Origin of the sequence: Bradyrhizobium sp. BRP20, from assembly GCF_020194215.1 — a bacterium.
Lineage (GTDB): Bacteria > Pseudomonadota > Alphaproteobacteria > Rhizobiales > Xanthobacteraceae > Bradyrhizobium > Bradyrhizobium yuanmingense.
Genome location: NZ_JADYVY010000014.1, coordinates 167,677 through 213,292 on the forward strand (window position 1 = coordinate 167,677; position 45,616 = coordinate 213,292).

A 45,616-nucleotide genomic window follows, 5' to 3' on the forward strand; every position below is an offset into this window, starting at 1 on the left:
TGACGACCAGGTTGTCGAAGGTCATCGCGTGGTCGATGCGCCGGCGCAGGATCTCCATGGTCGGCAGGGCGAGTTGACCATCCGGCGACCGTTTGGCGTTGAGCTCCTTGATCAGCTCGTACAGATGCGAATAGGATTCCTTGTAGTTGTGCGAGCGCTTCGCGTAATAGTGCTGGACGGCCTGGTCGATCGCGCGATCGACCTCTGGCCGGAGCTTCCGTTTCGCGTGCTTGCCCTTCTTCGACCTGAATGCCGCCAGCGGGCGCTCGCCTGGCCGGCCGCAGCGCTTGATGCAGTGGCGCAGCCTGGCGACCTGGACGCGGTAGGCCTTCTCCGAGTCTCCGCCTCGCGTCTTTTCTTCGAGGCCCTGTTGGATGGCGACAGGACGCCAGAGGTCGATGAACTCCTGAAGCCCTCTGTCCCCCAGCGTCACGTTGCCGGCCTCGTCGAACTTCCGGACATAGAACTGCAGGGCGAGGGCGCGGCGGCCCTCATCGGTCAATTTGGCCTGCTCGGCATCTTCATCGTCCGTCCAGCCCTCGCCCGGCCCGAATTCACGCAGCTGGATGGGGTTGCCATCGGGATCCTGCTCGACGAGGCGCAGCTTGCGGCGGCCGTGAGCCTCGACGAATTCGTGCTCCAGGATCGGGATCTCTTTGCCGCCTGCGAGCGGCCTGAAGATCATGACGTTGTTGTTGTCCCAGCGCTGGAAGAGCATCAAGCCCTTGGCGTGATGCTGGATCAGCGTGCCCGGATCGATATCGAGAGTGGACATGGCGCCTACCTCCCAAGCTCGATGGCGGAGGCTTCGGTTATTTCGACCGGCGTTCGCTGGGTGATGCGCCGGGAGATGTCCACCCGGACGTGCCGGCGCACGATCAGCGCGTGGAGGCGCGCGAGACCGTCGGGGCTCCACGGGTCGTCGTGACGGCTGAGGGCGGCGACTGCATCCGCCCAGGTCATGATGCCGCCGCAGCGCCGGGAAGCCTCGCCGAGGCGGATGAAGTCCTCGGCCGTGATGGCGGCGGTCCGGTTCATCCGGATGTGCTGAGCGTTCTCGAGGAGGTGGCCGTCCGCCAGGTACTCGTCGGCCGCCAGCACGCGAAACTTCCAGCCCCGCGCCGCGCAGACGCGCTTGGCTAGCCAGAGCTTGAAGGCGTAGTAGGCTTCTCGGCGGACCTCCGCCTCGGTCTTCTTGATCTCGACGATCTCGACCTCGTTGCCCTCGAGCATCAGCTCGAAGTCAGGGAAGTAGATCAGCACGGAGCCGTCGCTCATCCGGAATTCGAAGCGGAACGGCTGCGACATGTAGGTTTTCACCTCCCAGCGGGCCTCGAAGGTCCAGATGAAGCTGCGCTCGATGCCCTCCCAGGGCACTGCCCGGCCGGCCTTCAGTGACGGGAAGTCGCCGCACGGGATGCTCTTGGCCGCCTCCACGACAGTGCGGATCGGCCCGCCTCCCTTGGCGCGCACGATCCGGACAGATTCGAGTTTGGGTCTGTGCTGGCTCATTGCGGTCGGCCGCGCCCGGCAAGGCTCCGCCGTTCGCCCGGAACTGGTGTTCCGGGCGTTGACGGTGAATTGCGGGGATCTGAGGCGGAATGCCCGACACGACGCTTGCGCTCCCGAGCCGGCTCTGGTCAGCTACGGGGGTTCTGTGGCGGTTTGTCGTGTCGGGTCTTCCCCTCTCGATTTACCTCACGAAGGGCGGCGCCGCGGCAAACGGCGTCGCCTTTTTCGTTTCGGGTTCTGTCGCGGTTGGTCCTCCTTTCCTCTGGTTGGTCTCACGGTGACGATCGCGCTCGAAAGAGTCGAGAGGCATTTCGGGCGGCGGGCCGGCTTGGGCCGGCGGCGTTGGGGTCTTGCCGGCGGCAGGCGCCGGCGTTCCGGAACGCCGGCGCGGCGGACCGGTCAAAATCGAATCCTTGAGCACGGAGCGTGCGTCTCGGCGAAGCGCCGTGGGCGGAATCTGCGCGACGCGGCCGCGTCGCGAATTTTCCGACAGACGAGCCCTTGAGATTGAATCCTTGAAATTCCAGCCATGACGCGGACCCGAATTCTGCGTTGGCGGGATCCGTCGCGACCGCCGCGGCCGGCGGACGGGGCTCCGCCGGCCGGATCGACCGGTTGTGATTTTCTGGGGAAAACTCCCGGATCATGGTGGTCTCCGTCCATCGGGGCACCCGAACAGGGGCCGGAATTGCAAATTCCCGTCCTTAAAGGTCGACCCAATCGGCTTTCATCGCTTCGTCGCAGGCGCGTGCCAGAAGAGTCCACACCCGCTGCCGGCGCGCATGGCCGAGCACCTGGAATCTGGCGATTCCGGGCGGTCGGCCCGTCAGCGGGTTGGCCAACTCCATCGCGAGGGCCCGATAGTCGGACACATCGGCGAGGTTGCTGTCGTTGGCGACATGCAGCGTACCGATCGGGCGTCGAAACGTGCCACTGCCGCCAGGCCACAGTTCGATTTTCACGACGAGCATGGGGGCGTCTCCTTGTTGAGGTTGGCATGGAGCCGCAGCGCGGCGGCGGCCGCGGCGAGCCGTTGCACGATCCGCTGCGGACCGGCGCCGGGACGGAACGCCGCGACGACATCGTCGAGGTCGAGGCCGGTCGCGATGGAATCGTCGAAGTCCGCGGGCGAACGCCTTGCGAAGCGGGTGATGGCGGCCTTCAGCACGGCGCCGTTGGGAGGTGGGATCCGGATCGTCATGTCGGCGGCGCCGATCAGAGACCGGGGAAGCAGGCTGAGGTCGGCGGCAATGCCCACGACGGATTGGCCGGCCGACAGGGCGAGCGAGACCGAGGCAGAGCTGGTGGCGAAGCCTCTTTCGCCCGCGGTGGGGCCGTGCCGGGTGTGCTGGAGCCACCGTTCGCCGAAAGCGCACCGAAAATAGAGCGAGACGGACATGACCCAAGCCGGGCTCGGCACGTGGACGATTGCGCATAGCGCCTGGTTATGACGAAGCCGGCGGCGCTGGTTCGCCGTGGTCGCGGCATCGAAGGCCGCTCCGACCAGTGCGGACGTAGCTTCGGGGCGGTCACCGCCGGGCGGCCCCTCTTCTTCCTCGTCGTCGAGCACGATGCCGTCCTCGATCGGAAACTCTTCATCGCCGTGCTCGAACTCGCCGAGCTTGCCGTGATACACGCGGTCGATCAGGACGGTACCCGACGGACTCGCGCGGTCGTTGGCCCGGTTCGGGGTCATCCGAATGACGTTGTCGGTGGGGCTGCGGCCGGTGGGTTTTTTCATGTGCGGGATCTCACCAGGGTGGAGGGACCGAGCGGTCCGGACATCAGGTCGATTTCGATGAGGTCTGCGCAGGCCAGCGCCATCACCGCGAGCGAGGGATCGTGGTCGCTGCGGACGAGCTCGACGAGGCGGACGAGCTCCATCGGTCCGTCGTCGCGCAGGATCTGCAGGATGTTGATGCGCAGGCCCACCGGCACGAAGCGGCCGTGGTGCGACCAGACCAGGCGGCAGTTGGCGCAGAGGGGCTCGCGAACGAGATCCTCGGCCGTGACGACCAACGGCGTGAGCTCCAGCTCCCGCAACGCGATCAGGACGAGCCCTTCGTCGTCGAGCTCGCGCACTTGGCGGGCCGGCACCACGTCGAGGTAGAAGCGTCCATCGTCCCGCGTTAGGACGGTGGCGTCGATCGCGACGGGCTCTAGCGGTGCGGACGAAACATGCGCCGTCGGAACGTGAGCGATGGAACGCACCCGCGGATCGAGGCTCTGCTGGACGAGCGCTTCTCTAAGAGCAGGGTGTCGCGCGGGGATCGGCACGGGGCCTTTCGCGGAAACGAATAGGTCGGAGCGACGGCGGGGCTTTGGTCTGAACATGACGAGACACTCGAAACCTGGAGGAGGGGCTGCTTGGCTTCGGGGTGCTGCTGATTGTCGATGTCGGTCATGGCTGCCGTTCCCTTTCAGATCAGATCTCGATGATGAGGCGTTCGTCGAAGTGCGGATTGTCCCAGGTGAGGTCGGATATTCGATCGGAGAGCATCCACGGCCCGTACCCCTTCGCGTTCGATACGACGCGGGTCTCGCCGACCACCGCGTCGAACGACTCGTGCGTGTGGCCGAAGATCCAGAGGTCGGCCGGCCGCAGCGCCCCGCGTCCGTCGTCGGGCTGCGACACCATCAGTCGCGTCAAATCGCTGCGGTAGGCGGGGTCGAGGATGGGGTCGCTGCCCGGACGCGAGGGGCCGGGCAGCGATCGGCGCACCGGCGCATGATGCGTGACGACGACCATGCGATCCTCCTCGCCGCGCGTCTTCCGCATTTCGGCTTCCAAAAATGCCCAGGACTTGACGTGCCGGGTGAGCGCGTGGTGCGGCAAGAAGCGCTGTCGGTAATTGTTGATGCGGATTTTCTTGAAGTCATTCATCCGGTCGCCGGCGAGCGCCATGGCGCCGTGCGGGTCACCGTGCAGGGCGAAGTCCGTCCAGAGGGTCGCGCCCGCGAAAATGACGTTGTCGATGCGAACGGTGTCGTTCTGCAAAATATGGATGTTCGTGCCGGCCGCGGCGGTTCGGGCCTTCTCAAGATCGATGTCGATGTCTTCCCCGTACGGCTCGTGATTGCCCATGACATAGAGGACGGGCCGCTCCGGCACGCGCTCGAGCAGCCAGCGGACGCCGCGCTCGGCGCGCGGGATCAGGTCTCCGGCGACGATCATCACGTCGAAATCCGGCCGCGCTTCGGCGGGCAGGATGTCCCATCCATGGGTCAGCTCAACGTGGATATCGGACATGACCCAAAGGCGCATGGTCAGTCCTCCCAATGTTCGCGATCGAGGGGCTCGGCCCCGTCTGCGAGTTCGAGGAGCGCATCCACGAGCGGGTCGGGCATCTCGTCGACGCCGATGGCGACCTGCACTTCGCGCGAGCCGCAGCGCGGGCAGGCGTGGCGTGCCGCGTCGTAGACGAATTCGCCTTCCTGGTGGCAGGTCCGGCAGCGGAACGTCGCCATCTCAATCCTCCTCGATGCCGAGCGAGGCGGGGTCGACGTCGATAAAGGCGTCGGCCTCCCGATCGTAGCGCCTGCAGACGATCCGTCGCTGCGGACCCAGGCCGTACCGGACGACGTGCATGTTCTCGAATCCCGGCCGGACCTCGGCAGGGGCGCGCCCCTCCGCATGCAAGTCGCAGCGGGTGGTCAACCACCCGCCCGTCCGGAGCACGCCCGCCTCGCCGCAGACTTCGCAGGTGCAGGCGCTGCGCGCCTCGGCCAGGTCGATCGCCTCCTCGACGCGGGCGGTCGCTTCCGGCGACAGACGGCCGCTCCAATACAGTCTCGCAGTCCCGTATTTCTCTTTGATCTGCGTGAACCGGAAGGTGCCGCCGTCGGATTCGACCGCCGTCCGAATCCGGGCGCAGCAGCGGTCGATGAGGTCGCGCCAGCCGGGGCCGCACTCCGGATAGCCCTGTGCCCCCCCGGGGGCGCCCGCCGGCAGGCGGAAGAGGTCGGAATGGGCTGCGATGAGCCCCAGCCTCCAGTCCTGCACGCTGCTCGACATCACGACGCAACCACTTAACATGAGAACGAAACAAGAACATTAAGAGCAGGAAGGCCAGCTCGAGTCAAGCGGTTAGCGCGTCCATCTTATATAAGAAGGGCCAAGCTTCTTATATAAGACGGGCCGTCGTATCTGGCGCCCGGACCGCCTCGGCCTTATGGTTAATGGAGGCTTATTGCGGAGCGAACGGGCGGATGGTTGGGAAGAAGAGGACGCCCAAGCGGGGCAAGCGGACGCCGATCGGCGATCGAGTGACCTTCCTTGCGATGATGGACAAGGACGTCATCGCGGACATCAAGCAGGTCGCGATCGAGGAGCATCGAGCAGCCTGGGACGTGATGGAGCAGGCGGCGCGGGAATACCTTAAGCGGAGAAAAGCGAAGAGAACGCCCTGAAAACCCTCCGTTTTTCCTTGCGGTTGCGTAGTCGTCGCGGTTCAATTCGCCGCTTGGGGACCGATGGATGAAGCTGTTTGGTTACCTTCCGGAGACACTGTTCAAGCCGCTGTCGGGGCCGAAGAAGCACGTCTATGCGCGACTGCTGATGCGCCTCTATGAAAGGGTCTACTCGGCTCGCATCCTTGAGACACCGCTCAAGGAAGAGATCGTGAAACAGATAGAGATCGGGCTGTCGGAGTTCGGCATCGGCTCGATGGGCGATCTTTCGGAGGGCGATCCGGAAGAAGATCAGACCACGAGCCAGGCCCATTACCTCGCCTACTATCGATTGCGCGACACCGGCTGGCTCACGGAAGAGACCGAGAAGTGGCGCACCTATGTCGACATGAACCCTGACGCCTTCATGGTGCTGGGGGCGGTGGTCGATTTCGGCAACAGCCGCGTGCGTGTCGCCGGCGCCGTTGTGGACGTGAAGAACAACCTGGAGGCTGCGTTCCGGGACCCGGAGACCATGGCTCAGGGTCTCGCTAACGCCCACGAGACGGCGGCGAGGTTCGCCCGCAGTATGCGCCGCATCTTGGCCGGGATGCGCGAGATCGAAGACCGCATTCTGGGCAATCCCAACGCGGCGGCCATCCTTCGCACGTTCTTTCAGGACTTCGTCGATGGGCTGCTGATCGCCGACTACAAGCAGCTGAAGACGTCTAACAACCCCTATCGGCATCGCCGGACGATCGCGTCTCTCGCGGGGGACATGCTCGCTGACGCCGAGCGCCTTGGCAAAATCGCGCGCGCCTACCTCGAGCAGGGAGTCATGCCGGCCGGCGCCACGATTGCCACGGCGGAGGAACGCGTCATCGCGGAACTCGAGAAGATCAAGAGCGTGTTCGAGGACGTCGGTCCCTTCATGGACAAGATCGAGGACTTCAGGGACCGCCTCGAACGCCGCATCCGCACAACCGTTCACTACATGGACGTGATGGGAGAAGGCTCCGCCGAACGGATCGTTCGACTGATCGAGCAGCTTTCGAAGATCGACAGCGACGACGTCGATATCCGCTTGAGGTCGCCCGATGTCGGTCTGCCGATCACGTCGCTTGCGCTGTACACTCCGCCGCCGCCGAAGGCTCCGCCCGAGCGGACGCGGTTCAAGGTACCGAAGCAGGATCCTTATCTGCGCGCCTATGTTCAGGCCACCACCGAGTTCGATCGGATGGTGCGCGTTTCCGATCAGAAGCTGCTCGAGTTCGCTCGCCAACGGATGCAGGGCCGCGATGTCGTTTCATCCGCCGAGATCGACATCCTGAGCGTTGCGGACCTCTTCGCCTACCGAGCTATCCCCAACTTGGCCGCGGTTGGGCGCTCCGTGCGCCTGGGTGAATTCACGATCACGCTCGAGGAAGGGCGTAGCGCGAACGACTGGATCGACGTGACTGCCTTCCGGATCGAGAGAACGAGGACCTCGGCTGATGTTGCGTGATCTCTCCAAGCTCATCGACGACGAGGATAGCGAGGGCGGCGACGGCGAGCGGCTGCAGAAGGAGCTGCGCCAGGCTGCGCAGTCGCTCTGGCGTGCGCAGTTCATCTACGAGAACGACTGGGGCATGAAGACCTCTTACGAGGTACTCCGCCGCTACACAGGGTACTTTGAGAATCTGTTCGACGCGCTTGGATACCGGGTCGTGGGCAGGCCGAACGACGGATATGTCGGCCTCGTTGCCAACGAACTGCCTCCCCGTCAGAGCATGAAACTCGACGAAAGCCTGCTGCTGCTGGTGCTGCGGCTCCATTACGAGGAGGCCTTTACGCGCTTCGAGGCGAAGGAATTCGGTGAGGTGGAGGTCGAGAGCGAGCAGATCCTGCAGATCTATGAAGATCGGACCCATCGGGAGCGGCCAAATTTCGGACGGGTGAAGGAAATCCTCGCCGGCTTCAGGCAGCGCGGGCTCGTGCGGATCGAGGACCGTGACGACAGGAACTTCACACTGTTCCTGCGGCCCGCCCTCCCGATCGTGGTTTCAAAGGACACGCTCGGCTCCCTAGAGGAGTTCGTGTCGCGCGCCACCGCGGCGGCGGCAAAGGCCGACACCGCTAGCGAGGTGCAGGCGTGATCGAACTCCGTCGCATCATCCTGGTCGACTGGTATCTGTTCCGGGCTCAGCAGGTCGATATGCGCGGCATGACCGCGATCATCGGACCGAACGGCGCGGGAAAGTCGGCGATCATCGACGCCGTGCAGACCGTGCTCTCCGGTGCGAGCATGGCCAGCATCCGGTTCAATCCGAGCGCTCAAAGCAACGTCCGGAGCAAGCGGACCCTGCGGGACTACTGTCTCGGCGTCGTCTCGCTAGACGAGAAGGGCGAGCGGTCGGAGCCGACGCGCCAGCATGCCTACACCTACGTCATCCTGGTCTTCGAGGACCTGGCCGACGGCTCGGCCGTGAGCCTGGGCGTGGCCTTCTCGGCCTCGGCGACGAGAAGCGACGAGGCCTGCGAAGCGCGCTTCATCGCAAAAGCTGCGCTGACGAAGGACGACATCCTGGCTCCGGTGGGCGACGACGAGGTCGAGACGCTGCAGTGGCATGCAGTCCGCAACGCCCTGCGCGCTCGCAACGTCGAGGTCGACGACGCGTTCTCGAGTGCGACCGACTTCGTGGCGGAAGCGCTCAGGGCGCTGTCGCCGGCGGGCTTCCCTCTCGATCCCCGGCGCTTTCACAAGGCTTTTCGGAATGCCCTGCTGCTGAAGCCGGTGGACAATCCTACCGACTTCGTCAGGAACTACGTGCTCGACGTCCAGCCTCTCCAGGTTGATCGGCTTCGCCGCGGTATCGAACATTGGCGCACGTTGACCAGCCGCATCGAAGAATTGAAGGCGCAGAGCGCCAGCTTGGCCGGGATCCTCCGGATCGTGGCGCGTGCGGTCGAAAACGAGAGGGTCATTGCGGTAACGGGCTGGCAGATCGCGCGGCTCGAATGGGAGAAGTTTCGGCGGGAGGCTCGGAGGCAGGAAGAGGTCGTCGCGCAGCTCCGGAGTGCTGCGAGCAGAGCCGAGGTCGACGCGGTAGCGGCCGCAGCGAGACATGCCACCCTTGATGCCGAACACAAGACGGTCGAACTCTCGATCAGGACCAGCGACGGCGAGCAGCTTGCCCAGATGTACGAGTCCGACAAGACTGCGACCCTGAGCCAGCGCGCCAACGCGATGGCACCTGTCAAGGAGATCGACGGTCTCACCGCTTCGATCAGAAAGGCCGTCGATCTAAATCTGTTGGTTCGCCGCGACGACTTCTTGCATGCTCTGCTGAGTGCAGTGGCCGTTGCGAGGGGAAGGGCTCCACTTTCCGAGTGGGACAAGCCGCTTCCGGAGAACTGGAAGGATAGCGCCTCCCACCTGGATGCGGCTCTTGCGGCTGTCGACCAGGATCGGCTCGAGGCGGCTCGAAAGACGTTTTCAGACGCGCATTTTCACGCGCGAGTGGCGACGAAGGCTCTGCAGGACCGCATCGAACTGATCGACAGCAACCTCAAGCGGATGGATCAAGGGTTGAGCCCGATCGAAGGCGGCACTCGGGACCTCATCAAGCAGCTGGACTCGCACGGTATCGAGGCGACACCGCTGTGCGAGTTGGTTGAGATTCGCGACGACAAATGGCGGATGGCGGCTGAGGCTTTTCTCGGTCGGTCCCGGGAAGCATTGATCGTCGAGCCCACGAGGGCGGTGCGTGCATTGGAGATATTCCGGCAAGGTGGAGAGCATTCCTTCAGGGATGCGGAAGTCATCAACACGACCAAGACCGAAAATACCAGGCCGGCTGAAAAGGGCTCTCTCGCGCAGATCATGAGTACGGACAACCCTCACGCCAGAGCTTTCCTCAACTATCGGATTGGCCGGCTGATGATGGTCGAGACCATGGATAGGATGGCCGCCGCCGAGAACGCCATCACGCCGGATCTCATGGTGCAGGGAGGTCGGACGGTCCGGCGATTGCAGAAGCCTCAGTACCTCAAGCTCGGGCGCGCCACGCAGGAGCAGATGCGCCAACAGCTTCAGGCCGAACGGCAGCAATTGCTCCAGCAACTTGCTGGATCGGCGGGAGATGTCCGACGCGCGGAGGATGAGGCACGGCTGTTCGAAGCCATGTTCGCGCAATTCCAGGCCATCCGCGGCTCTGGCCTGACCTGCTTTGGATGCGGCGAGGAATTGGCTGCTTTCGATCGCAAGCTGGCGGAAATCGGGAAAAACATCGAAGACGCCAAGCGGAATCGCGATCCCAAGCTCGTCGCCGATCTGGAGCGCCTCGCCGCCGAGGTCAAGACGGCAAACCGGCTCAAGACCGAGACACAGGATGCGTCGACCCGGGCCCACAGCGCGAAAGACCGGGCCGAGGGCGCATATGAAGACTACATGAAGAACAATCGTGAAGTCCTGGCGGGGGCACGTCGCGCCCGCGCGCGCCAGCTGCTGGACGGATTCCCGCAATCGAGGGAGATGAGCGACTACCGGTCGAAGGTGGCCGAAATGGCGACTGAGTCCTTGTCGGACCGCATCGCCGGGTTGACGGCGGACCGGGAGAACCGATCTACCAACCGGCGCTCCACCCTGATGAGGGAAATGACGGGCGCCGTGAACAAGCACGGACAGGACTTCCATCTCGTGCCGCCGTTCACCGCCGAGGAGGCGACGCCACCGGCCGTCGAGCAGTGGGCGACCGCCGAAAAGGACCGTTTGGATGGGCATGAATTGGTCCAGTACGCGGAGCAGTGTCGGAACGCTGAGACGGAGATGACCTCGGCGTTCCGGGACGACCTTCTCCATCGGCTCGACGATGCCTTCACCGGCATCAAGTCCACCCTGAACGAGCTCAACCGCCACCTGAAGGATCGCCAGTTCCACGGGCGCGACTACTACTCGTTCAAGGCGCTTGAGGCCCCGACCCACGTCGACATGATCGAGCTTGTGGAGGAATCCAGAAAACCCGAGTTCAATCTGCCGCTTTTCGGGGATCGTAGCGAGGATGCGAGTTCTCCGATGATGCGCGCCGTGCGTCAGATCGAGGAGATCCTGTCGAAGCCGGAGGCGCGGACCGAGGAGATCGAGGATCCCCGGAAGTATTTCAACTTCGAGCTCTTCATCCAGGATGCCGAGGGCAAGATCCGCTCGTCGCTGACGAGCCGCGCCGGTACCGGATCCGGCGGCGAAGGGCAGTTGCCGTTCTATATCGCGATCGGCGCCTCGTTGGCCGCGACGTACCAGAACCGGCGCACCGGCGAAAGCGGGCTGTCGCTCGCCATCTTCGACGAGGCCTTCAATCGTCTGGATACCAAGGCGATCGGTCAGTGCTCTGAATTTATGCGCGATCTGGGCCTGCAGGTCATGCTGGCCACGCCGGACGAAAAGCGGCACGTGTTCATGGAGGTGGTCGACACGGTCGTCAACGTGAACCGCTTGGGCAACCAGGTCATGATCGACACCGAGTACCCGACGGAGATGGCTCGCCAGGCGATCGTCGCAGCCGACCCGTATCGCAAGGGCTTCGACGTCTTCAAAGCCGAGTTGATTGCTGCCGAGAAGGCCGGCGCCGTCCCACAGGACCAGGCCGCGGAATGACCGACGTACGGACGACGGATGCCGGGGTCGAATTCCTCGAACGGCTGTTGGAGCGGAGCGAGCGCAATCCGGATCGTTCCCGGCCTGCGTCTGCGGCTCCGGAGTACGACAGACTTTCGACGGCGCAGCAGGTGAGCCGCTTTCATGACCAGATGGCAGCGGCGGAACGGTTCGGCGCCGTCGAGGTGCAGCGGGGCAAGAGAGACCGGGGGCATCTGATCGAGAGGGTCCGCGTTCAAGACCCGGAATTGCTCGCCAGACATCTCGGACGCCCGACGGCCCCGGTGACCGCGCAGCGCGTCAGGGAGCAATTGCTGCCCATCGCAGCGACCGGCGAGCCGTGGGTCGGCGCGTTGTTGGACGAGATGTCGGCTAGGTGGGCGCGAAGCCAAGCTGCCTACCGCTTGACCGCCGGCCAGGCGGACGCCGCCAAGGAGTTCTTCACACTGCTGGCGTCCATCTCCCGGCAGGAAGCGCGCGGGTTCGACGCGCGGACCTTTTCCCAAAGGGCGACGAACGACACGAAAGCCTTCGATCGGCATGCCTCGCGGCTCGCCGCCGTGCTCGGCGTGCGGATCGGACAGCCCGGTGCTGCCGCCGACGTGGTCTGGGCGCACATCGGCCTGGAGCGCTTCAGCCACCCTGTCCATCTGAAGGGGCCGGTGGCCGTGGAAGGGGCAAGGGGACGCCTTGTCGACGGTAGCGCAAAGCCCTTCGCTTCGATCCATCCCGAAATGCTCTCGCAATTGGCCATTTTGGAGCCGCCCACGGCCATCCTGAGCATCGAGAACTACGCGAGCTTTAATCGACAGGTTCGCGAGATCGAGGATGGCAGCCTGGTCGTGTACACCGGCGGCTTTCCTACCGCGGCCATCATCGAGCTTCTCACCAAGGTCCTGGCGGTCGTACCGGCCGAGGTCCCGTTCCTCCACTGGGGTGACGTGGACGCCGGCGGGGTGCGCATTTTTAGGTACCTAGAAGAGAGCCTGCCCCGGGGGCCGCGACCGCACCTCATGACAAAGAAGCTCGCCGAGAAGTGCGGTCAACCGGCCGATTCGGATCCGACCCTCGCTTCCGTCGCGAGATCCGACAGTGCGATCCGCGATCTGGCGGAGTGGTTGGCGTTTGGGTCGGACGTGCGCCACCTGGAGCAGGAAGCATTGGATCCAGTTGCTCTCGAGCTTACGCTCTAACGCCTGTTCCAGTGACGGTCATCGTCTTCACCTTGGTCTTCGTTCATATCGACCGTCAATAGAGTCGTGGCGTAACCGTTCTTCTGCGCGAAAACTTGCTCGTAAAGGGCTTCGACGCGGCCACGCTTCTCTAGCCATGCGTGAGTGGGCACATCCCTCATTTCTGAAACGGTGCCGATTGTAGACGGACCTGGCCAGCGACGGGTGAGGGAGAGCTCAGGAATCGGAGCGCCCGCACGAAGGCCAAGATAGGGGAAATTTGGTGCCGGTATGACCCTCTGCACCTTCCGATCTTTGGATATCACGATGGCAGCGAGTTCGTCGGCGCTGGTCACGTAGACCTTGGCCATCACTTCGAGGGAGACGTCGAACTTCCGCGCCAGCACGCGTACTTGTTCAAGGTCGCACGCCTTGCTCAGCTTGCGACGCTCCGCGCGATATTCCGGCATCGGAACCACCAAGGCCGCTGAAAACTCGTTTGCTTCGATCTCGATCCGCTCTTCGTGTGGCACCGCCTCCCACTTATCCTTGGGTCTGGCGCGGCGCAGGTCACTCGTCGAACATTCGAACTTGGCCTTCACCATCCTATGCGAGGGGATTGCGAAATGGCCGATTTCATGCCCGAGCGTGAAGTTTCGCCGCCCGGACGGCATTCCCTTGCGGAGCCCGACCGCGCCGACGCCATCTGATATGACAAGCGTGCCTTCGAAATTATCGGTGTCGTATTCACGGATGCCGACTATGCCGAGCGCCGTGGCGATTTGCTCCAGCGGAACGCGCAAAGGGACCGCGCCAAGCTGTGCGCGGATTTGTCGATGCAGCTCGAAGGCCAGCTTCAGTGGCTGGCCGAGATCGGCAAGCTCCATCAAATCGATTGTGATTTCGGGAACGTCGGATGTCATTTTTTCTTGGCGATCACGTTCAGGAGGTCCTCAAGCACCTTGAACTGCTCTTCCTCGAGAGTGCCGAGCTTGTCGCTGTTCCTCCGAAAGAACATTTCCGCTTGGCTTTGAGTGCCTTGCTCGTCGATTAGAAAAGCAACCGTGGTATCGAAATACCCGGCGAGCTTCTTAAGGAGATCGAGCGAAGGGTTCTTGCTTCTGTTGCTCTCGAGTTCCCAGATGTGGGCTTTGCTGGCGCCTATAGCGTCAGCAACCTCCTGAAGCGACTTGTTTTTTCGTATTCTTAGTTCTTTGATCCGGTCGCCGAGCGGCATCCCAACTCCTTTAATCTATATTGTTATATCGAACGAGCCGTTTACTATATCTTGACATCGGCCGATGCGTTCGATATAACCATACGGTGCCGCAAGAGCGGCGTTTGTGCAAGGAGAAAACGACCATGGAAGTTCACGAGACCCCGCCGGGTCACGCCGGCCAACATCACTATTTCTATACCATCGACGGGCACCGGTTCGAAACCTCGGACGAGGTCCAGGATGCACGCAAGCTCCTGCAGAAGGCGGGCCTCGCTCCGGCGGACGACTACGTCCTCATCGAGGTGTTGCGGCCGGGCACGCGCATCATCGGCCTGGACGAAGATGTTGACCTGGACGGCACCGAGACGCGCGAATTTCGCTCCTTCCTGACCGACCGTATCTTCAACTTCACGGTTGATGAGATCGGCTATGCCTGGGGCCGCGCGGCGATCACCGAGCCCGAGTTGCGCGACGTGGCCGACGTGCCCGCCGGCAAGGTGATCTTCTTGGACCGCCATGACCAAGAGGACTTGGTGTTGGAAGAGAGCTCCAGCGTTGACCTCGATGCCGCCGGAACCGAGCACTTGCGCACGGCCAAGCGCTTGATCACCGTCTTCTACAAGGACAAGCCGTTCGAACTGGAGCCGGGCAAGTATACCGGAGCTCAGCTCGCGGCGATCTTTGCCGTCCCGTCGCAGTATCAGCTTGATCTTGTGAAGCCCAACGGCGAGTTCGAGGAGATCGAGCCGGCCAAGTCGGTGAAGATCAAGGACGGCATGCATTTCGTCTCGCATCCGCCCTGCGGTCAGTCGTCATGAGTGACCACGCGGCTGAACTTCTGAAGCTGCGGGATCTCTGCCCCGCAGCTGAGATCTGGACCGACGGCGGTAATCCCGCCGTCTTCATGCCCAAGCTGCAGTTCAAGGCTCAAGGCGGTGCGCAGACCCGCGATGTGCTCCTCTGGCCGCAGGCGCGCGATGGCTACGCCACTCGGCTGTTCCTGTCGGCGCAGGTTCCCGGTGCCCAGAACTGGAATTCGTTCAGCGTCTGCGGCCGACAGTGGTTTGCGTGCTCATGGCAAGGCGTGCCGGCGCACTTGCCGTGGATCGAGATCCTCGCGAACCACCTGCGGGCTTTCCGATGAAGATACATGTCAAGATCGCCTGGGAGTTGCTGGCCTCCATTCGTGCTGATCTTCGGAGGCGCCACGCGTTCGCTCATGAGCGGGTGGGCTTTCTGAAGGCTGGCGCGTCCATGGCAGACGGAGCGCTGCTGCTGTTCGCGATCGCTTATCAGCCGGTCGCCGACGACGATTACGAGCGAGATCCGCTCGTCGGCGCCAGAATTGGCGGAAGCGCAATGCGCAAGGGACTGCAGTTTGCCTATCAGTCGCGGTCCGCCTTGCTGCACGTTCATGCGCACGGCGGTCGCGGACGTCCCGAATTCAGCGGGATCGATCTTCGGAGCGGCGCGGAGTTTGTACCCGGTTTTTTTCACGCGATCCCACGCATGCCGCACGGCATGATCGTGTTGAGTAACGACTCCGCGACGGCGAAGGTCTGGCTGGATGAAAGCGACCGTGGGACCTATGCATCCAGTTTCACCGCCGTCGGCGCCCCGCTTGTGAAATTCGGAGAGCGCTGATGAACTGGCTTAATCGACAGAGCTTCCTGGGGGCGGACAGCGATCGGATCCTGCAGCAGGCTCGGATTGGTATCGCTGGCCTGGGCGGTGGCGGGTCGCACGTCGCGCAACAACTCGCGCACGTCGGTGTTCGGTCATTTGTGCTCGCGGATCCTGACATCATCGAAGATACCAACCTCAACCGCCTGGTCGGAGGCACGCGAGAGGATGTCAAGAACGGCGTGCGCAAGGTCGACATCGCGCGTAGGGTAATCCAGGGCGTGCGGCCGGATGCCGATGTGGATGCGGTCGGTGACGTGTGGCAGGCCGCAAGCGACGCGTTCAAACTGTGCGACGTCATCGTCGGCGGCTTGGATTCGGTCCGCGCAAAGGATGAACTCGACTCCTTTTGTCGCCGGCATCTTATCCCATACCTCGACATGGGGATGGATGTGCACGGCACCGCGAACGACTATTTGATCGCTGGGCAGGTCGTGCTCTCGTCGCCGGGAAAGCCGTGCTTGCGTTGCTTCCACATCGTGACGGAGCGGCGGCTCGAGCAGGAGGGGCGCCGCTACGGCGCTGCAGGAGGAAATCCGCAAGTCGTTTGGCCGAACGGAGTCTTGGTTTCCACGGCCGTTGGACTGCTTATGCAACTCCTCACGCCTTGGCATCGCGCTTCTGTTGCCACTGCCTATCTTGAATACGACGGTAACACCGGCACTGTTTCGCCGAGCCAGCGATTGGCTCACGTGCTTTCTCGGCCGTGTCCCCACTATCGGGAAGAGGAGCGTGGCGATCCCGGCTTCGACATCCGCTCGGTCTACGGACACCAAAGCTGATGTCCGCAAGAAAGGTCCGTGGGTGTAGCCAATTGCTTCGTGGTTTCAGAGCAGCCAGCGAAGCGCGACCATTTCTCATTCGAGAGCGGCCCCAACTGGGTTCGCGGACGCGTCTCGCGCCCAGTCGCCGAGGGTGTTGGCGCGTAGCTCCTCCCAAGCCCTATAGACCTTCTGCAGTTCTTCTACGACGGGACCGAACGTCCGCTCGTCCCAGATTCCAATCTGGCGGAAGCGAAGCGCCAACTGCACGGATTTCTCGAGCCACAGCATCGCCAGTAGGATCGTGCTTTGTCGTGTGCCGTCTGGTCTAATCTGTTCCTGCGGGTTGAGCGGTAGCACGTATTGCAAAAACGCCAGGTAAAGCGCTCTGACGAACGTTAGGTCGCTATTCTCGTGAGCCAAGCCAAAGCGGACGCGTTGCCGGCTATTTTGGTGGTACTTGAAAGATCCAGTGGCGTTGGAGATCAGCAGGCTTTGCACGAATTGATCCAAGTCGGCGGCTTTGCGCAGCTTCGGAATTTTCTTGAAACGAGGGATGGTGTTTTTATTGATCCAAAGATCGAAGCTCCTATGGTCGGCGCAATTCCTGAACCAGAAGCTCGATTGGGCGATCACGGTCGCGCCAGGAATTTGAAATTCCCTCCAATTCTGTTTGATCCTGTAGTCGGTGCGCCCCATGACCGCTACGTGGCGATCGGGATCGTCGCTCAAGGCGAGCATCTCTTCTGGGAATGGCATTCCGGCGAAGCGTGAAATCAGGCCGTCGAACGAGAGTGACAAGATCCGAATATTGTTGATCCTGAAAAACATGCCGGCTTGGCTGGTGCGAAATATTTGGTTGTCCAAGCCGCCGAATCCGAATCCCTTCGTTTCATCATTCGGATCCACGCTGATGACTGCGATCCTATCCTTTATCCCGATGCGCTGGTCGATACGGAACTTCGGCGCGAACTCCTCCTTGTGCAGCATGTTGTACCCGAGCCAGAGTCCAACGCGCACTTTGTCGAGCCAATCCAGCAGCCAATAGCACTCGGACACCTCGATCGATTTGCCGGCCATCAGGGATTCGACCGCCTTCTTGGCTCGCTTTTCGAGAGTCTTCCCGTACTTCTGATTGCAAGGTTCGCAAGCGGGGAAGTGAAACGTAGATGCGGGTCTCACGACGTCGGCGCCGGTTACCGGGTCGCTCTCGATCTTGATCTTGCGATGAGGATCTCCCGTGGCGCGCAGGAGCCACATCGGGATGATGTGCTCGCGCGAACGGGCAGACTTGCCAACCGCCGTGCCGCAGAAGACGCAGTTCGACCAGCCAGGATCACCGGCTGTGGTGCCACGTCGACCAGCAGGATTCATGAGGGATTTCCTGAAAACACCCCCCTCGGTTTTTTCGAGCTATAGAATCGGCGAAAAAAGCGAGGGAAAATTCGGCAGTCGTCTCAGTGGGATCTGAAATCGCGTCGTTCTTAAAACGAAATCGAGTCGCTCTAAAAGCCCAAATCGAGTCGTTCTAAAAGTGTCCTCCCACGCAGGGCGAAGCGTGGTGGGCCCGGCAGGACTCGAACCTGCAACCAGACCGTTATGAGCGGCCGAATATTGGTTGCCTTGGTTGATTTTGCTGCGTTTCCGTTTGATTTCGATCGCGTTTGTGGTGGTTCGTTCAGGTTGTTTCTGGTGCGAAACTGGTGCGGTGGCTGCATCGTAAGCCCTACCGGACGATCAGCCAAGATTGTACCGAAGAGATATCGGGGTGCCGCGGTTCGTCATCGATCCGGCCATGCTCATCCCGCAGTTCCTCGATCTCAACCAGGCATGCTTCCCCCAGTCGCGATTGCGCGTCATTCGCCAATGCAAGCCCGAATAACTTCCGACGAAGGTCGGCGAGCGATAGGGTGAACTGTTCATAGGCGTTCGCGCTCCAGCCTTCGACTGGGCGTCGCCCAAGCGCGGCGTTGCTCAGCACGTTCGCAAGCTCGCAGTCGCCACGAAGCTGCGGCTGGAATACGCTCTCACACGACGCGTAGAAGTTATTGCAATCGACAAGGGCGACGGGCGCAGGCATGTGGTCTAGAGCATACGGATTGATTTTGAAACGACACCCCAGATCTCAAATGTCATCTTCTCGGTAACCTGGATGTCCTTGTAAGCTGGATTTTCTGCTTGAAGCCAAACCCGCCCACTGCGGCGGCGATAGCGCTTAAGTGTGAACTCACCGTCCACCAGCGCAAGAATGATGTTGCGGTCTACAGGCGAGCGTGAGCGGTCCACGATGGCGATGTCGTCGGGGAAAATTCCAGCGCCGATCATGCTGTCGCCCGCGATGCGAACGGCGAATGTCGCTGCCGGGTTCTGGATGAACAACTCGTTAAAATCGAGGGCGCGGTCCAAGTAGTCGTCGGCCGGCGATGGAAAGCCTGCCGGGACTTTCGCGCCCACGAGGGGGACGCTGCGCGCCACGCGGACCTGTACATCGAGAAATTCGTTGATGTCGCCAGCGCGAACGGGACGGCGCGCGAAGCGCTTTGCCAACTCGGCAATGGGTACCGGCAGGCGAACCACGACGGTCGGTTCACCTGCTGGTCTTCCCGGTCCTCTGCATTGATTTTTCATAGCGTCACCACCGAATTTCTGTTACAAATATTCGACGCTTGGCCCGTTGTTGTAAAGCCTGATCTTTCTGGGGAAATCCCGAGAGGCTGGCGGGCCGAGCCGCCGTTTGGTTTGTGCGCCGCGTCAACCTGCCTGTAACGAGCGTTGTCTTAGAGATATGCGGGGACAGATCCGTGCGGGTTCCATAAACCCGTTCGTCTGCAACCGGCGCCGGTGTAAGATTTTGACGTACGGAAAGGCCTGCTGTGTCCAACGCTAAACAAATTCTGGCAATGCTCAGAAGCCGCGCCGAGGGTGATGAAGACGCTTTCTTCTCAATCGCCCTTCAGGTGGCGGCTGCGGAAGCGCGCCAAGGTCGCCGGGACACAGCGCAGGAAATGCGTGACGAAATAAACAAGGCCCGAGCACGTTTTTCGCGTGGCGCATCCGTACCAATCGCCTTCTCAGCGCCGCGCGGTAGTCTCGAAGGTCTCCTTGAGATGCGCGAGGCGCGCTACAAGCTTAAGGATGTAGTGCTCGATCCACGGCTGCTCGCGCGTTTCGAGGACATACTACGCCAGCAGCGTAAGCGCGACTGGTTGCGAGAGCACGGAAAGATTCCCAACAGGCGCATTCTCTTTATTGGGCCTCCGGGCTCCGGAAAGACAATGTCAGCGGAAGCAGTGGCGGGGGAGCTTCATTTGCCGCTGTTCATCATCAAGCTCGAAGCCATGATCACCCGGTATATGGGTGAGACAGCGGCGAAGCTGCGTTTGATCTTTGACGAAACGGCGAAGCGCCGTGGCGTCTACCTGTTCGATGAGTTCGATGCCGTTGGCGGCCACCGCACGGCGACCAATGACGTTGCAGAGATGCGACGGGTGCTGAATTCCTTTCTTCAATTCATGGAAGAACCCAATTCGACCGACAGTGTGATTATCTGCTCCACCAATCATCCGAAGCTGCTCGATAGCGCGCTGTTGCGCCGCTACGATCAGGTGCTGGAATTCGACACACCGTCAGCGGATCAAGTCAAACGGCTTATCAACGCCAATGTCGGGCCGATGAAGATTGTTCGCCCGGCATGGTCCGAGATTGTGCATGTCGCGGAGGGGCTGAGCCAATCCGAGATTGTGCGAGCCGCGGATGATGCCGTGAAAACAGCAATTCTCGATGAGCGCAGACAATTGACTAGCAAAGATATAATTGAGCGTCTGCAAGAGCGGCATGCGATGCGGACGGCATTTCTTCATGCGGAAAGCTCCTGATGAATGCCTGGACGGTTTACGCTCCCTCACATTGACATCACTGCGCGTTCCACCTCGCAACGGTACAAAGGGGATTCATCCAATATTCAGGGCACCCCGCGCGACCGCATAGAGCACGGCAGGCGCGTACAGAATGAATTGCGGGTGGCGCTCCAGGCGGCGGAGCGCCTGCGGCCGCAGGACCCGCGCTTGCCTCAGGCCACCGGGCTGTATCTGGAAGTCGAACTGGATCGGGGGAAGAAGCCGGATATTCTCGACTCATCCACCCAAGGGGTGCGGATGGGCGCTTCCAAGGTCGATGCCGCCAACCGTCGTACCATCTCACTCTATGTCCCTGACCATGCTCGGCCTGCGTTCGAGCAAATACTCGATGAGTATTTGAATGGCGAACTGACGCCCATAGGCCAGAAGCCGAAAAACAAGACAAAGGTCGAGGCGATTGAATCCATCCGCGTCGCTCATATCGGCACACGATGGACTGATCCCAAACCGATCCCGGCGGATACCCAGGCCATGATGTGGTGGGCGTTGTGGTGTCATGCCGACAGCGTCGACAGCGTTCTAGATCTTTGTGCCCGGTTGAATGTGCGCGTCGCGGATGAAGAACGGCGCATGAAATTTCCGGAAGTCACCGTAGTACCGGTGCTCGCGAACCGCGTGACCATCGAGCTGATGATGTTCGCAAGCGAAGGCGTTGCCGAGCTGCGTTTGGCCAATGATACCCCAACGTTCTTCATCGACGATATCGAAGGCGAAGAGCACGACTGGGTGGATGGGCTTGCCGAGCGTATTACATGGCCGGGAGCTGAAGCTCCGGCGGTATGCATACTCGATGCGGGTATCAATCGCGGTCATTCGCTTATCGAGCCTGCACTCACGCCGCAGGATATGCATGCGCTGAAGCCTGACGAATGGGGCGTGGACGATCACGATGATGATGGTCACGGCACGGCTATGGCAGGATTGGCATTACACGGCGATTTAACGGCGGCGCTGTCAGACAGGTCTGAGAAGGTTCTGACCCACCGGCTAGAGTCAGTAAAGGTTCTGCCACCGGATGGATTCGACCCCAACGAACCGCAAAGCTACGGCGTATTTACGCAAGCCGCCATTGTGCTCCCGGAAATCGAGGTTCCGGAACGCCAGCGCGTCTATTGCATGGCGGTGACGAACGACAACATCTCCGGTGCGTTCGCGTCCCTGTGGAGCGCGGCCATCGACCAAGCCGCCGTTGGGCGGATGATTGCCGACGATGACAATGCGGAAGATGATGCCCAGCGTCCCAAGCGCCTTGTCATCGTATCAGCGGGAAATGTTCCCGCCGATACCGACTTCCTAGCGCTCCGTTCGCAAGACGAATACCCGATTGAGGATCCGGCACAGGCTTGGAACGCGCTCACAGTCGGCGGGTACACTGATCTCGTTAACATCACCGATGACGGCTACACTGACTGGTCGCCTGCGGTGCAGGCAGGAGAACTCAGCCCGCACTCCCGCAACAGCACGCGTTGGCAACACGGGATCGCGCCAATCAAGCCAGAAATCTTGATGGAAGGCGGTAATCGCGCGGTCAACCCGGCGCGTACAGAGATTTTGACAGTCGACTCGTTGTCTCTCCTGACAACCGGTAAGGATGTCGGCAACGCGCCTCTCGTAGCCTTTGACGCGACGAGTGCCGCCACGGCCCAAGCGGGACGCTTGGCCGCGCAGCTTATAGCTGATCATCCGGACTGCTGGCCGGAAACCATTCGCGCCTTGATGGTCCACAGCGCTGAATGGACCGCCCCGATGCGGGAGCTTATCGACCGCACGCCAGCAAAGCGCGATCGCTATGCGTTGGTCCGCCGTTTTGGCTATGGCGTCGCCAGCTATGACCGCGCGACGGCCTGCGCTCGAAATCACTTGGCGATGGTCGCTCAGGCGGAAATTCAGCCGTATCAGTTCGAAGGTGGTCGGGAGTTCAACCAGTGCCACTATTATCGTCTGCCGATACCGGCTGCGATGCTTGAAGAACTGGACAACGAACCGGTCGAGCTGAAGGTTACGTTGTCATATTTCATCGATCCGAACCCCGGATTGTCTGCCAATGTGGACCCGCAGCGCTATCAGTCGCACGGTTTGCGGTTCGACCTGCAACGGCGCAACGAGTCATTTGGCCGGTTCAAATTGCGAGTTAATGCAGCGGAGCGTCCCAAAGGGGGCGGAAAATTGAGGCATGAAGGTTCGGACCCAAGATGGATCTTGGGAGACGATAGCATTTCAGCAGGGTCCTTACATTGTGATGTGTGGACTGGACGGGCTGTGGATTTGCTCCAGCGCGAATGGCTTTGCATCAAGCCCGTGAACGGCTGGTGCCGCAAGCGGTCAAACCGGACCATATGTAACCGTATGACGAGGTATGGGCTGGTCGTCACGCTCAAGACGGCCAATGTCGATCTCGACATCTACACGCCAGTCGATCTCGCGGTCAGAACGCCAATTGAAATCGAAAATCCGCTTTAACGCGTGGTTCGTCGGCAGGACGCCCGGTCGTACTCCAGCGGCGATACGCTGGCCCGAACCCTCGCTGCATCCACTATTGCTGAGTCGCCGGCATCTTTCAAATGGACCGTTGGCAGTATTCCCGACCGCAGAAATGGCTCCGCTCCTCTGCGCCCATTGGCGGACTAGCGCCCCCGCGCGTCCTGGGCCGCGTCTTCCTGCTGCTGAACCCAGCCACAGAAGGTCTCATGAGCGTCGTCTACCGCCTCGGTCAGATATGACATCTCGCCACGCAAATCTGTGAACTTACCGACGGCCGAGAGCGCATCAGCACAGCTTGCGATGGCCTTGGCCTTGGTCCGCCATTTGGCGAAGGGCCGCGAACGATAACGGGGCTTCCAGTCCGGCATGAGCTTTGCGGCAAGCTCCCGCAACGCGGGATGGCCGAACGGAACAAAATCATCCTCCCTGTTAGCCTGGCGCATCCGCTCACGCACGATGACCTGGAAGTCCATGTCGTGTTGAAGCTGCCGGAACGTATCATCCGGATCGTTCTTTCGATCGAGACCGAGCTTGATGCTTTCAAACATGGCTTCCAATCGATCGACAGCGGCCATGCTGTGTTGGCTGAGCGCCGCCGGAAGCGCCGGTGCATCCGTTGGGACATGGTCGATAAGCTCTTTCGCAACATGCCCCGTATCGAAGCCGGGGAAGCGGAGCCCCTTGGCCGCCTCGGGGAAATACTGATGAAGTGAAGCGGCGATGACCAAGTTTTTGGGCCAACCGAGGGTCCTGTTGTCAAGCCGGACCAACAAGTCGCAGGTTAACTGGAAATAGGCCGTAGCCAAGGCGCGTATGATATCATCATTCTCCAAGCCCACATGATACAGCGTGTTGCGATGGTTGTGCAGTTCGCCAATGAAATGCCGCTCCTCAGCCGACAGGTCAGAGGCTTTTTCGAGAAACTTGATCTTCTCCGCAAAATAATGCCCAAGGATGGATCGGCGCTTTGCGGCACTCAATGTTGGAGCGCCACGTCTCTGATCTGCCCGCACGAGATGCTCGCATCGCCGATGGATGATTAGCTCAGCTGCGTTATCAATGAGAATGAGCGCAATACGTGCGTTCAGCGGATGATCGACCGCAATCTCCGCCACTGCGCGATCAAGCTGTTCGACGATCAGTGTTGCAAAGCGCATTGTCTCAACTAATCCCTCGCCCGTTCCCAGGCCCTCACTATAAAGCAGCCACACCTCGCTTGCGCCGAGCGATATGTTCCAACCACAAGCAGGCAATGTCGGATTTTTCCCCGAAAGAGCCGCGCCTCCGACCGCATTTCGCCAGCTATTGCAATCACCTATGCTTGCATCCGGCTACTCCCTCAACTCGGGCAATCGAGCTCATGCACAAGCCGCGCTTCACCGATCCTCTTGGTTCAGCCCTCCCAGCCCTTGAACAAAACATCCTGAAATACCGGGCCATACAGATGCTGCTCGTCATGTTCTATGCCGAGGAGTTGAAGCGGGAAATTCTAGACCGCATCCAGGCCACCGACGGATGGCTGGTGAAGGGACAGGCCGAGCGTGTCCCGAAAGGCATCAAGAACCCGGTCGACAAGGCGCCGAACGCCCTTATTGCCGATGGCGAAATCAAGCCTAGCGAGAAGAAAGAAATCGTTGAACTCATCGATTACCGCAACATGGTCGCGCATCAAATGCACAACATGCTGGGCGACCTCAGTCCGACACGATATACGCGCGACCTCGCCCTGTTCGGGTCAAACGCTCCGAAATATAACTATGAGGCCGTCAAGCGGCTGCAGCATTATCACAAGCTCTTCGATGAGATGTACCGGACGCACCACTACATCATGACAGTGAATTTCAACTCCATGCTGTTCCGTGCGGCCGAAAAGACATTTCTCACGGAGATCAAGCGGCTCGACGGCAAGATTAAGCGGCAGCTCAGGAAGCGGAACGCCGCCATGAAGAAGATCAATGCGGAGATGTCTCTAACGGGGACCGGCCTTGAAGACGAATATGCTCCCGGTCATCCCCGCAACCATCAAGACGACGAAACGCCTCGCCAAGCGCGGCGCTGAAATCTGCTATCGGCTCTTTGATCTTGGAAAGTCCGAGATGGCCGTTGCGCATCTGATGCGGATTTCCCTGCTGGCCGTGAAGAAGCGGAAGAAAACGTGGGTGAAGCTCGGTGGGAAAAGACGCGGGAAGGTGGATATCGATACGCTTCCCGGGCGAAAATACGCACGGCGGCGGGCTGGGTGAGACGAGTTTGACGGCTCCTTGGCCCCCTCATGCGAAACACCATTTCCTTTTTCGTGCTCCTTGGCCAAAAGGTGAGCCCGGCGCTTGACTCGCTCGATCGCCTCATCGGCACCAACATGAAACGGCTCCGTCAGGAGGCGGCTTGAGAGACCATAAACGACGGCGAGACGACGTTTATCGCATGAGTTAGCGCTGCTGCCTTCGCCTTGGAAATGCGAACAATAAGGTGTCGCTCGCCGGAGGCACTCGCGCGAGGGGCCCGCCGTCATTCCATTCCAGCGTCGCTATCACTGCCCATAGCGCGGGTGCCTTGTTAATCGGTCTCGTGACTGCACTCGGTCCCGGGTCACGCCGTCCCGGCGGCGCTATGCTGCCCCTCCTGCGGGTGCCTTCTTTTTTAAGCCGGCCAAGAGGCCGGCCTGTCGCTGGCCTCGATGGACATCGCTGCCATTCTGCTAGATATGGGCGGCGCGTTGCTTGAGTCAGGTTGCATCACCACCTGACTGCCGACAAGAGTGATGTTCAGGACGACGGAAAGGGTGAACGGCTTGAGCGAGATGAAATCATCGATCGACGCATCTTCGGGTGTCGATTTCCATGAATGGTATGGGAAAAATGGGCTCGCCCGGGGAGCCGGCGACATGTTCGTGGTGGCCGGCGGGAATCCGTCCACTCGCATCGCGGAGATTTTGGCCATCCTCGCATCTTCGTACACTGAGGACGGCCAGCCTGTCTTTTCCGAGATCATCGTCGTTCAGCCGCCTGGAAGCGCCGGCCCTGACGAGCGGAAGAGTGCCTTGTTTCACCATCTTGGCGAGGCGGTGGTTCGATCCCGGGGCACGGCGCTGGAGACCGCAGAACTCGACGTCCTGTCGCGCCGCATCAACATCGCCGTCTCGCCAGACCTTCAGGTAGCGTCCGTTTGTTCGATCGTTGAAGCTGCCAAGCAGCATGCCGCTGTCGTTGTAGATCAGGGAGCTCTTTATCGCGGCGTGGAGCCTGGCCCTTATGGAGCCCGGCCCGTTCTTGGAATGGTCGAAGATTCCTAGGTCCCGCATTTTGCGGCGTTGTGCGAGGGGGCCGTCTTGGCTGCAAGAGCCTCGACGAGCTACGTTGCCGTTGATGCGAACAAGGACTGGCCGCTCAAGGAGGCGAACCAGGAGCGGCTTCTTGCGATTGACGGAATGGCTGTGCTCGCCGGTGGCGATCCGGACGCCCCGGATGCAATCCTCGCGCAGCATCTGGCAAAATGGTCCACAGCGATCGCGCGCGGCGTCATGGGACCGATCCTCGCCGAGATCGATACGCTTCCAAGCTCGCTGGACGGAATAAAACCCCTTCTCCAAGTGCAGATGATGCACAAGGCGGGCCTGCAGCCCATGGTGGAGCAAGCGCTTCGAGCCGAACTGGGATTGATCGAAAATCTTGCGCCCGTGCCTGCCCTGCAGGTGGCCGAAATGGCCGCGGAAGCCGGTGCGACGGACATCGCCCGCAACTTGGTGCAGAAGATCGCCTTCGATCGATTGCCGCTGGAGTCCATCGAAGCTGCGCTGACGCTCTCTAAACGCATTGGCGAGCCGAGGACGATCCAAAAATGCGAGGAAATTCTTCAGGAGAGACACCCGACCTCCCTGGCGCTCATGCACCATCGTGGCGACGCGATGCTCGAGGCCGGCGAATTCATTCAGCTGGCCCGGCTCCTGGCAACTTCGCCAGTTGAGGACGACCGCCGGATGGCGGGCTTCTACGAAACGTTGGCCGCAGGCCTCGCCTCTTCCGAATTGGACTATCAGGTCCTGACAAGAGCGGTGATCGCTGCTCATCCGCGGCAGACGGTCCGTGCCAGGGTATTCATTGCGAGGGAGGCCATTCGTGCGCAACGCTATGCTGACGCGCTTTCGGTCATAACGGAGGATGCGGAGACCGATGTGACGGCGAGCATGGTCACTGCCATGCTCACGGCACTGGAGGGAGCTGTTCTTGGAGGTGACAAGGCAGCCGACATCGAGCCTCAGCTTTTGCAAGCCGCTGTCTTGCTTGGCCTTCGATACCTCACAAGCCATCCTGCGGACGCCCGGGTGCGTGTGCGTCTGGTCGATGCGCTATCAGCCGAGTCGATGGGATTGTTCGGGATAGCTCTCCTGGTCGATACGGCCTTGAAGCTCGCCAGCGCGCCCCTTGCCCTGCGCGAGATCGAAGCGCTCGATGCATGGACGACGGCGCCGCCTGCGGACGACTCGCTGCCTTTTTGCTGGTGGCGTTGCCTTGGCTTCAGTCCGCGAGCCCCGTGTTTGTCGGCCGGATCGACATCCCCAAGGAGCTTTTGACGCAAGACGCGGACAAGCTCGTCGCTGGCATACGGAAGCTGTTGGAGCATTACGAACCGCTCGACACGCCCGCCGATATCGAGAACGTCAGAAACATCCTTGCGATAGGCATGGCAGTCGCTCGACATGGTTCAGTGCCGGATGCGGATTTGTCGCTGGTGCGCGTGCTGGCGGTACGATTGGCCTTGGCGAGCCGTTTCCAGGCGGCCCGGGATTACGCGGAACATGCGCTTCAGGTCGCAGGCGAGTCCAAAGCGCGTTCGCGTCTCGCCTGGCTCTGTTATGGCGACGTCTACCAGCGGACCGGCAATACAATCGACGGCATGGTCGGCGCCCTTTGCTGCCTCGCAGCGGACAACAGCGCTATGCCGGATCAGGTCTTCTACGAAAGCGTGTTGCTCTATCGGCTCATGCGCGATCTTCGCATGATTGATGCCGGACTGTCATTTCTTGATGCGGCGCGGAAGGCTCTTCAAAGCTTCGGTGCACGTGATCAATACGTTCACCGGATTCAGACACTTGAATTGCAGGCCCGGTTTATCCAGGCCCGCCAGGATCCCGCGCACGCGCGCGAACGGCTGGAAGCGCTGATCCCCGACTTCATCCAGAACGCCCCCACGGTACTGACGCAGGGAGATGAGCCTGCTCCTGCCGCCGCGAGCATGGCGGAAGCTCTCCGGGCAGCCGAACTTGCGGGCGTCACGCCGCCTCCCGAGGCGATCGAAGCCTTCGAACGTCTTCTCGACGAAGCACATGCGCCTCTGCGAGGGATCATCGCGGCCAGCCGGCTGCCACACCCAACCGCGGCACAGGTCCTCGAAGTCCTGAAGCAGATAGAACAAGCGAGAGATGCGAACGACGTCGGCTACGATGTCCGGCAAATCTCCGTGCTCGCGCGGCAGTTGCTCGGTAGCGCGGAAGCGCAAACGAATTTAGATATTGCCGCTTTCGCCATCGACATCCTGGCGGACCACGCGATCCCATCGCTTGGCGTGGCGCCCGATCAGGGCTGGATACCTCCGACCATCGAGTCCTCCGGCGAACGTGCCGTCGAATTGTCGCGATCGATGCGACTGCCTGTCGTATTGATGGGGGTCGATGCCGAAGGACACCTCGTTCGCTGTGTCGCCGAGAACGGAAAGCTCGGTCCAACTTTGAAGGAAAGCGCTGAGGTGTTCTCGGAGGAGCGCCTCAGGCGCTGGTCGAGGGAGTTTCCTTTTCGGTATGGCGTTGACGAAGATGCGCTCAACCTGTTTCACACCAGCACCGAAGGCCTCGGTGTCGAAGCGCTACCCCCGCGCGCGATCCTGGTGACGGCCGCGAACATTCAGCATTGGCCGCCAAACCTCATACGTCTCGGGGGCGGGTTTGCGGGCCAAACGTGCAAGCTAGCCGCAGCTCCCTCGCTTGCCTGGCTGAGTGCGGCGAGACATCGTAAATCGACCGATCGGCGGGCCGAAGGAGGCTTCTGATGAAGGTGGACAGACACTTCAAACCGTCGTGGATCGTGTGTCCGAGCCGCTCGCCGCTCATGGCGTAAGCCTCGACACGGCCTCGGTCGTGCCGTCCAATCTTGAAGGAGCCGAATTGGTCATTGTCACCGCCCACGGCGGATTGGTGCCCGGCAACCGGTATTTTCAAGTGGTCCGAGACGATGCCGAGCTAAGGATGGCGGGGGCAGACCTTGGCTCCGCGTTGAAAAACGTCGGTGTTGCCGTTCTATTCATATGCAGCGGTGGCAGGCTCGATCCGCATCCCATGGCCAACACGACGCTAGGTCTCGCGCGGCAAGCCCTCGGCAAGGGGTGCACGACCGTCATCGCCTCACCGTGGCCGATCGATTCCCGAATCCGTCCTACTGGCTCCCAACCTTCCCGCCGGTGATCGATGCTGCGTTCGATGCCAATGCTCGCGTCCGGGACGCGTTCAGCTCGGAGCTTCGTGATTGCATGGCCATGAGCGTGTACGGCGATCCTCTGCGCACAAGGGAGCAGTGACAGTCGGGCGATCGAACGGTCGTCGGAACTGTTTTCACGATTTCGACGCCCGAACGGCGCGTGCCCGATAGAATTGCTTTGGGCACGGCTGTGTGCTCAGTCACGAGTTTCAATTGGGATTGAGCTTGGCCGCTATACGTTTCGATGCTGGCGCATTGTTCGCGATGTCCATGGCGACTTCCATCACTTCCTTGGCCACAATGGGAGTATCACCGCGCCTGATCCGCAACGCGACAATCAAAGGTTCCATGGTTGACCCAAACTCGTCATTCTCAAGAATGCTTCTTACGCGATCCCCGTGACCAGCCTCGGCCACAGCCATGGCCGCGTCTACGAACATGGGGGTAAGCTCGCGCTGCTTAGGCAGCTCTTTCAAAGCAAGTTCCAAGTGCATCTGGGCTCGATTTGCCTCGTTATGGCTGAGCAATGTCCGGGCTAGAAAAAGGTGAGCCTCTGCGTAGGACGATGACAAACGTATTGCTTCCGACGCGTCTTCAATCTGACTCTCTAGGTCATCCTGCCGTAGGCGCGCGCGCGCTAGCAAGCAACGGTGATCGGACGGATCAGATGCCATCGCGCGAGCGATAAGGTCTTCACCCTCTTCCCGATCTACGAAGCGCGACAGACCGGTAAGCGCGTGAATCCCATCCTCTCGCTGTTCGAGTGCGCTTCGATAGGCGCGTCTCGCGCTGTCCGAGTTGCCACTTCGTGCCGCGATGTCGCCCTCAAGCACGGAACAGCAGTAGCAGCGTGTATCGCCAGCAAACCACTTCGAAATTTCCTCTTGGGCAGCAGTTTCTTCGCCCCGGTGGACGAGAAATTCGGCAAGGAGACGTACGGGCGAACAGAAGCGATCTTTTTGAACAAGCGCGACGGCCCTGCGGAAGGCCTCTTCGGCTTCAGAGGAACGCTTGGGCTGTTCCTGGAGGAGTACGGCTAATGTGAGCCAGCCGTGAGCATCGTCAACAATATCGATTGCCTTACGCGCGTAGGCTTCCGCGAGCGTCTTGTCACCAGCCGCGCTTGCAAGAAAGCCCGCACTTGTCCACGCATCGCGATCGTCGTGGAGCCGCTCCACAAGGTCCTTGGCTACCTCAATGATGCGTGCGGGCGGTTCGCCGCTCCGCTGCAGTGCACGAGCGTAACTAACGAAGACCATAGGATCTTCTGCACCGAACGCGATGGATTTCGCGAGCGCCTCGGCAGCATCCTCGTCGCGGCTATCCCGCGCAAGGAGGAAGGAACCGAGATCAGCCCAGTGGCGCCAATCCTGCGACCGCATGGCGACGCGACGAAGCACGTCGAAACCTTCCTGCTGCCGGCCACTATCGCTCAGCAGTTCGACGAGCGCCCGTCGGCTTACGAATTCCTCGTCCTCGTCGATAGCCGCGCGCAATAATTCTTCGGCTTCCCTGGCGCGATTCTCCTCCTGCAAGAAACGTGCATAACCGGCGCGAGTAGTGTCTGTCAGCGCATCGAGCGTGGCGGCCTTTTCATAAAGTTGAAGCGCTAATTGGCGCTGGCCCTTTTTTTCTTTAATTGCGGCGAGCTCCGCAATGGCCATGCCATACTCAGGTTCAATATCGAGAGCCATCGCAAAAGAAGCTTCAGCCAAATCCGTCTCGCCGGCGATAACGTGAGCCATGCCTTTGATCGTGGGCCCCCACGGATTCTTGGGGCGCAGCCGGATGACTTCCTGAGATGCTTTAATCGCTTCCTCTGCTCGATCTTCGCTTATGTAGAGAACAGCAAGCTTCATCCAGGGCGCAACAGCCTCTGGACGGAGTTGAGTGGCTTCGGAGTAAAGCTCAATGGCCCTCTCAAGGTCGCCGTCATCCGTGGATTGTTGAGCTCTGCCTAAGAGTGCCTGCAGGGCGTTGTCGACGCCCCTGTATTCAGTTGCGGGCAACGCTGCATTCGCCCGGGCGCTTTCCGCCGTCGCTTTTTGATGTGCAGTAAAAGAAGTTAGAAAATCGGGAGGCGTTCGCTCTAGAATACTCGTGCGGACTAAAACCGGTGCGCGTGCAAGGATGGCATCATAAAAAGCGTGGTAGTCCATTCGGCTGTCAGGACCAACCGAACAAGCTTCGCGGGCGAGGGTAGTGGCCGTGTCGATGAGCTCATCTCGATCGTAGTAATCCGTCATAAATGACACGAGCGCACGCACGCGGCTGGAGGGGTGGCTTCGGCGCCGCATGAGGTAATAGATGTTGAAGAGACGCTCGGAGGCTGAATAGAGCGCCGTTTTGCCGTATCCAGGGCTCTTAATGACGGCGCCACGCTCTGTCAGACGTGAGAGCATCGCCGATGCCGTATTCGTCGTCACGCGAGCGGCATCAGAAACTTGTTTTGCAGTGGCTGGGTCCCACGCTTCTAATAGCGCCGCAAAAATCTTTCGCTCGGTTGGAGGGAGGCTATCAAGCTGGCTTTTGAAATATTCGGTATTCTGGTCGATAAGGAAATTTAAGTTCTCCATCAAATTATGAAGCGAAGGCGATCGCATAAAATCCGCAAGAATGTGAAGCAGGCGCGGGCTGCCGCCAGTTAGGATTTCCAGCGGGCGAATGCGCTCTGTTTTTATGTCTTGCCGAGTAAGTGCATTCCAAAGCGCGCGGCACTCTTCGCGCGAGAGAGGCTTCAAATCCAGTCGCAGGAAATCTCTCGGTAGGGCGACGTTTTCTTCCGTAACAAGTTGGGAAACCGAAGTTGCGAGAACACCAAAACAATCTGCGTCGGAGAGACGTTTCAGCAAATCTTTCGCGCCGGAGCCAATTTGATCATCAAGGATAGTTTGGAAGTTTTCGACGATGATCAAAAGGCGCTTTCCAACGCGCTTAGAAAAAGCACGCAATGTCTTTAGTGCAATATCGATCAGATCCTTCTCGCTTTGGGGAGACAGAGCCTGCTCGTAGGCATCCTTTATGGTCCGATCATCCGATCGATCCTGAAGGTGAAAAAGGCATTCGAGAAAGAACTCGCCCGGTGTTGTAATGGCGTAGCTCTCTTCGCCAAAGAAGACTGGATGCCAGCGCGCGCGAAGAGCCGGATCCCGATTTACTTCTGCCAACACGCGGCGGCACAGGGTGGTTTTGCCGGCGCCGCGCGGCGCCACGATCATCACGCGAGGCGGGATTGTCGCGCCTTCCCGAAGCGGCCCGAGGACTTGAGCGAGGTCTGCCTTGCGTACAATGAAGTTCTGAACGGACTCGTCGTCCGATTGGAAGCCGGGATTGAATCTGTACGTCGATGGCATCTAAGTGACTGAACTGGCGGGCATTTTATGCGCTCCCACGGTTCGGTGCACACTGCACGGAGAATACATGCCAGCAAATCTGTTGGCAAGCCTTGCGAATCGAGAACTCGCGATTTATGGTTCCCAGCAGATTTGTTGGGAGCGGGTTGTTCGAATTATGCGTCAATACGAGCCTTGGGCTGACCCTCGACGGGTTGGCGACTCCCAACTGGGCCCTCTCGCTTGCGAGAACCCGCAACCGCAACCGGAGGCAAATGTGACGGCCCAGTTGAAAATTCTCGCCGCTGAAATCGAGCTGCCCAAGGGTATCCAGCGCATACTTCCTCTCCCAGACGACGGCCTCGGCGCGCTTTGGACCTCGATCATCCTTGATCCGGCGGTCAAGCAGAAGCTGTTGGCTCAGGCCGTCCTGAATTTCTCGATGCGGAGCAAAGTCAGCCGCAACGTGCTCCCGCTGCATGGGGTGATTCTGTTGGTGGGGCCGCCCGGCACGGGCAAGACCTCGCTGGCGCGCGGCCTTGCGCATCGGGTGGCCAAAGCGTTCCCCGACGACAAATTCCGGCTGATGGAGGTCGAGCCGCACCAGCTCGCGAGCTCATCGCTGGGGAAGAGCCAGCGGGCCGTGACCGAGTTGTTCGCGCAAGCCATCGCCGAAGCTGCTGCCGGCGGGCCTGTTGTTGTGCTCCTGGATGAAGTCGAGACCCTGGCCGCCGATCGCGCCAAGTTGAGCATGGATGCCAACCCCGTCGACGTGCACCGTGCCACCGATGCGGTGCTAGTTCAACTCGATGCGCTTGCCGAGCGCTATCCGAACCTCCTGTTTGTCGCAACGAGCAACTTCCCGCGTGCGGTAGATTGCGCGTTTACCTCCCGCTGCGACTTGATCCTCGAAATCCCGCTGCCAAACAAGGAAGCCTGTGCCGACATCCTGAAGGATTGTCTCATCGGCCTCGGCGCCGTTTACCCCGCGATCGGCAAGCTGGTGAACGCGCCGGAATTTGCGGACTGCGCAGCGGCATGCGTCGGCCTGGATGGCCGGGCGATCCGCAAGATGGTGGGTAGCGCCATTGCCACGAACCTTGAAACGGCTACCGCGCCCGGGAACCTGACGCTCGCGCAAATCCTCGCGGCTGCCAAAGCCGCGAAGGCGAGCCGCGCGGCCGCGGAGTGCTGACCCATGAGTACCGTTTCCCGCCGCACCTTTGTCAGCACACCGGCGCGCGATTCTACCAAAACCTGGCATGCGGTCGTCGACCTGTTGGCGCCTGGCGCCACGCACCCCGCACGCAAGGAATTGCTGGATGTTGTGGGCATCGCTGCCAGTATCATCTCGGATCGGTCGCCGAAAGATCACGCGATCGTCGCGACCTGCGACGGGCCACGCACACGCGTTTACTGCCTTTTCGATGATGATGCCGTGGATGGTTCGGACGCGAACGAAGCCGCGCTCGGCTACGATGCCCTGAAGGGCGATTGGGCGGTTTCCTTGCCGTGCGATCCCGACGAACTCGACTGGGTGCAGCGCGCGCTCAAAAAGCATAGCTCGCGTATCACCGCGCGTGAACTCAACGCCAGCGTAGCCGCTGACCAAGACGAGCCGGCGGCGGTGACCGCACAGGTCTCGCTTGTGCCTGACCTCAAGGGATTGCTCGAATCATGACCGCAGTCGCCGTATCCGTTTACTCCTACACGCACTCGGTCACTTATGTGGCCGAAAATATCCTCAAAAGCCTCAAAGACATCATTCGCCTTAGCGGGCTCGACCCGGCCGCCTTTGTTGAGGACTGGGACTTGTATATGCGCGGGGTCAATGGCTGGCTGCAGTCGGGTGATCTTCAAAGCGTGATGCTTGACATCTATAACCCCAAGAATGGCCAACTCCTGTTCCAATGGAAGATCGAGATTTCCTATAGCTGGACCGGCGGCGATGGGAGCTTCTGGACTGACGCGGAAGCACTCAAATACGCAATTCGCAAAGCTGGGCTGGCTCCGAGCGAAGCGAAGTACGAGCTATGGCTACAAAACAAGCCGGGCCGGCACGACATCGCCGGCTGGGGCAAGGGGACCGTGCGGTCTACCGAAGGCATGATTCGCCAAAGTGTGGGGACGACCGTCGAGCATAGCGGCCTTAGCGGCAGCACGTCGTATTTGAGGAGGGCCTGATGCTCACGACCAACGAAGCGTTTCGCAAGTTCAAGAGCAAGCTGGAGCTGAACCAGCGCGAACAGGACAATGCGTCCTCTCGTGAAAAGGAAGTCCGCAACTACCTGGACACGAAGTTTTCCATCAGCAGCGACTTCCTAACGGGTTCCTACGCGCGCTGGACCAAGACTAAGCCGCTCAAGGACGTCGACATTTTCTTTGTGCTTAACCCGAATAAGCACGACTATCGTTCCAAGTCGCCTTCAGTCGTGCTCGCCGACTTCCACGACGCGCTTGTCACGAAATACGGGGATAAAGCCGCAAAGAAGCAAGGCCGTTCGATCAATATCGACTTCGGTGTGCATGTTGACGCGGAGGACAACACCGACTACCGGATTATGAGCGTGGACGCCGTGCCCGCCTTTGAGGCCGGTAGCGATTACGAGATTCCGGATAACGATCTCGGCAGGTGGATCAAGACCAACCCAAAGACCCATGCTGAAAAAGCCACAGCGGCTCATCAAGCCTATTCCAGCGAGTGGAAGGGCCTCGTTCGCATGGTAAAGTATTGGAACAACAACCCCAAGCACGGGGAGAAGCCGGTTAAGCCGTCTTTCTTGATCGAGGTGATGGCCCTCGAAGTGCTTCACGGCGGTTTCGGTGGGAGCTTCGACCGCGAGATTCAAGGCTTCTTCGCGACGCTCGCCGACCGCATCTTCGACACATGGCCGGATCCGGCAGGGCTGGGGCCGCCGATTAGCGACGGCATGGACCAGGCCCGAAAGGAGCGCGCACGTACGCTCCTGCGTGCAGCCGAACGGGATGCTGCATTTGCTATTGATCTGAGTCGCAAAGGACGCCAGGGCGACTCGCTAAAGGCTTGGCGAGCATTGTTTGGTCCTAAGTTCCCGATCTCGTGAGATTGCATGACGCACAATCGGCTCGGAGTTAATAATGGCTGATGCGATGGTATCGAGATTGCGCGGCGACAAGTAATAGGCGGAGTGGCGAATGGGCAAAACCACCTCTGGATCGCCGGATGATAAGGGATCGCTCCTCTCGCCCGAGGCGATGGGCGGGATTAATGCTGGTAAGGGCTTTGATTTCCAGACCCGCTATACGGTGTGCCACCTGCCGATGTGGCTACAGGATGGCACCTTTCACCAGCTCTTCACGGAAGGTACGGGCGACATCGACATCCGTTATCTTGAAAACGGAAAGTCGCGCCGAAAGCACATTCAGACCAAGGACCACGACGTCGCGCCCGCCGAATTCAAGGAGGTCATCGCGACGTTTCGTGGTTTTGAGGCGGATATGCCGGGCGTCTATCAGGAATTCCGGCTGGCGTGCCCAAGTCTTTCGCCGCAGATGCGGCCTGTTGAAACGGGACTTTCTCGCCTCCGGAACGCCAAGCCTTTCTATGACGACGAGCCTTCGGCACTCGCGCAGACTCAGCACGGCGTCGACGAGCGCATGCGGAACGTGGGTCTGAGCGACGAGGACATCGCCTTCATCCACGCGAAAGTTTACATCGACGTCGGCTATGGCTATCTGGCGCACGATGAGAAGGCGCTTGATCACTTCATCGGCAGGATCCTCGACCACCCTGAATTCGCAAGTAAGATTCGAGCGATGGTTCTGCCCGCTTACGATGCTTTGCTGCGCAAGATTGGCGCCAGCAAAGGCGTCGTCCTGGACAAGTCGTCGCTCGAGACTTTGTTGCGTTCTGCGGTTCTCACTGACTTGTCCGCAGAAGCCAGCGTTACGCTCTGGGTCCACAACTGGACGAAGGAAGCATTCACACCGCCAGCGGACTACGAGTTGGATTGGACGCCTCTCTTTGACCGCGGGTCGCGCAAAGTGCCTTCGCCCAATGCCTGGACAAATGAACTTGTCCCGCAACTCGATGCCTTGAGGAAACAGATTATGGCAGCGGGCGCCGTGCGTACCATACGGTTCCGCGGAAAATGTGCCCTCTCAACCGGCATCGCTCTCGGCGCAACCTTCCCGGCGGTGGGCAGCTGGGCGTTCGAAATCCCGCAGCCGCCCGCAAAGGATTTTTGGCGCTCGGACGCGACGCCGACGCCCGGTTACGTCCTGCAGACGGAAATCACCGAGGCCGACCCAAGTGGTGCCGATCTCGTTCTTGGCTTGAACATTCGTGGCGATGGCCGCATGGATGTCATGCGGTACGTTGAGTCCACCGGTCAGACGCCTAATGCGTTCGTATTCATGGCACCGCCGAGCCAGGGAGCGCAGTCCATCGGCGGCGATGGCGACGCCGTCGCTATGGCAATGGCCGTCCGGGAAGAGCTTGGCAAGCTGCTGAAGGTCCGTCAGCTCCGCACGACCAGGCTGTTCTTCTATGGGCCGTTCGCACTTTCGGTCTTTCTCGGCCAGCAACTTACTTCGGTCGGAAGGATCCAATTGTTCGAGTACCAAGACCCCAGTTACGTTCCAAGCAGCCTTTTGAAAACCTAACCCGCTCATTGCGTCCCTTCCACGCCCCCCCCCCCCCGGAAAACGACCAGAACTGATTAGGCTTCAAAGGCATTCGAAGAGGGCTGGGAAGTCTTCGGATCTCTCGCTATCGATTTTATATTTTTTCCAACAGGCTATTTCGACGGATCGGACATTCAGAAAGCCCAATCACCAGATTATGTTTTAGCAGTATTACAGTCGATACGATGGCTCCGACGATGGAACCGGCCGATTGTACAGCAATATGCAAGCAGGCAACTTCGCCATAGGGGCTGCCAGTTCTCTCGCAATGGGTTGATGGAAGGCGAGCCGACAGCACACTTTGTTCGCATGGCGCAGCGGGCCGGCGACCTCTTTTTCGGAGAAGGAGTGCGACCGGATCAAGACCCAAGCCATCGCCACTTGGGGCCCTATTAACCGGTCTCGTCGCTCCACTTGGTCCCGCGTAAGCGTCACTATGCTCACGCTCCTGCGGGTGCCACTTCTCTCAAGGCGATGCGCCCCGGCGCACGCCCAAAACGTTAACGAGCAGAACCGATCGATACGGACAGCTGATCGGTGATCTCTTGCAACTCTTTGCCCCGATGATGGCTCGGTTTTTGGTGATCTAGAAACTTCACAGCACGAGGCGCCATCATCTTGCCAGGCCAGGGCGAGCAGCAATTCTGAGCGGCTTCCGTCCTGAACATCAAAACGCGTACGCTTGATTGCGACACGATCGCGCCCTTCAGTTCCGGGAGGCATGCGCCTGAGATACAATCGTTTTGCACGGGGCACAGGTTGGACTGCGTCGCTCCACCTATGCGACTGCAAACCAGAAAGATGGGACTTCTCAGTTACGGAGTTTATCATTCCGCGCGGTGATGCATCCCCAACAAAAATCAATTATCCGGCGGCACGAAGCGAAACAGGCATTCTTATTTTTCCTGCGTGGTTGACGCTGGTCGGCTCCTCAACAATGTTGAAGCGCCATGACGCGCTCATGGCTACCGAAGATTGAGAAGAGTGCGATGACGTTTTTGAGCTTCCGGCTTACCATTACCCGTGGCGGATATATCGCGTGATGACGTCGCCGCTTGAACGTGAGCTTCACCTTGGCCTGAACCTGCATGGCGCTGGGGGACATGCAGCAGCGTGGCGGTGGCCCGGAAATCCTCCTGGGGCATTCTACGATATTGAGCATTACGTGCGAGCCGCAAAGCTCGCCGAGCGTGGAAAGCTCGACGCGGTTTTCCTCGCCGACACGCCAGCGCTCAATCCGGCAATCGACAAAACCCCGCCCCTCAATGGCATCGAGCCGACGATTACGCTTGCCAGCATCGCACGAGAAACAAGATTCGTCGGTCTGATCGGCTCGGCATCCACCACGTACAACGAGCCTTATAACCTCGCGCGCCGATTCCAGTCGCTTGACGTTGTCAGTGGCGGCCGCGCGGCCTGGAACGCAGTTACGACATCCAATGTCTATACGACGAGGAGCTTCGGCGGCTACGAGCAATCCCGTGATGACCGTTATCGCCGCGCTGAAGAATTCGTGGAGGCCGTGCGAACCCTTTGGCATAGCTGGGGAGAAGGCGCCCTTATTCTGGACCAAGCGTCCGGGCGGTTTGGTGATCCGAGCAGGCTGCGGACGACGAGGCATGCCGGCGAGTTTTTCGACATCAGTGGGCCCCTGACACATCCGGGCTCAAGACAGGGGCGGCCGGTTATTTTCCAAGCCGGCGGATCGGATCAAGGGCTTCAGTTTGCGGCGCGAAGCGCCGATGCCGTGTTCTCATCGACAGGCAATTTGGAAATCGCCTTGCGCGAGGCCGATCGCCTCAGGTCGTTTGCTTCTCAACATGGACGAAGGGCGCCCCTTGTCCTGCCGGGCGTCGTCACGTTCGTTGGCGGAACGGAAGAGGAAGCCATCAAGCGCAAGGCAGAGCTTGACGAACTTATCAACTTTGACGTTGCCCTTGATGCGCTGTCCGGTCGTTTCGGTATTCCTGCCGAAAGGCTGAAGATCGACGAACCAATCGACCCCAACTTACTGCCGCGACATGCGGACGCGGCTTTTTCCATCGGCCAGTATCGCACTGTGGAAGCGCTCGTGCGCTCCGGCAAAACGGTCCGCCAGATCATCGTCGAGGCGCCTGCTTACGGTCACCGGGTGCTGGTCGGATCGCCGGAGCAGATTGCCGCTTCCTTCGAAGAGTGGTTCCGGGCTGGCGCGGTGGACGGGTTCAACGTCATACCGGATGTTCTGTCCGACGGCACGCCTGCGTTCGTCGACCATGTTGTTCCCGTCCTGCAGCGGCGCGGCTTGTTCCGTTCGGACTATCGCGGCGAAACGCTGCGCGAGCATCTTGGCATTCCACTGCAGGGCGAGCCCACCGACCAGGTCTCCGCCGCCTGAGTGCTTCTCCTTTATCACAATCGGAGCTTATCATGTCTAAGCCGGCTGCCGTTCGTTCGACGTTTCTTCTCAAAATTCTGAACCGTCGTCTGACGTCTCGCGCCGCAATCATCGCCATCACGATGTCTGGCCTTTCGAAAGCGGATGCCGTGCAGGCGGAAGACGCGTCGGCTGGCAAGCCGCGATCCGGCGGGATTATCCGGTATGGACACTTCCAGGAGCCGCCATGCCTTTATGGTGGTTGGGTGCAGCAATGGTACCTTCAGCGTCAGTTCAGTGACAATCTGGTCGCCAGGGCTGAAGACGGCAGGATCCTGCCTTGGCTTGCGACCGCATGGACCATTTCGGATGACCGCAGAACTTACACATTCCAGATCAAGCCCGACGTCAAGTTCACGGACGGGACGTCTCTGGACGCCCAGGCGGTCGTCGATAACATCAATGGATGGCTGAGCGACAATCCGGAGCTGGAGAACCCCACAGCCGGCCCTTATCTCAAGGGCGTCTTCGAATCCGCGGCGGCGACCGGGCCGCTGACGCTCAAGATCACCTTGAAGACGCCATTCGAGCCGCTGCTGAATGTCTTTGCGCAGTCCTCGCAAGGTATCCTATCGCCGACGGGGCTGAAGCGTGGCAAGGCCGTGAACTGCGAAAGCCCGGTCGGTTCGGGTCCGTTCATCGTGGAGAAATGGAACCGCGGCAAGAACGTCATATTCCGTCGAAACCCAAACTATAGTTCGGCGCCGGCCACTGCCAAGCATCAAGGCCCGGCCTATGTCGAAGGAATTGAGTGGCGTTTTCTTGCTGACCCCACGATACGCTACGGCTCGCTTCTGACCGGCGAATCCGACGTTGTCTATCATATCCCGGCCGTCAATTGGCAGGACGCCAATTCCCGGTTCAAGGTCGTGCGTCACCTCACGGGCGGAACGCCGCTTCGGCTTGCATTGTACTCGGAGAGACCGCCGTTCGACGACGTGCGTGTCAGGCAGGCTTTTGCTTACGCCTCCGACCGGCGTGCTGCCGTGCAAGCGGCGTTTCTCGGCTCGCTGCCCTATGAGGGCAATTTCGCTTTGAGCCAAAGTTCCCCGGAATATGTCAGCGACCTCTCAAAATCCTATTCCTATGACCTCGAGAAGGCGAACAAGCTGCTCGATGAGGCCGGCTGGACGGAGCGCGATGCAAACGGCATCCGCAGCAAGAACGGCAAGCCGCTGATCATACGCATCACCTACACCAACGCCTTTTCGCCTCCGGATGGCGATCAGGTCCTGCAGATGATCCAGCAGCAAGCGAAGGCTGCAGGGTTCGATGTGCGGCTCCAGCCGACCAACCAGGCTGATTTCTGGGCAGGAAAGAATCTTGGTCCAAATGACTACGAGATCGTTCCCCTATATTGGGTTGCGCCCGGCGCCGAGATCTATCGCATCTCGTACAAGCCCGACCTGAATGGTGTGCGCAATCCCTTCAATCCATCCCGCTATCAGGATCTGCCGCTGTGGGACATCATCCAGAAGGCCGAACAGGCCGCTGACAAGGCGCAGCGCATCGCGCTTTATCAGCAGGCCGAACGGCGGATCGTCGAGAACGCGCCGTCCCTGAGTTACACGGTTTTGGATGTCACCCTCGCTTTGGCCGATAATGTGAAGGACATCTGGCTCGACAGCGGGTCGGTGGGCGAGCCCGTTTTCTCGGACGCATATTTCACCGGCAAGAAATGAATGCGGTGAAGACGATAGGCAATCGAAGCTTTTGGCTGGCGCGGCGGCTCTTGTCCGGCCTGATTGTGGTCTGGGCTGCGGCAACGTTCACCTTCTTTGTGCAGTTTCTGATGCCCGGAGAACGCGCCCAGATCATCTTCAATGCAAATACCGGAAACGTGGGAGAGATTCCTCGGGACCAGCTGCTCGCCATCAACGCCAGATATGGCTTCGATCAACCCGTCATCGTGCAATACGGAAAGTATATAAGGGATGTGATGCACGGAGATCTTGGGCAGTCTTACGTTCAATATCAACCTGTCACGGACCTGATTGCGCGCCAGATCGGACCGACGATTGCACTCGCCTTTGCCGCGATGTTGACTGCTTGGATCATCACCATCACGACAACCGTTCTTTTTGCCAGGCGTGACAACATATGGTCCAAGGCGCTAGGCGGCTTTCAGGTCTTCCTCGCAACACTGCCGCCCTATTGGCTGGGGACAATCCTGCTGGTCGTTTTCGCGATCCAGCTTCGCTTTTTTCCTGTCGTCGGCGGCAACACGCTCATGGGCCTCGTTCTGCCGACGATGGCCCTGGCCCTGGAAATCTACGGTTTCCTTGGTCAAGCGGTCCTGAGTGAATTCACGCGGGTTCTTGATCAGCCTTTCATCACATCATCGAGAATGCGCGGCACGGGAGATTTCAGTGTCCGTTTGCGTCACGCTCTGCGCCATGCTGCCTTGCCGGGGATCACGCTTTCCGGCTGGATCATAGGGAAGCTGCTCTCCGGCGCGGTATTGATCGAAGCGGTCTTCGGCCGCCAGGGGCTGGGCGGCGTCCTTGTTGCAGCAACGTCCACACGGGATGTCCCGGTCGTCTCGGGGGTGGTTCTGGTTTCAGCAGCGCTGTTTGTCGCTACCAGCTTGATCGTGGATTTCACGGTGCAGCTCGTCGATCCCAGGATGAAAGAGGCATGAGTTTCGCCACTAGCTCCGCCGGACATGCAAAAGCGTTCATAACTGCAAGAGTGCTGACGGGCGCCCGTAGGTTTCCGGTTCGGGTCTATGTCGCGGCTTTCTTTATGGCGTTCTTCCTCATCGCGGCGATTGAGCCGAAACTGCTTCAGACGCATGATCCTTTAGTGCTGAGCCTGACGTCACCTCTCAAGGCCCCTTCCTTGACGCATTGGCTGGGGACGGACCAGTCCGGACGGGATCTCTATTCCCGCATCGTGGCGGGGACACGTCAGTCTCTCTCGATTGGGCTAGGTGCGACTGCGCTCAGCCTTGCCCTCGCGCTTGCACTCGGCGTGACGGCGGGCCTGTCTGGCGGCTGGATCGACAATGTGCTCAGCCGGCTGTTCGACGCCTTGTTCGCTCTCCCCACTCTGTTTCTTGCGCTTCTCTTCGTTTCGTTGTTGGGCACCTCGGTCCCGACGCTGGTCATCGCAGTCGGCCTTGGAACATCGCCCGGATATGCGCGGATGGTGAGGGTGCAGGTTCTGAGCGTTAAAGCGACCGGTTATGTTGAGGCGGCAAAGGCGCTAGGCCACTCGCCGAGACGCATCCTGTTCAAGCATATTCTCCCCAACGCAATCAGCCCACTTGCGACAATGTTCACGCTCGGTGTCGGGCAAGCCATCATTTGGGCATCCGGCCTTTCCTTTCTAGGCTTGGGAGTTGCGCCCCCCTCATCGGAATGGGGCGCGCTGCTCAATGCCGGGCGTAACTACGTGATCTATGCCTGGTGGCTCGAGGTCATGCCCGGTATTGCCATCGCTGCCTTCGCACTCTCAGTTACTGTTGTCGGCCAGTACGTGCAGCAACGCCTGGAAGGAAGGATTGAGCTTCTATGAACGTGACCTATCCCGCAGCCTCCTTCCGGCAAAATGCCACATCGCCCGCGGCTAGCAACCCGTTGCTCGGGGTACAAAACCTCAACGTTTCCTTCGGGCCGGCGCATTCGCGACGAGATGTTGTAAAGGGGGTCTCTTTCGCGGTTGAGGAAGGCCGGTGTGTCGCGATCGTCGGTGAATCGGGGTCAGGCAAGAGCGTTACGGCCCGGACGTTGGTTGGTCTTACCGGGGCGCGTTCTCATGTCCAGGCTGACCGCCTGGCTTTTCAGGACAAGAATATCGATGGCCTAGGTGACAAGGAATGGAGAGCCTTGCGCGGCAAGCGCATCGGTTTCGTCTTACAGGACGCGCTTGTGTCGCTCGATCCGCTAAGACCGGTTGGCAAGGAGATCGGTGAAGCGCTGAGTGTTCACCGTGCAATCAGGGCACGCGCAGACTTGACCGAACGGGTGGTTGAGCTTCTGAAGCTCGTGGGCGTGCCCGAGCCGGCCGTCAAGGCGCGGCAGCTTCCACATGAGCTGTCAGGAGGACAACGGCAACGAGCCTTGATTGCGACGGCAATTGCTCTCGATCCAGCTCTTTTGATCGCAGATGAGCCCACGACGGCGCTGGACGTTACGATCCAGGCTCAAATCCTGGATCTGCTCAGCGAAACCCGCGAGCGCGGCAAGGCTATGATCCTCATCAGCCACAATCTCGCCGTCGTATCGCAGATGGCCGACGAAGTTATTGTCATGCGACACGGCGAAATCGTCGAGCATGGCTCATTAGAACAGATTTTTGGCGATCCGAGACATGAATATACGCGGGGTCTTCTCAAGGCGATCCCATCCGTCCGGTCACGCGGAAGCCGTCTTTCGTCCTCTAAGGCGCCGCGCTTCGTCTCGGCTGAAGGTGAAGAGGTCAGAGCGCTGGCCAAACCGGATATCGCACAGCCTGGTAGGCCCGTGCTTGAGGCGGAACGGCTCGTCAAGCGCTTTCGTGGGCCGGATGGCGAGCTGCGTACTGTTGTGAATGACGTCTCGTTTCACCTCGGCCATGGAGAGACGCTTGGCATCGTCGGAGAGTCAGGGTCTGGGAAGACGACCGTGGCACGAATGGCGCTCGCGCTCGAAATGCCTGATGAAGGCGACGTGACACTCGGAGGTGCGCCGTGGACTTCTGCGACTGAGAAAGAGCGGCGCCGAAGGCGATCGGATATCTCGGTCATCTACCAGGATCCACTAAGTTCATTCGATCCACGCTGGACCATCGAGCGCGTCATTGATGATGCCTTGGCAAGACGCCGCGGAGATCCCCTCGACAGAGCCAGTCGACAATCCGAGGCCAGCGAGTTGCTCGATCTTGTGGGGCTGTCACCGAGCTTCAGGACAAGGCGCCCACTCGAACTGTCGGGCGGTCAACGTCAGCGGGTTGCGATCGCCCGCGCGATTGCTCCGCGCCCCAGGATCATCGTGTGTGACGAGCCGGTCGCGGCACTTGATGTATCCATTCAGGCGCAAATTCTCGATCTGCTTGGCGATCTCAAGGCTCATTTGGGCGTCAGCTATCTATTCATCTCGCATGATCTCGGCGTGGTGCACCACCTGAGCGACCGTGTTCTTGTCATGAATCATGGCGTGGCCGTCGAAGTCGGCGGAGCAGACGATGTATTTTTACGGCCTCGGCAATCCTATACGAGGAAGCTGGTTGCGGCCGTTCCACAATTGCACTTCCAGGCGGCTTAAAGTCAAGGCCAGCCACTCCCCGTCGGCTCAGCGCTAGGCTGAGCGCACGGACCAGGCGCTGTGCAAGGCAGCTAGATTTTGCCGTGGCTCTCCCATGCATGCATCCGCGCCAGCCGGAAGCCCGTCTGCCTATTCGGACGATGCAAATGCCCGTCCTTTAAGAGGTGGCACTGCCAGACGGAAGTCCACAAGACGATGGCCGATCACCACACCGGCGCAGGTGGATCTAGCCGCGACGGGGCTCACAAGCTTCGGCCGAGCGATTTGTCGCTTCAAGCTGGCGCGCCAGTCAGACCTGCGCAAATGCGTGGGCAAAAGCCTTGCGACGGGACATTCGCCGGAGCAGATCGCCGGCCGGCTGGTGCTGAAGCATGGCCGCGCCTGATGTGCGCCAGCTTGTTTTGGAGCACCAAGGACCCCCGAAGCGAGCGCTGCATCATTCGTTGTCACATAGATGTATGGTATGCAGTAGCCGGTCTGCCCGCCAGGATCACGAACTTGGATTCCTGAGTAGTGCTCCAAGTACGGTCCGACTGTGCTTAAGCCATAGCACGCTACGCCCACAATACCGATCGCCGGGTTTGCTGCAGGTACTAAGGTCTGTACCTAATTAGCGAACTCTGATTCCCTCGCAGCGGGTTGATTCCACGCGGGGGACTTCGATGCGCAAAGGACTGTTCTGGCTCAACGACAAGCAATGGACTCTGATAGAGCCGCATCTGCC

The 45,616-nt window shown here is 60.2% G+C and carries 41 protein-coding genes (1 of these 41 cut by a window edge); 25 read left to right on the top strand and 16 right to left on the bottom strand.

Annotated elements, in window-relative coordinates; translation table 11 throughout:
• The 8 genes from I6F33_RS28110 to I6F33_RS28145 all read right to left on the bottom strand — a co-directional run.
• Window positions 1-775, bottom strand: partial view of a transposase family protein gene (locus I6F33_RS28110; RefSeq protein WP_225144746.1) — the 5' portion only. It extends 1,613 nt beyond the left edge of the window; only the first 775 of its 2,388 coding nucleotides appear in the window; it begins with the start codon at window positions 773-775; the stop codon falls past the left edge of the window.
• Between the two features lie 5 nt (window positions 776-780).
• Entirely contained in the window at window positions 781-1,512 is a 732-nt protein-coding gene (locus I6F33_RS28115; protein WP_225144747.1) for a Tn7 transposase TnsA N-terminal domain-containing protein, read from the bottom strand.
• Window positions 1,513-2,216: 704 nt separating this feature from the next.
• Window positions 2,217-2,483: a hypothetical protein gene (locus I6F33_RS28120; RefSeq protein WP_225144748.1), complete on the bottom strand. Its 267-nt coding sequence runs from the start codon at window positions 2,481-2,483 to the stop codon at window positions 2,217-2,219.
• Complete coding sequence (locus I6F33_RS28125) at window positions 2,471-3,253, bottom strand: hypothetical protein (protein ID WP_225144749.1); 783 nt, start codon at window positions 3,251-3,253, stop codon at window positions 2,471-2,473. The genes I6F33_RS28120 and I6F33_RS28125 overlap by 13 nt, the downstream gene beginning before the upstream one ends.
• Window positions 3,250-3,723, bottom strand: coding sequence for a hypothetical protein (locus tag I6F33_RS28130; RefSeq protein ID WP_225144750.1), 474 nt, complete (start codon window positions 3,721-3,723; stop codon window positions 3,250-3,252). The genes I6F33_RS28125 and I6F33_RS28130 overlap by 4 nt, the downstream gene beginning before the upstream one ends.
• A 214-nt stretch (window positions 3,724-3,937) precedes the next feature.
• Window positions 3,938-4,777, bottom strand: coding sequence for a metallophosphoesterase (locus I6F33_RS28135; protein WP_225144751.1), 840 nt, complete (start codon window positions 4,775-4,777; stop codon window positions 3,938-3,940).
• Window positions 4,778-4,779: 2 nt separating this feature from the next.
• Window positions 4,780-4,980 (bottom strand): hydrogenase maturation nickel metallochaperone HypA, encoded by a 201-nt coding sequence (locus I6F33_RS28140; protein ID WP_225144752.1) that lies wholly within the window; start codon window positions 4,978-4,980, stop codon window positions 4,780-4,782.
• Window position 4,981: 1 nt separating this feature from the next.
• On the bottom strand, window positions 4,982-5,527 hold the full coding sequence (locus I6F33_RS28145; protein ID WP_225144753.1) for a hypothetical protein: 546 nt from the start codon (window positions 5,525-5,527) through the stop codon (window positions 4,982-4,984).
• A gap of 194 nt (window positions 5,528-5,721) precedes the next feature.
• Between I6F33_RS28145 and I6F33_RS28150 the strand changes: the two genes are divergently transcribed.
• From I6F33_RS28150 to I6F33_RS28170, 5 genes are all read left to right on the top strand, one after another.
• Window positions 5,722-5,922, top strand: coding sequence for a hypothetical protein (locus tag I6F33_RS28150; protein WP_225144754.1), 201 nt, complete (start codon window positions 5,722-5,724; stop codon window positions 5,920-5,922).
• Between the two features lie 148 nt (window positions 5,923-6,070).
• Window positions 6,071-7,405, top strand: a complete 1,335-nt coding sequence (locus tag I6F33_RS28155; protein ID WP_225144755.1) for a Wadjet anti-phage system protein JetA family protein — start codon at window positions 6,071-6,073, stop codon at window positions 7,403-7,405.
• On the top strand, window positions 7,395-8,036 hold the full coding sequence (locus I6F33_RS28160; protein WP_225144756.1) for a DUF4194 domain-containing protein: 642 nt from the start codon (window positions 7,395-7,397) through the stop codon (window positions 8,034-8,036). Before I6F33_RS28155 ends, I6F33_RS28160 begins: the two co-directional genes overlap by 11 nt.
• Complete coding sequence (locus I6F33_RS38505) at window positions 8,033-11,533, top strand: SbcC/MukB-like Walker B domain-containing protein (protein WP_225144757.1); 3,501 nt, start codon at window positions 8,033-8,035, stop codon at window positions 11,531-11,533. Before I6F33_RS28160 ends, I6F33_RS38505 begins: the two co-directional genes overlap by 4 nt.
• Entirely contained in the window at window positions 11,530-12,726 is a 1,197-nt protein-coding gene (locus I6F33_RS28170; protein ID WP_225144758.1) for a Wadjet anti-phage system protein JetD domain-containing protein, read from the top strand. The genes I6F33_RS38505 and I6F33_RS28170 overlap by 4 nt, the downstream gene beginning before the upstream one ends.
• On the opposite strand, the gene I6F33_RS28175 is transcribed toward I6F33_RS28170, so the two are convergent.
• Window positions 12,723-13,628 (bottom strand): ImmA/IrrE family metallo-endopeptidase, encoded by a 906-nt coding sequence (locus tag I6F33_RS28175; protein ID WP_225144759.1) that lies wholly within the window; start codon window positions 13,626-13,628, stop codon window positions 12,723-12,725. The two genes, I6F33_RS28170 and I6F33_RS28175, sit on opposite strands and share 4 nt — an antisense overlap.
• A complete protein-coding gene (locus I6F33_RS28180) occupies window positions 13,625-13,942 on the bottom strand; it encodes a helix-turn-helix domain-containing protein (protein WP_225144760.1) in 318 nt (105 codons plus the stop codon). The genes I6F33_RS28175 and I6F33_RS28180 overlap by 4 nt, the downstream gene beginning before the upstream one ends.
• A gap of 86 nt (window positions 13,943-14,028) precedes the next feature.
• Here I6F33_RS28180 and I6F33_RS28185 point away from each other — a divergent pair, with 86 nt between their 5' ends.
• Genes I6F33_RS28185 through I6F33_RS28200 form a run of 4 tightly spaced genes read left to right on the top strand, consistent with a single transcriptional unit; the run spans window position 14,029 to window position 16,389 of the window.
• Window positions 14,029-14,742, top strand: a complete 714-nt coding sequence (locus I6F33_RS28185; protein ID WP_225144761.1) for a multiubiquitin domain-containing protein — start codon at window positions 14,029-14,031, stop codon at window positions 14,740-14,742.
• The gene (locus I6F33_RS28190) at window positions 14,739-15,068 is read left to right on the top strand and encodes a hypothetical protein (protein ID WP_225144762.1); all 330 of its coding nucleotides are present in this window, start codon (window positions 14,739-14,741) and stop codon (window positions 15,066-15,068) included. Before I6F33_RS28185 ends, I6F33_RS28190 begins: the two co-directional genes overlap by 4 nt.
• Entirely contained in the window at window positions 15,065-15,568 is a 504-nt protein-coding gene (locus I6F33_RS28195) for a hypothetical protein (RefSeq protein WP_225144763.1), read from the top strand. Before I6F33_RS28190 ends, I6F33_RS28195 begins: the two co-directional genes overlap by 4 nt.
• Entirely contained in the window at window positions 15,568-16,389 is an 822-nt protein-coding gene (locus I6F33_RS28200) for a ThiF family adenylyltransferase (RefSeq protein WP_225144764.1), read from the top strand. Before I6F33_RS28195 ends, I6F33_RS28200 begins: the two co-directional genes overlap by 1 nt.
• Window positions 16,390-16,464: 75 nt before the next feature.
• On the opposite strand, the gene I6F33_RS28205 is transcribed toward I6F33_RS28200, so the two are convergent.
• The 3 genes from I6F33_RS28205 to I6F33_RS28215 form a co-directional block, all read right to left on the bottom strand.
• Window positions 16,465-17,742: a hypothetical protein gene (locus I6F33_RS28205; protein WP_225144765.1), complete on the bottom strand. Its 1,278-nt coding sequence runs from the start codon at window positions 17,740-17,742 to the stop codon at window positions 16,465-16,467.
• Window positions 17,743-18,094: 352 nt separating this feature from the next.
• Window positions 18,095-18,448, bottom strand: coding sequence for a hypothetical protein (locus tag I6F33_RS28210; RefSeq protein WP_225144766.1), 354 nt, complete (start codon window positions 18,446-18,448; stop codon window positions 18,095-18,097).
• 5 nt (window positions 18,449-18,453) lie between these two features.
• Window positions 18,454-18,945, bottom strand: coding sequence for a translesion error-prone DNA polymerase V autoproteolytic subunit (locus I6F33_RS28215; protein ID WP_225144767.1), 492 nt, complete (start codon window positions 18,943-18,945; stop codon window positions 18,454-18,456).
• Between the two features lie 296 nt (window positions 18,946-19,241).
• Between I6F33_RS28215 and I6F33_RS38215 the strand changes: the two genes are divergently transcribed.
• Both I6F33_RS38215 and I6F33_RS28225 read left to right on the top strand, forming a co-directional pair.
• Window positions 19,242-20,243 carry an ATP-binding protein gene (locus I6F33_RS38215; RefSeq protein ID WP_225144768.1) on the top strand — a complete coding sequence of 334 codons (1,002 nt, stop codon included), beginning with the start codon at window positions 19,242-19,244 and terminating at the stop codon, window positions 20,241-20,243.
• Window positions 20,244-20,246: 3 nt separating this feature from the next.
• Window positions 20,247-22,745 carry a S8 family peptidase gene (locus I6F33_RS28225; RefSeq protein WP_225144769.1) on the top strand — a complete coding sequence of 833 codons (2,499 nt, stop codon included), beginning with the start codon at window positions 20,247-20,249 and terminating at the stop codon, window positions 22,743-22,745.
• Window positions 22,746-22,909: 164 nt separating this feature from the next.
• Here I6F33_RS28225 and I6F33_RS28230 read toward each other — a convergent pair whose 3' ends face one another.
• Window positions 22,910-23,923 carry a hypothetical protein gene (locus tag I6F33_RS28230; protein WP_225144770.1) on the bottom strand — a complete coding sequence of 338 codons (1,014 nt, stop codon included), beginning with the start codon at window positions 23,921-23,923 and terminating at the stop codon, window positions 22,910-22,912.
• 203 nt (window positions 23,924-24,126) lie between these two features.
• On the opposite strand from I6F33_RS28230, the gene I6F33_RS28235 reads away from it, so the two are divergent.
• From I6F33_RS28235 to I6F33_RS28250, 4 genes are all read left to right on the top strand, one after another.
• Complete coding sequence (locus I6F33_RS28235; protein WP_225144771.1) at window positions 24,127-24,825, top strand: hypothetical protein; 699 nt, start codon at window positions 24,127-24,129, stop codon at window positions 24,823-24,825.
• Between the two features lie 732 nt (window positions 24,826-25,557).
• Complete coding sequence (locus I6F33_RS28240) at window positions 25,558-26,058, top strand: hypothetical protein (protein WP_225144772.1); 501 nt, start codon at window positions 25,558-25,560, stop codon at window positions 26,056-26,058.
• Window positions 26,059-26,094: 36 nt separating this feature from the next.
• On the top strand, window positions 26,095-27,336 hold the full coding sequence (locus I6F33_RS28245) for a hypothetical protein (protein WP_225144773.1): 1,242 nt from the start codon (window positions 26,095-26,097) through the stop codon (window positions 27,334-27,336).
• Window positions 27,219-28,808, top strand: a complete 1,590-nt coding sequence (locus I6F33_RS28250) for a hypothetical protein (RefSeq protein ID WP_225144774.1) — start codon at window positions 27,219-27,221, stop codon at window positions 28,806-28,808. The genes I6F33_RS28245 and I6F33_RS28250 overlap by 118 nt, the downstream gene beginning before the upstream one ends.
• 634 nt (window positions 28,809-29,442) lie before the next feature.
• Here the strand turns inward: I6F33_RS28250 and I6F33_RS28255 are convergent.
• Window positions 29,443-32,586, bottom strand: a complete 3,144-nt coding sequence (locus I6F33_RS28255) for a tetratricopeptide repeat protein (RefSeq protein ID WP_225144775.1) — start codon at window positions 32,584-32,586, stop codon at window positions 29,443-29,445.
• Window positions 32,587-32,842: 256 nt separating this feature from the next.
• On the opposite strand from I6F33_RS28255, the gene I6F33_RS28260 reads away from it, so the two are divergent.
• The 10 genes from I6F33_RS28260 to I6F33_RS28305 all read left to right on the top strand — a co-directional run bounded on the left by I6F33_RS28260 (window position 32,843) and on the right by I6F33_RS28305 (window position 44,892).
• On the top strand, window positions 32,843-33,760 hold the full coding sequence (locus I6F33_RS28260) for an AAA family ATPase (protein WP_225144776.1): 918 nt from the start codon (window positions 32,843-32,845) through the stop codon (window positions 33,758-33,760).
• A gap of 3 nt (window positions 33,761-33,763) precedes the next feature.
• Window positions 33,764-34,246 carry a hypothetical protein gene (locus tag I6F33_RS28265; protein ID WP_080134656.1) on the top strand — a complete coding sequence of 161 codons (483 nt, stop codon included), beginning with the start codon at window positions 33,764-33,766 and terminating at the stop codon, window positions 34,244-34,246.
• Window positions 34,243-34,749 carry an HORMA domain containing protein gene (locus tag I6F33_RS28270; RefSeq protein ID WP_225144777.1) on the top strand — a complete coding sequence of 169 codons (507 nt, stop codon included), beginning with the start codon at window positions 34,243-34,245 and terminating at the stop codon, window positions 34,747-34,749. The genes I6F33_RS28265 and I6F33_RS28270 overlap by 4 nt, the downstream gene beginning before the upstream one ends.
• Window positions 34,749-35,648: a CBASS oligonucleotide cyclase gene (locus I6F33_RS28275; RefSeq protein ID WP_225144778.1), complete on the top strand. Its 900-nt coding sequence runs from the start codon at window positions 34,749-34,751 to the stop codon at window positions 35,646-35,648. Before I6F33_RS28270 ends, I6F33_RS28275 begins: the two co-directional genes overlap by 1 nt.
• 91 nt (window positions 35,649-35,739) lie before the next feature.
• Window positions 35,740-37,209, top strand: coding sequence for a dsDNA nuclease domain-containing protein (locus I6F33_RS28280; RefSeq protein WP_225144779.1), 1,470 nt, complete (start codon window positions 35,740-35,742; stop codon window positions 37,207-37,209).
• Window positions 37,210-38,272: 1,063 nt separating this feature from the next.
• On the top strand, window positions 38,273-39,607 hold the full coding sequence (locus I6F33_RS28285) for an NtaA/DmoA family FMN-dependent monooxygenase (RefSeq protein ID WP_225144780.1): 1,335 nt from the start codon (window positions 38,273-38,275) through the stop codon (window positions 39,605-39,607).
• A 32-nt stretch (window positions 39,608-39,639) separates the two neighbouring features.
• Window positions 39,640-41,328, top strand: a complete 1,689-nt coding sequence (locus tag I6F33_RS28290) for an ABC transporter substrate-binding protein (protein WP_225144781.1) — start codon at window positions 39,640-39,642, stop codon at window positions 41,326-41,328.
• Window positions 41,325-42,287, top strand: coding sequence for an ABC transporter permease (locus I6F33_RS28295; RefSeq protein ID WP_225144782.1), 963 nt, complete (start codon window positions 41,325-41,327; stop codon window positions 42,285-42,287). The genes I6F33_RS28290 and I6F33_RS28295 overlap by 4 nt, the downstream gene beginning before the upstream one ends.
• A complete protein-coding gene (locus I6F33_RS28300; RefSeq protein WP_225144783.1) occupies window positions 42,284-43,165 on the top strand; it encodes an ABC transporter permease in 882 nt (293 codons plus the stop codon). The genes I6F33_RS28295 and I6F33_RS28300 overlap by 4 nt, the downstream gene beginning before the upstream one ends.
• On the top strand, window positions 43,162-44,892 hold the full coding sequence (locus I6F33_RS28305) for an ABC transporter ATP-binding protein (protein WP_225144784.1): 1,731 nt from the start codon (window positions 43,162-43,164) through the stop codon (window positions 44,890-44,892). The genes I6F33_RS28300 and I6F33_RS28305 overlap by 4 nt, the downstream gene beginning before the upstream one ends.
• A 129-nt stretch (window positions 44,893-45,021) precedes the next feature.
• On the opposite strand, the gene I6F33_RS28310 is transcribed toward I6F33_RS28305, so the two are convergent.
• Window positions 45,022-45,456: an acetoacetate decarboxylase family protein gene (locus I6F33_RS28310; protein ID WP_346657218.1), complete on the bottom strand. Its 435-nt coding sequence runs from the start codon at window positions 45,454-45,456 to the stop codon at window positions 45,022-45,024.
• Window positions 45,457-45,616: the final 160 nt, after the last annotated feature.

Excerpts from the sequence above, each read along its gene's own strand:
- I6F33_RS28115 (WP_225144747.1), bottom strand. The coding sequence starts at position 1,512 with ATGAGCCAGCACAGACCCAAACTCGAATCTGTCCGGATCGTGCGCGCC.
- I6F33_RS28120 (WP_225144748.1), bottom strand. The coding sequence starts at position 2,483 with ATGCTCGTCGTGAAAATCGAACTGTGGCCTGGCGGCAGTGGCACGTTT.
- I6F33_RS28125 (WP_225144749.1), bottom strand. The coding sequence starts at position 3,253 with ATGAAAAAACCCACCGGCCGCAGCCCCACCGACAACGTCATTCGGATG.
- I6F33_RS28135 (WP_225144751.1), bottom strand. The coding sequence starts at position 4,777 with ATGCGCCTTTGGGTCATGTCCGATATCCACGTTGAGCTGACCCATGGA.
- I6F33_RS28140 (WP_225144752.1), bottom strand. The coding sequence starts at position 4,980 with ATGGCGACGTTCCGCTGCCGGACCTGCCACCAGGAAGGCGAATTCGTC.
- I6F33_RS28145 (WP_225144753.1), bottom strand. The coding sequence starts at position 5,527 with ATGTCGAGCAGCGTGCAGGACTGGAGGCTGGGGCTCATCGCAGCCCAT.
- I6F33_RS28150 (WP_225144754.1), top strand. The coding sequence starts at position 5,722 with ATGGTTGGGAAGAAGAGGACGCCCAAGCGGGGCAAGCGGACGCCGATC.
- I6F33_RS28155 (WP_225144755.1), top strand. The coding sequence starts at position 6,071 with ATGCGCCTCTATGAAAGGGTCTACTCGGCTCGCATCCTTGAGACACCG.
- I6F33_RS28160 (WP_225144756.1), top strand. The coding sequence starts at position 7,395 with ATGTTGCGTGATCTCTCCAAGCTCATCGACGACGAGGATAGCGAGGGC.
- I6F33_RS28170 (WP_225144758.1), top strand. The coding sequence starts at position 11,530 with ATGACCGACGTACGGACGACGGATGCCGGGGTCGAATTCCTCGAACGG.
- I6F33_RS28175 (WP_225144759.1), bottom strand. The coding sequence starts at position 13,628 with ATGACATCCGACGTTCCCGAAATCACAATCGATTTGATGGAGCTTGCC.
- I6F33_RS28180 (WP_225144760.1), bottom strand. The coding sequence starts at position 13,942 with ATGCCGCTCGGCGACCGGATCAAAGAACTAAGAATACGAAAAAACAAG.
- I6F33_RS28190 (WP_225144762.1), top strand. The coding sequence starts at position 14,739 with ATGAGTGACCACGCGGCTGAACTTCTGAAGCTGCGGGATCTCTGCCCC.
- I6F33_RS28195 (WP_225144763.1), top strand. The coding sequence starts at position 15,065 with ATGAAGATACATGTCAAGATCGCCTGGGAGTTGCTGGCCTCCATTCGT.
- I6F33_RS28200 (WP_225144764.1), top strand. The coding sequence starts at position 15,568 with ATGAACTGGCTTAATCGACAGAGCTTCCTGGGGGCGGACAGCGATCGG.
- I6F33_RS28205 (WP_225144765.1), bottom strand. The coding sequence starts at position 17,742 with ATGAATCCTGCTGGTCGACGTGGCACCACAGCCGGTGATCCTGGCTGG.
- I6F33_RS28210 (WP_225144766.1), bottom strand. The coding sequence starts at position 18,448 with ATGCCTGCGCCCGTCGCCCTTGTCGATTGCAATAACTTCTACGCGTCG.
- I6F33_RS28225 (WP_225144769.1), top strand. The coding sequence starts at position 20,247 with ATGCCTGGACGGTTTACGCTCCCTCACATTGACATCACTGCGCGTTCC.
- I6F33_RS28230 (WP_225144770.1), bottom strand. The coding sequence starts at position 23,923 with ATGCGCTTTGCAACACTGATCGTCGAACAGCTTGATCGCGCAGTGGCG.
- I6F33_RS28235 (WP_225144771.1), top strand. The coding sequence starts at position 24,127 with ATGCACAAGCCGCGCTTCACCGATCCTCTTGGTTCAGCCCTCCCAGCC.
- I6F33_RS28250 (WP_225144774.1), top strand. The coding sequence starts at position 27,219 with ATGGACGACGGCGCCGCCTGCGGACGACTCGCTGCCTTTTTGCTGGTG.
- I6F33_RS28255 (WP_225144775.1), bottom strand. The coding sequence starts at position 32,586 with ATGCCATCGACGTACAGATTCAATCCCGGCTTCCAATCGGACGACGAG.
- I6F33_RS28265 (WP_080134656.1), top strand. The coding sequence starts at position 33,764 with ATGAGTACCGTTTCCCGCCGCACCTTTGTCAGCACACCGGCGCGCGAT.
- I6F33_RS28270 (WP_225144777.1), top strand. The coding sequence starts at position 34,243 with ATGACCGCAGTCGCCGTATCCGTTTACTCCTACACGCACTCGGTCACT.
- I6F33_RS28275 (WP_225144778.1), top strand. The coding sequence starts at position 34,749 with ATGCTCACGACCAACGAAGCGTTTCGCAAGTTCAAGAGCAAGCTGGAG.
- I6F33_RS28280 (WP_225144779.1), top strand. The coding sequence starts at position 35,740 with ATGGGCAAAACCACCTCTGGATCGCCGGATGATAAGGGATCGCTCCTC.
- I6F33_RS28285 (WP_225144780.1), top strand. The coding sequence starts at position 38,273 with ATGACGTCGCCGCTTGAACGTGAGCTTCACCTTGGCCTGAACCTGCAT.
- I6F33_RS28290 (WP_225144781.1), top strand. The coding sequence starts at position 39,640 with ATGTCTAAGCCGGCTGCCGTTCGTTCGACGTTTCTTCTCAAAATTCTG.
- I6F33_RS28295 (WP_225144782.1), top strand. The coding sequence starts at position 41,325 with ATGAATGCGGTGAAGACGATAGGCAATCGAAGCTTTTGGCTGGCGCGG.
- I6F33_RS28300 (WP_225144783.1), top strand. The coding sequence starts at position 42,284 with ATGAGTTTCGCCACTAGCTCCGCCGGACATGCAAAAGCGTTCATAACT.
- I6F33_RS28305 (WP_225144784.1), top strand. The coding sequence starts at position 43,162 with ATGAACGTGACCTATCCCGCAGCCTCCTTCCGGCAAAATGCCACATCG.